General features: G+C 70.6%; 57 protein-coding genes. 26 read left to right on the top strand and 31 right to left on the bottom strand.

All coding sequences use genetic code 11. From position 1 onward, the window contains the following. The first annotated feature begins 6 nt into the window (after nt 1-6). On the top strand, nt 7-936 hold the full coding sequence (locus ABZS58_RS04185; protein WP_354777370.1) for an exopolyphosphatase: 930 nt from the start codon (nt 7-9) through the stop codon (nt 934-936). On the opposite strand, the gene ABZS58_RS04180 is transcribed toward ABZS58_RS04185, so the two are convergent. The 3 genes from ABZS58_RS04180 to ABZS58_RS04170 are packed head-to-tail and all read right to left on the bottom strand — an operon-like array spanning nt 933 to nt 2,829. Next, the gene (locus ABZS58_RS04180; RefSeq protein ID WP_354777368.1) at nt 933-1,325 is read right to left on the bottom strand and encodes a hypothetical protein; all 393 of its coding nucleotides are present in this window, start codon (nt 1,323-1,325) and stop codon (nt 933-935) included. The two genes, ABZS58_RS04185 and ABZS58_RS04180, sit on opposite strands and share 4 nt — an antisense overlap. Next, entirely contained in the window at nt 1,322-1,744 is a 423-nt protein-coding gene (locus ABZS58_RS04175; RefSeq protein WP_354777366.1) for a MarR family transcriptional regulator, read from the bottom strand. Before ABZS58_RS04175 ends, ABZS58_RS04180 begins: the two co-directional genes overlap by 4 nt. 41 nt (nt 1,745-1,785) lie before the next feature. Then, on the bottom strand, nt 1,786-2,829 hold the full coding sequence (locus tag ABZS58_RS04170; protein WP_354777364.1) for a phosphatase domain-containing protein: 1,044 nt from the start codon (nt 2,827-2,829) through the stop codon (nt 1,786-1,788). Between the two features lie 145 nt (nt 2,830-2,974). On the opposite strand from ABZS58_RS04170, the gene ABZS58_RS04165 reads away from it, so the two are divergent. The 3 genes from ABZS58_RS04165 (at nt 2,975) to ABZS58_RS04155 (ending at nt 4,392) form a co-directional block, all read left to right on the top strand. Then, nucleotides 2,975-3,256: a hypothetical protein gene (locus ABZS58_RS04165; protein WP_354777362.1), complete on the top strand. Its 282-nt coding sequence runs from the start codon at nt 2,975-2,977 to the stop codon at nt 3,254-3,256. 29 nt (nt 3,257-3,285) lie between these two features. Then, nucleotides 3,286-3,567 (top strand): hypothetical protein, encoded by a 282-nt coding sequence (locus tag ABZS58_RS04160; protein WP_354777360.1) that lies wholly within the window; start codon nt 3,286-3,288, stop codon nt 3,565-3,567. Nucleotides 3,568-3,651: 84 nt separating this feature from the next. Then, on the top strand, nt 3,652-4,392 hold the full coding sequence (locus ABZS58_RS04155; protein ID WP_354777358.1) for a hypothetical protein: 741 nt from the start codon (nt 3,652-3,654) through the stop codon (nt 4,390-4,392). On the opposite strand, the gene ABZS58_RS04150 is transcribed toward ABZS58_RS04155, so the two are convergent. Both ABZS58_RS04150 and ABZS58_RS04145 read right to left on the bottom strand, forming a co-directional pair. Further along, nucleotides 4,382-5,542 (bottom strand): AAA family ATPase, encoded by a 1,161-nt coding sequence (locus tag ABZS58_RS04150; RefSeq protein WP_354777356.1) that lies wholly within the window; start codon nt 5,540-5,542, stop codon nt 4,382-4,384. The genes ABZS58_RS04155 and ABZS58_RS04150 overlap by 11 nt on opposite strands. An 82-nt stretch (nt 5,543-5,624) precedes the next feature. Beyond that, nucleotides 5,625-6,386 (bottom strand): RNA ligase family protein, encoded by a 762-nt coding sequence (locus tag ABZS58_RS04145; protein WP_354777354.1) that lies wholly within the window; start codon nt 6,384-6,386, stop codon nt 5,625-5,627. Between the two features lie 169 nt (nt 6,387-6,555). Between ABZS58_RS04145 and ABZS58_RS04140 the strand changes: the two genes are divergently transcribed. Beyond that, nucleotides 6,556-8,175 carry an alpha/beta hydrolase gene (locus ABZS58_RS04140; RefSeq protein WP_354777352.1) on the top strand — a complete coding sequence of 540 codons (1,620 nt, stop codon included), beginning with the start codon at nt 6,556-6,558 and terminating at the stop codon, nt 8,173-8,175. A gap of 94 nt (nt 8,176-8,269) precedes the next feature. Here the strand turns inward: ABZS58_RS04140 and ABZS58_RS04135 are convergent, their stop codons facing one another. Next, on the bottom strand, nt 8,270-9,322 hold the full coding sequence (locus ABZS58_RS04135; RefSeq protein WP_354777350.1) for an OmpA family protein: 1,053 nt from the start codon (nt 9,320-9,322) through the stop codon (nt 8,270-8,272). After that, nucleotides 9,322-10,707: a helix-hairpin-helix domain-containing protein gene (locus ABZS58_RS04130; RefSeq protein ID WP_354777349.1), complete on the bottom strand. Its 1,386-nt coding sequence runs from the start codon at nt 10,705-10,707 to the stop codon at nt 9,322-9,324. The genes ABZS58_RS04135 and ABZS58_RS04130 overlap by 1 nt, the downstream gene beginning before the upstream one ends. A 301-nt stretch (nt 10,708-11,008) precedes the next feature. Between ABZS58_RS04130 and ABZS58_RS04125 the strand changes: the two genes are divergently transcribed. From ABZS58_RS04125 to ABZS58_RS04115, 3 genes are all read left to right on the top strand, one after another. Continuing rightward, nucleotides 11,009-12,118, top strand: a complete 1,110-nt coding sequence (locus ABZS58_RS04125; RefSeq protein ID WP_354777347.1) for an MBL fold metallo-hydrolase — start codon at nt 11,009-11,011, stop codon at nt 12,116-12,118. A 141-nt stretch (nt 12,119-12,259) separates the two neighbouring features. Beyond that, a complete protein-coding gene (locus ABZS58_RS04120) occupies nt 12,260-13,330 on the top strand; it encodes a LacI family DNA-binding transcriptional regulator (protein WP_354777346.1) in 1,071 nt (356 codons plus the stop codon). Beyond that, a complete protein-coding gene (locus ABZS58_RS04115) occupies nt 13,327-13,521 on the top strand; it encodes a hypothetical protein (RefSeq protein ID WP_354777344.1) in 195 nt (64 codons plus the stop codon). Before ABZS58_RS04120 ends, ABZS58_RS04115 begins: the two co-directional genes overlap by 4 nt. A gap of 66 nt (nt 13,522-13,587) precedes the next feature. Here ABZS58_RS04115 and ABZS58_RS04110 read toward each other — a convergent pair whose 3' ends face one another. The 8 genes from ABZS58_RS04110 to ABZS58_RS04075 all read right to left on the bottom strand — a co-directional run bounded on the left by ABZS58_RS04110 (nt 13,588) and on the right by ABZS58_RS04075 (nt 22,976). Further along, nucleotides 13,588-15,033 carry an APC family permease gene (locus ABZS58_RS04110; RefSeq protein WP_354777342.1) on the bottom strand — a complete coding sequence of 482 codons (1,446 nt, stop codon included), beginning with the start codon at nt 15,031-15,033 and terminating at the stop codon, nt 13,588-13,590. Nucleotides 15,034-15,144: 111 nt separating this feature from the next. Then, complete coding sequence (locus ABZS58_RS04105; protein WP_354777340.1) at nt 15,145-15,771, bottom strand: GPP34 family phosphoprotein; 627 nt, start codon at nt 15,769-15,771, stop codon at nt 15,145-15,147. 469 nt (nt 15,772-16,240) lie between these two features. Then, a complete protein-coding gene (locus ABZS58_RS04100) occupies nt 16,241-16,795 on the bottom strand; it encodes a thioredoxin domain-containing protein (RefSeq protein ID WP_354777338.1) in 555 nt (184 codons plus the stop codon). Then, nucleotides 16,792-17,292 (bottom strand): redoxin domain-containing protein, encoded by a 501-nt coding sequence (locus ABZS58_RS04095; protein ID WP_354777336.1) that lies wholly within the window; start codon nt 17,290-17,292, stop codon nt 16,792-16,794. Before ABZS58_RS04095 ends, ABZS58_RS04100 begins: the two co-directional genes overlap by 4 nt. 37 nt (nt 17,293-17,329) lie before the next feature. Further along, nucleotides 17,330-17,758: a hypothetical protein gene (locus ABZS58_RS04090; RefSeq protein WP_354777334.1), complete on the bottom strand. Its 429-nt coding sequence runs from the start codon at nt 17,756-17,758 to the stop codon at nt 17,330-17,332. 51 nt (nt 17,759-17,809) lie between these two features. Continuing rightward, nucleotides 17,810-20,155: an immune inhibitor A domain-containing protein gene (locus ABZS58_RS04085; RefSeq protein WP_354777332.1), complete on the bottom strand. Its 2,346-nt coding sequence runs from the start codon at nt 20,153-20,155 to the stop codon at nt 17,810-17,812. A gap of 200 nt (nt 20,156-20,355) precedes the next feature. Further along, complete coding sequence (locus ABZS58_RS04080; protein WP_354777330.1) at nt 20,356-21,012, bottom strand: Crp/Fnr family transcriptional regulator; 657 nt, start codon at nt 21,010-21,012, stop codon at nt 20,356-20,358. Between the two features lie 56 nt (nt 21,013-21,068). Continuing rightward, the gene (locus ABZS58_RS04075) at nt 21,069-22,976 is read right to left on the bottom strand and encodes an adenylate/guanylate cyclase domain-containing protein (protein WP_354777328.1); all 1,908 of its coding nucleotides are present in this window, start codon (nt 22,974-22,976) and stop codon (nt 21,069-21,071) included. Nucleotides 22,977-23,120: 144 nt separating this feature from the next. Between ABZS58_RS04075 and ABZS58_RS04070 the strand changes: the two genes are divergently transcribed. From ABZS58_RS04070 to ABZS58_RS04045, 6 genes are all read left to right on the top strand, one after another. Then, nucleotides 23,121-23,831, top strand: a complete 711-nt coding sequence (locus ABZS58_RS04070) for a hypothetical protein (protein ID WP_354777326.1) — start codon at nt 23,121-23,123, stop codon at nt 23,829-23,831. Between the two features lie 16 nt (nt 23,832-23,847). Then, a complete protein-coding gene (locus ABZS58_RS04065) occupies nt 23,848-24,426 on the top strand; it encodes a DUF6529 family protein (protein WP_354777324.1) in 579 nt (192 codons plus the stop codon). Nucleotides 24,427-24,443: 17 nt separating this feature from the next. Continuing rightward, nucleotides 24,444-24,902 carry a Rieske (2Fe-2S) protein gene (locus tag ABZS58_RS04060; protein ID WP_354777322.1) on the top strand — a complete coding sequence of 153 codons (459 nt, stop codon included), beginning with the start codon at nt 24,444-24,446 and terminating at the stop codon, nt 24,900-24,902. Between the two features lie 145 nt (nt 24,903-25,047). Further along, nucleotides 25,048-25,257 carry a hypothetical protein gene (locus tag ABZS58_RS04055; protein ID WP_354777320.1) on the top strand — a complete coding sequence of 70 codons (210 nt, stop codon included), beginning with the start codon at nt 25,048-25,050 and terminating at the stop codon, nt 25,255-25,257. A 12-nt stretch (nt 25,258-25,269) separates the two neighbouring features. After that, nucleotides 25,270-25,779 (top strand): SigE family RNA polymerase sigma factor, encoded by a 510-nt coding sequence (locus tag ABZS58_RS04050; RefSeq protein ID WP_354777318.1) that lies wholly within the window; start codon nt 25,270-25,272, stop codon nt 25,777-25,779. Beyond that, entirely contained in the window at nt 25,776-26,867 is a 1,092-nt protein-coding gene (locus tag ABZS58_RS04045; RefSeq protein ID WP_354777316.1) for a hypothetical protein, read from the top strand. Before ABZS58_RS04050 ends, ABZS58_RS04045 begins: the two co-directional genes overlap by 4 nt. On the opposite strand, the gene ABZS58_RS04040 is transcribed toward ABZS58_RS04045, so the two are convergent. Next, complete coding sequence (locus ABZS58_RS04040) at nt 26,855-27,325, bottom strand: alpha/beta fold hydrolase (RefSeq protein ID WP_354777315.1); 471 nt, start codon at nt 27,323-27,325, stop codon at nt 26,855-26,857. The two genes, ABZS58_RS04045 and ABZS58_RS04040, sit on opposite strands and share 13 nt — an antisense overlap. Before the next feature lie 180 nt (nt 27,326-27,505). Between ABZS58_RS04040 and ABZS58_RS04035 the strand changes: the two genes are divergently transcribed. Continuing rightward, nucleotides 27,506-30,388, top strand: a complete 2,883-nt coding sequence (locus tag ABZS58_RS04035; RefSeq protein WP_354777313.1) for a carbohydrate-binding protein — start codon at nt 27,506-27,508, stop codon at nt 30,386-30,388. Here ABZS58_RS04035 and ABZS58_RS04030 read toward each other — a convergent pair whose 3' ends face one another. From ABZS58_RS04030 to ABZS58_RS04020, 3 genes are read right to left on the bottom strand one after another with little or no spacing between them, the layout of a single operon-like run. Further along, nucleotides 30,389-31,858 (bottom strand): HAMP domain-containing sensor histidine kinase, encoded by a 1,470-nt coding sequence (locus tag ABZS58_RS04030; protein ID WP_354777311.1) that lies wholly within the window; start codon nt 31,856-31,858, stop codon nt 30,389-30,391. Then, the gene (locus ABZS58_RS04025; protein ID WP_354777309.1) at nt 31,855-32,550 is read right to left on the bottom strand and encodes a response regulator transcription factor; all 696 of its coding nucleotides are present in this window, start codon (nt 32,548-32,550) and stop codon (nt 31,855-31,857) included. Before ABZS58_RS04025 ends, ABZS58_RS04030 begins: the two co-directional genes overlap by 4 nt. A gap of 18 nt (nt 32,551-32,568) precedes the next feature. Then, nucleotides 32,569-33,576 (bottom strand): hypothetical protein, encoded by a 1,008-nt coding sequence (locus ABZS58_RS04020; protein ID WP_354777307.1) that lies wholly within the window; start codon nt 33,574-33,576, stop codon nt 32,569-32,571. 3 nt (nt 33,577-33,579) lie between these two features. On the opposite strand from ABZS58_RS04020, the gene ABZS58_RS04015 reads away from it, so the two are divergent. Beyond that, nucleotides 33,580-33,894: a hypothetical protein gene (locus tag ABZS58_RS04015; RefSeq protein WP_354777305.1), complete on the top strand. Its 315-nt coding sequence runs from the start codon at nt 33,580-33,582 to the stop codon at nt 33,892-33,894. On the opposite strand, the gene ABZS58_RS04010 is transcribed toward ABZS58_RS04015, so the two are convergent. From ABZS58_RS04010 to ABZS58_RS03990, 5 genes are all read right to left on the bottom strand, one after another. Then, a complete protein-coding gene (locus ABZS58_RS04010) occupies nt 33,891-34,040 on the bottom strand; it encodes a hypothetical protein (protein ID WP_354777303.1) in 150 nt (49 codons plus the stop codon). The genes ABZS58_RS04015 and ABZS58_RS04010 overlap by 4 nt on opposite strands. Nucleotides 34,041-34,083: 43 nt before the next feature. Continuing rightward, entirely contained in the window at nt 34,084-34,368 is a 285-nt protein-coding gene (locus ABZS58_RS04005; RefSeq protein ID WP_354777301.1) for a hypothetical protein, read from the bottom strand. Between the two features lie 18 nt (nt 34,369-34,386). Beyond that, a complete protein-coding gene (locus tag ABZS58_RS04000; RefSeq protein ID WP_354777438.1) occupies nt 34,387-36,021 on the bottom strand; it encodes a sodium:solute symporter family protein in 1,635 nt (544 codons plus the stop codon). A gap of 103 nt (nt 36,022-36,124) precedes the next feature. After that, nucleotides 36,125-36,502: a response regulator gene (locus tag ABZS58_RS03995; RefSeq protein WP_354777299.1), complete on the bottom strand. Its 378-nt coding sequence runs from the start codon at nt 36,500-36,502 to the stop codon at nt 36,125-36,127. After that, nucleotides 36,499-39,171: a response regulator gene (locus tag ABZS58_RS03990; RefSeq protein WP_354777297.1), complete on the bottom strand. Its 2,673-nt coding sequence runs from the start codon at nt 39,169-39,171 to the stop codon at nt 36,499-36,501. Before ABZS58_RS03990 ends, ABZS58_RS03995 begins: the two co-directional genes overlap by 4 nt. Before the next feature lie 74 nt (nt 39,172-39,245). Between ABZS58_RS03990 and ABZS58_RS03985 the strand changes: the two genes are divergently transcribed. Further along, on the top strand, nt 39,246-39,473 hold the full coding sequence (locus ABZS58_RS03985; RefSeq protein ID WP_354777295.1) for a hypothetical protein: 228 nt from the start codon (nt 39,246-39,248) through the stop codon (nt 39,471-39,473). A gap of 66 nt (nt 39,474-39,539) precedes the next feature. Here ABZS58_RS03985 and ABZS58_RS03980 read toward each other — a convergent pair whose 3' ends face one another. After that, nucleotides 39,540-39,902, bottom strand: coding sequence for a TraR/DksA family transcriptional regulator (locus ABZS58_RS03980; RefSeq protein ID WP_354777293.1), 363 nt, complete (start codon nt 39,900-39,902; stop codon nt 39,540-39,542). 162 nt (nt 39,903-40,064) lie between these two features. Here ABZS58_RS03980 and ABZS58_RS03975 point away from each other — a divergent pair, with 162 nt between their 5' ends. Beyond that, on the top strand, nt 40,065-40,448 hold the full coding sequence (locus tag ABZS58_RS03975; protein WP_354777291.1) for an ATP-binding protein: 384 nt from the start codon (nt 40,065-40,067) through the stop codon (nt 40,446-40,448). A 110-nt stretch (nt 40,449-40,558) separates the two neighbouring features. Here ABZS58_RS03975 and ABZS58_RS03970 read toward each other — a convergent pair whose 3' ends face one another. Beyond that, nucleotides 40,559-40,900, bottom strand: a complete 342-nt coding sequence (locus ABZS58_RS03970) for an STAS domain-containing protein (protein ID WP_354777289.1) — start codon at nt 40,898-40,900, stop codon at nt 40,559-40,561. Between the two features lie 137 nt (nt 40,901-41,037). On the opposite strand from ABZS58_RS03970, the gene ABZS58_RS03965 reads away from it, so the two are divergent. Genes ABZS58_RS03965 through ABZS58_RS03950 form a run of 4 tightly spaced genes read left to right on the top strand, consistent with a single transcriptional unit; the run spans nt 41,038 to nt 44,471 of the window. Then, on the top strand, nt 41,038-42,363 hold the full coding sequence (locus tag ABZS58_RS03965; protein ID WP_354777287.1) for a GAF domain-containing SpoIIE family protein phosphatase: 1,326 nt from the start codon (nt 41,038-41,040) through the stop codon (nt 42,361-42,363). A gap of 26 nt (nt 42,364-42,389) precedes the next feature. Then, nucleotides 42,390-42,704 (top strand): hypothetical protein, encoded by a 315-nt coding sequence (locus tag ABZS58_RS03960; protein ID WP_354777285.1) that lies wholly within the window; start codon nt 42,390-42,392, stop codon nt 42,702-42,704. Then, a complete protein-coding gene (locus ABZS58_RS03955; protein ID WP_354777283.1) occupies nt 42,701-43,696 on the top strand; it encodes a cobalamin-dependent protein in 996 nt (331 codons plus the stop codon). Before ABZS58_RS03960 ends, ABZS58_RS03955 begins: the two co-directional genes overlap by 4 nt. Before the next feature lie 28 nt (nt 43,697-43,724). Beyond that, a complete protein-coding gene (locus tag ABZS58_RS03950) occupies nt 43,725-44,471 on the top strand; it encodes an NAD(P)H-binding protein (protein ID WP_354777281.1) in 747 nt (248 codons plus the stop codon). A gap of 154 nt (nt 44,472-44,625) precedes the next feature. Here the strand turns inward: ABZS58_RS03950 and ABZS58_RS03945 are convergent, their stop codons facing one another. Beyond that, nucleotides 44,626-46,044, bottom strand: a complete 1,419-nt coding sequence (locus ABZS58_RS03945; RefSeq protein ID WP_354777279.1) for a fused MFS/spermidine synthase — start codon at nt 46,042-46,044, stop codon at nt 44,626-44,628. Between the two features lie 18 nt (nt 46,045-46,062). Between ABZS58_RS03945 and valS the strand changes: the two genes are divergently transcribed. Together valS and ABZS58_RS03935 are read left to right on the top strand one after the other, a co-directional pair. Beyond that, nucleotides 46,063-48,537 carry a valine--tRNA ligase gene (gene valS / locus ABZS58_RS03940; protein WP_354777277.1) on the top strand — a complete coding sequence of 825 codons (2,475 nt, stop codon included), beginning with the start codon at nt 46,063-46,065 and terminating at the stop codon, nt 48,535-48,537. Next, nucleotides 48,537-49,343: a TrmH family RNA methyltransferase gene (locus ABZS58_RS03935; protein ID WP_354777436.1), complete on the top strand. Its 807-nt coding sequence runs from the start codon at nt 48,537-48,539 to the stop codon at nt 49,341-49,343. The genes valS and ABZS58_RS03935 overlap by 1 nt, the downstream gene beginning before the upstream one ends. A 60-nt stretch (nt 49,344-49,403) precedes the next feature. Here the strand turns inward: ABZS58_RS03935 and ABZS58_RS03930 are convergent, their stop codons facing one another. From ABZS58_RS03930 to ABZS58_RS03915, 4 genes are all read right to left on the bottom strand, one after another. Further along, nucleotides 49,404-51,095 (bottom strand): substrate-binding domain-containing protein, encoded by a 1,692-nt coding sequence (locus ABZS58_RS03930; protein ID WP_354777275.1) that lies wholly within the window; start codon nt 51,093-51,095, stop codon nt 49,404-49,406. Between the two features lie 239 nt (nt 51,096-51,334). Next, on the bottom strand, nt 51,335-52,144 hold the full coding sequence (locus ABZS58_RS03925) for an endonuclease/exonuclease/phosphatase family protein (protein ID WP_354777273.1): 810 nt from the start codon (nt 52,142-52,144) through the stop codon (nt 51,335-51,337). 3 nt (nt 52,145-52,147) lie between these two features. After that, nucleotides 52,148-52,768, bottom strand: coding sequence for a hypothetical protein (locus tag ABZS58_RS03920; protein ID WP_354777271.1), 621 nt, complete (start codon nt 52,766-52,768; stop codon nt 52,148-52,150). Nucleotides 52,769-52,780: 12 nt separating this feature from the next. Next, the gene (locus ABZS58_RS03915) at nt 52,781-53,764 is read right to left on the bottom strand and encodes a hypothetical protein (protein WP_354777270.1); all 984 of its coding nucleotides are present in this window, start codon (nt 53,762-53,764) and stop codon (nt 52,781-52,783) included. A 189-nt stretch (nt 53,765-53,953) separates the two neighbouring features. Here ABZS58_RS03915 and fabG point away from each other — a divergent pair, with 189 nt between their 5' ends. Together fabG and ABZS58_RS03905 are read left to right on the top strand one after the other, a co-directional pair. Further along, on the top strand, nt 53,954-54,715 hold the full coding sequence (fabG, locus tag ABZS58_RS03910; RefSeq protein WP_354777268.1) for a 3-oxoacyl-ACP reductase FabG: 762 nt from the start codon (nt 53,954-53,956) through the stop codon (nt 54,713-54,715). Continuing rightward, nucleotides 54,712-55,881 carry an acyl-CoA dehydrogenase family protein gene (locus tag ABZS58_RS03905; RefSeq protein WP_354777266.1) on the top strand — a complete coding sequence of 390 codons (1,170 nt, stop codon included), beginning with the start codon at nt 54,712-54,714 and terminating at the stop codon, nt 55,879-55,881. Before fabG ends, ABZS58_RS03905 begins: the two co-directional genes overlap by 4 nt. Nucleotides 55,882-55,931 lie beyond the last annotated feature (50 nt).

Here is a 55,931-nt window from a genome sequence, read left to right as displayed (position 1 = left end):
CGACTCGTGACGCGTAGCGACTTCGACGGTCTGGTGTGCGCCGTCCTGTTGCGTCACCTGGACCTCATCGGCGACATCACGTTCGTGCACCCGAAGGACGTCCAGGACGGCACGGCCGAGATCGGGCCCAACGACATCCTGACGAACCTGCCCTACGCGCCGGGAGCCCATCTCGTCTTCGACCATCACCACTCGGAGACGCTGCGCAACCCGGGCGAGAAGAGCAACTACATCATCGACGCCGGGGCGCCGTCCGCGGCCCGCGTCATCTACGACCACTTCGGCGGCGCGCCGCGCTTCCCGCACGTGTCGGACGAGCTGATGGAAGCGGTCGACAAGGCCGATTCCGCGCAGTACGACATCACGGACATCCTGCAGCCGGTCGGCTGGACGCTGCTGAACTTCCTCATGGACAGCCGCACCGGGCTGGGCCGGTTCCGGCAGTTCAGGATCTCCAACTACCAGCTGATGATGCAGCTCATCGACGCGTGCATCGATCATCAGGACGTCGAGGAGATTCTCGCGCTGCCGGACGTGGCCGAGCGCGCCGAGCTGTTCCGCGAGCAGCAGGAGCTCTTCGTGGACCAGTTGCGGCGGGTGAGCCACGTCGAGGGGGACGTCGTCGTCGTGGATCTCCGGGACGAGGAAGTGATCTACGCCGGGAACCGGTTCATGGTGTACGCCATGTTCCCCGAGGCCCGGGTCTCCATCCACGTGATCTGGGGCAGGCAGAAGCTCAACACGGTGTTCGCGGTGGGCAGGTCGATCCTCGACCGAACGTCTCCGACCGACATCGGCTCGGTGATGCTGCAGTACGGCGGTGGCGGGCACCTCGCGGCCGGCACCTGCCAGGTCCCGCACGACGAGTCGGAGCGGGTCCTGGCGGAGATCGTCGCCAAGGTGGGCGCCCCCAGAGCCGCCGTGCTGAGCAACTAGACCAGCGCGTTGGCCCGGTCGGTGACCTGCAGCAGCACCCGGCCGGCGACGTCGAGCTCCTCAGGGGTCAGGCCGCCGTACAGCGCGGCAGTGATCTCGTCGATGCCGGCGCTGATCGCGTCGTGGCGCTCCCGCCCCAGCGCGGTGAGCGTGATGTCGCCGGTGAACAGCGCGGCGTCTTCGACGACGGCGGCGACGAGCGAGGGGTCGGCCCGCAGGCCGGTCGCCATGCGGGCGACGAGCTCGGCGCGGGTCAGGGACTCAGCGGCGGTGAGGTTGATCGCGACCCACTGCTCGAACGTCGTGCCGGAACGCTCCAGCAGACGGTCGAGCACGGCGCGGGTGGCGCGTTCGGCCTGGCCGAGAATGCGGCCGTTCAGCGTGGTCACAGAGACTCCTTGAGAAGGGCGTTCAGGTCATCGACGAACGCTGAACGGCGATCGGCGGGCAGCGGCGCGAGCAGCTGCTCCATGAGGTCGCGGACGATGCCGACGGCCTGGCCGGTGACCTCATGGCCGTGCGGGGTCAGCACCAGCTGCACCGCCCGCGTGTCCGAAGGGTCGGGGAGCCGGTCGAGCAGGCCCGCCGCTTCCAGGGTCCGGGCCAGCTTCGACACATACAGCGCCTCGAGCCCGGTGTGGTCGGCGAGCTGCCGCTGGCTGGGACGTTCGGAAGACATGCCGTAGAGGCTGGCGAGCAGCGAGTACTGCGCATGGGTGAGCCCCAGCGGCCCGAGCGCCCGGTCGACCGCGACCCGCCACTTCATCGACAGACGCCAGACCAGGAACCCAGGAGTAGGACCACTCATGGGAGAAACAGTACATGGCGATAGTAGCCATGGCTACTAAATCAGAGGATCTCCGTGTCCCGCAGAAGGCGCCACAGGCCGGCGCCGTCGGGGGCCCGAAGCCAGCGCTGCGCCGCGTCGGACGAGGACGGCAGGCGGCGGGTGCTCTCGACGGTGGTCGGGAAGCCGCCGGCGAGGACCGCCTGGGTCGGCGAGAGGTGCCGGATCGCGACCGCCGCGACGCCGTCCGGGTGCTCGGCGACGAACTCCGCGTAGATCTCGGGGTCGTGCTGCCCGTCGTCGCCGACGAGCAGCCACCGGATGTCGGGGAACTCCGAGGCCAGCCGCGCCAGGGACGCCCGCTTGTGCGCCTGGCCGGACCGGAAGAACCGGTCGGGCTGCGGCCCCCAGTCGGTCAGCAGGAGCGGGCCCGCCGGGTACAGGTGCCGCGAAAGGAACCGGGTGAGCGTAGCGGCGACGTTCCACGCGCCGGTCGAGAGATAGAAGACCGGGGCGCCGGGGTTGGCGTTGACGAGGCGCTCGTAGAGCACGGCCATCCCGGGCACGGACGCGCGGGCGTGCTCGTCGAGGACGAACGTGTTCCACGCGGCCAGCAGCGGGCGCGGCAGCGTGGTGATCATGACGGTGTCGTCGACGTCGGAGACGATGCCGAAGCGCACGGTGGGGTCGATGATCCGGACCGGCGCCTCGACCGGGGCGCTGCCCTCGCTCTGCAGCGTGACCGTGGCCCAGCCGGGGACGAGGTCGGCCTCGATGACCGTGTCGATGAAGCCGCCGCGGTCGCAGCGGACCTCGCACGTCCGACCGCCGGCCGTGATCAGGACGGGCGCGTCGGACACGGAGACGGCGGTGAACGAGCGCCAGCCGCGCAGCTTCTTGAGCCGCTTGCCGGGTTTCGGGTCCAGGCGCGCGAGCAGCACCCGGCCGAGGACCCGGACCCAGCCGGGGCCGCCGTAGCCGGTGTACGGGGTGACGGCGACCTTCCACCCGCGCAGCCTGAGCCGCCGCTCCAGCACGTCGTGGAAGGCGTCCTCGATGCGCGCGGCGCGGTGCAGGCGGACCGGACCTGAAGGGGTCAACGACACGCGCTCACCCTGTCACAGCGCCCCCGGTGCCGCACCATCACACGGAGGGTGACAGTTACCCGACCATGGCATGAAACCGTGAGACCGAACACATCTGGCGCTTCTAGCGTTGGTGTTATCAGGAACACACACCAGGGAGTGCGAGATGGCAACCACGACATTCGAGGCGGTGCGGGCCGAGGCGCTGTTCGTCTCAGACCTGCAGTGCTCGCAGGCGCCGAGGAGCGACGAGATCCGCGCGGCGGTGGCGACCACGCTGCGGCGGGTCGGCATCAATGGCTGCGCGACCCAGGTCGCCGGCGAGTTCGGCGACCACCCGGAGACGGCGGTGGCGCGGATGGCGTGGGCCCTCGCGCTGATCCGCTCGACCTACCCGGCCCGCCGGAACGCGCCGAGGTCAGCGCACCTGCTGACCCGCAGCGCGTGAAAAACACAGAACATGGGTATCGCGCGCACATGCAGGAACTACATGTCTCACTCGACGACGCTCAGCTCAGCCCGGCGGCGCAGAAGCTGCAGGAGCCTCTCGAAGCCCAGCTGAGCTCGGCGTTGCAGCGCGCCGCCGAGATCGTGGAACAGGACTACCACGGGGAGACCGCCGCCGAGGTCGCCGACCGGTTGCTGGAGATCGCGAAGTCGAGCCTCCACCCGGACATCGCCGCCGCCTTCGCGCCGAACCCCGCCGAGCTCGACCGGGCCGCCAGAGCGGTCATCGAAAACGTCCGAACCGGGTCGTGAGCGACTTTCACGAAATGCCCCGATCGTGCAACTCAACCGCTCCACACTGAGGTTCCTACCGCCGCCGGACCTTGGAGGACTGCCGTGGAGCAGCACAAACTCACGATCGACATGAACGACGCCACGATCGAACAGTTGCGCGACCACCACTTCGCGCTCTTCGGCCTCCACGCGATCGCCACCTCGGCGAGCGGCACCCCGACCATCTGGCTCTCCGTGCACTACCTCGAACGCCATCTCGAGGTCACGTGGCAGGAGACGTATTCGATGTTCACGGCCCGCCACAAGGCCCTGGCGCCGAGCACGAAAGTGGTGCCGACGCACAACTACCCGGCGCCGCTGGGCAGCGTCCTCACGGTCGCGGGCAACGACGGCGCGGGCATCGTCACGCCGGGCGGCCCGGCCGGCCACCTGGAGATCGACAACACCGGGCGGATCGAGCTCGGCGCCGGCCTGTGCGTCCACGACACGCACGGCATGTATCAGCCGGTCGGCATCTTCGACCTGGTCGACGTGGACCTGTTCCAGCCGATCCCGAAGGTCGCGTTCTTCTTCTCGCCGATCCCGCACATGGCCGGCGAGGTCACGACCAGGGCGCTGGGCCCCGGCATCCTGCTGGACTACTCCAGGGCACGGGACCGCAGCTTCTCCGTCGAGTACGACCTGCACAACGGCTGGTCGGTGGAGAACCGCCCCTACGCCAAGGCGATCGCCGCGAACGAACTGCTCAACCCCCTGCTGCTGGTGCGGTCCTCGGCCCTGCAGGCGCTCGCGATGCAGCGCCAGCGGGTCACCGCCTCGGGCATGGGCCCGATCAGGCGTTGAGCACCCAGTCCACGCGGTGGGCCTCCGTGGGGTCGGGCGTCTCCCAGCGCCCGGCCATCCGGTCGATCACACCGTCGGGGACCGGCCGCGGGCGGGCGCGGTTGCGGCGGCGCATGACATCGGGCGGCGCCTCGACGCTGACGATCTCGACCCTCCCGCCGTAGTCGGCGACCAGCCCGATGCAGCGGGCGCGCAGCTGGCGGGTCAGGTTGGTGGCGTTCCACACGAACGGTTTCCGCGCTCGGAGCAGCACCTTGGCCTGGTCGGTCGCGGCGGCGATCACCGGGCCCTGGTCATCGGTGGGCTTCACGGCGAGCCGCTCGCGCCAGGCGTCGAGGCTGACCACGGCCACGCCGGGCCGGTTGGCGGCGATCCAGTGGTCCTTGCCGGAGCCGGGCAGGCCCGACATGACGGTGACGGTGACCGTGGTGTCGTCGTAGGCGTCGTGGTCCGCGACCCGCGAAGGGTTCCGGAAATAGGTGAACCGCGAGTGGTCCGACGGGAAGCGCCGCGGTCTGTCGAGGCAGCCGTCGTCGCTGGCGTACTGGACGAAGAGCTCGACATTCTCGAGCATCCCCGACGCGTCGGCGCACGAGCGGCCCAGGATGTCCGCCGTGGCCAGAACACCCAGATCGTCGTTGCGGGCCAGCAGGCTGACCCGGTGGACGATCCGGTCGAGGTCCCCGCGCGGCCGCTCCAGGGCCCAGAAGGGCACCTGATGGTGCCGGATCAGCGCGGCGACGTGCTCCCGCCAGGCGATCGGCACGCCGGCCTCCCACAGCACCCGCCGCGCGATGAGGTCCCCGCGGCGCGAGTGGCCGTGCGCGGTGATCCGCCCGTCGTCCTCGACCTGGGTGCAGTACGGCTTCGCCGCATCGTGCAGCAGGACGGCGGCGAAGAGCCGGACCCGCTCGTCCTCGGGCCGCTCGCGCCAGGCGGGCAGCGCGGCGAGCGCCTCGCAGGCCATGCGCGTGTGCGTGGCGACGTCGCCCTCGGCATGGTGCACCGCGTCCTGCGGTACACCATCCAACCGGCGGACCCAGTCGAACTCGGCGTGGATCTCCGCCCACGGCACCGACCAGCCGGGGCCGGTCGGGCACAGCCGCTCGAAGGCGGTCTTGCCATCGCCCCCACTTCGCTGGCCGCTCATGCCGTCGCCTCCGCTGCGCTCCAGCGCCAGCCTGACCCAGAACTGTCACATGATGAGCGGCCCGAGCCGCTTCGCTGGCCGCTCATGCTCTTACCCGGTTCGCGACGATCGGGCGGTCCTGCCAGTGGCTGCCGGAGTCGAGGATCGCGGTGTGGAAGCTGGGCCGCACCCACTTGTAGCGGCCGAGCACCGTGCCGGCGGACTCCAGCTTCAGGTACAACCCCTCCATGTCCTCGGACATGTCGGTCTCCTTGACGACCTGGTCGGGGTCGGCGCCACCGGCGACGGCCGCCTCGCGCAACGCGTCGCGCCATGCGGGGGTGCGGCAGGTCGACGGCCCGACGAACGCCGTCAGCTCGGCGAGTTTGCCGATGCGGCCGGTGTACAGCACTGGCACGGAGCTCACGGGCAGCCCTTCGAGCAGCTCGCGGCGCCGGTCGGTGGACAGGAACGTCCCGGTCGTGCGGTCGTGGACGTCGAACTCGCAGAAGTGGTGCGGCAGCGCGTCGTAGAAGACGGTGTGCTTGGCGTAGAGCCATTCGCCATACATGACGTATCGATCGGTCAGGACCGGCTGGAGCTGGTAGCGGACCGTCGCGGCCCACGCCTTCAGCGGGCCGAACTGCTTCTCGCGCGGCCCGCCGGTGAGGTAGTGACCGCGGGACTGCAGCAGCAGCCCGCCGGCCGCGTCGAAGCTGATCGCGCAGTTGGCGCCGTCGAGCTTCTCCTCGACGACCAGGTCTTCCCCGGCGAGCTGCGCGAACGGGACCTGGGCCAGGTCGTGGTCGCCCGGCTGCAGGCGGGAGCCCTGCAGGTGGGGTGTTCTCGGGTATTTGCGCAGCACCCGACCGTTGTAGCCCACCCTCGTTCTGCCGCCTAGCGGTTTTTGCTCGGGTGGAGGAAAGGGTCCTACGCCTTCCGCGCGTCAGGCGCGTCCTCAACGATCAGCGTGACATCGTTTTGCCCGAATCAGTTGCCCGAAGACACCCATTGGGGCAACTTTGGGAGGATTTGTGAACCGAAGGACAGCGAAGGGGCTCGCCCTCTTCACCGCGGTGGCGACGGCGCTGGTCGTCGCCCCGGCCACCGGCGCGTCGGCAGCACCCGGGGCGCCGGGCGCGGACTCGGCAGGGGTCGCGTCGAAGATCACCTGGGGGCAGTGCGAGAGCCCCGGCCTGCAGCGCCGCGGCGCTGAGTGCGGCCTGCTCGACGTCCCGCTCGACTACAGCAAGCCCAACGGCAAGAAGATCCAGCTCGCCGTCTCGCGGATCAAGGCGAAGGTCGCGGCGAAGGACTACCAGGGCATCATGCTGGTCAACCCCGGCGGCCCCGGCGGCTCCGGGCTGACGCTGTCGGTGCTGGGCGAATACGTCCCCAACAAGGCCGGCGAGGCCTACGACTGGATCGGCTTCGACCCGCGCGGCGTCGGCTCCAGCGTCCCCGCGCTGTCGTGCGACAACGACTACTTCAACGGGCCGCGTCCGGAGTACATCCCCTGGAACCAGAGCATCGAGAAGACCTGGCTCAACCGGTCCAAGGACTACGCCAAGGCCTGTGGCAAGGCGGGCGGCGCGCTGCTGGACCACATGACGACGGTCGACTCGGTCAACGACATGGAGTCGATCCGTAAGTCGCTGGGCGCCAGCCAGATCAACTTCTACGGCTTCTCCTACGGCACGTACCTCGGCCAGGTGTACGGCACGCTGTACCCGAAGCAGGTCCGCCGCATGGTCCTGGACGGGAACGTCGACGTGCGGAAGGTCTGGTACCAGGCCAACCTCGACCAGGACGTGAACTTCGAGCGCAACGTGCGCATCTGGTTCGACTGGGTCGCCAAGTACGACTCGGTCTACCACCTGGGCAAGACCGGCACCGAGGTGCAGCTGCGCTGGTACGCGGAGCAGAACAAGCTGCGCGCCAAGCCGGCCGGCGGTGTCGTCGGCCCCGACGAGTTCACCGACATCTTCCTGTACTCCGGCTACTACCAGTCGACGTGGCTGGAGCTGGCCGAGGCGTTCGCCGGCTGGGCCAACGACAAGAACACCGACCTGATCGTCGCGGCGTACGAGAACTACGTCGGCCCCGGCGACGACAACGGCTTCGCGGTCTACAACGCGGTGCAGTGCACCGACGTCCAGTGGCCGCAGAGCTGGAACACCTGGGAGCGCGACAACTGGAAGACGTTCCTCAAGGCGCCGTTCATGACGTGGGACAACGCCTGGTACAACGCGGCCTGCCTGTACTGGCCCGGCAAGGTCTCCAAGCCGGTCAAGGTCGACGGCTCGAAGGTCCAGAGCGTGCTCTTCGTCGGCACGACGCTGGACGCGGCCACGCCGTTCGAGGGCAGCCTCGAGGCGCGCCGGCGCTTCCCGCACAGCGCACTGCTGGCGGAGGTCGGCCAGACCACGCACGCCAACTCGCTCAACGGCAACGAGTGCGTGGACAACGTGATCGCCGACTACCTCGCGACGGGCAAGCTGCCGAAGCGCAAGGCGGGCGACAAGCCGGACGCGACCTGCGACGCGCTGCCGCAGCCCGACCCGACGGCGGCCTCGCTGCAGGCGAAGTCGCTGCGGGCGGACAGTGCCGCGGTGCCCTCGGTTCGTGAGCCGCTGTACCCGGTGCACCACTGAGTTTTCCGGCAACAAAGGCGGGGCCTCCGGTTTTCCGGGGCCCCGCCTTCGTGTGCCGCCATGCTTTGCCGCTGCTGGGCTTCTGCTGTCCTACCTACTGCTGGACGATGAACTCGACCCGGCGGTTGATCGCCTTGGCGGCGTCGCTGGTGTCGGGGACCTTCGGGCGGGACTCGCCGAAGCCCTTGGAGGTCAGCCGATCCGCGGCGATGCCCTGGGCGATCAGCGTGTCGAGGACCGTCCTCGCGCGGGCCTCGCTGAGCGTCTGGTTCTTCGCCTCGGTGCCGGTGCTGTCGGTGTGGCCCTCGATGCTGATCCGGATGCTCGGGTTGGCCTTGAGGATCGACGTGACGTTGGCGACGACCGCCTGGCCCTGCTGGGTCAGCGTCGCGCTGTTGTTCTCGAACTCGACCGTCGGCAGCGCCACCAGCTGCGTCTGCACCTGCTCGGCCTTGGCCTCGCCGACCGCGAGCTCGTTGCGCACGATGCCGGTGACCTCGCGGGCCGCCAGCTCCGCTTTGTCCTTCACCTCCTGCGAGGCGACCGTGCCGGTCAGCGTCACGGTGCCGCCCTGCAGGTCGACGACCCCGGCCTTGGTGTCCTTGCCGAGCGCGGCCAGCACCGGCGCGAGTGCCGCGACCTTGACGCCGTCGCTGCTGCGTTTCGCGTCGACGGTCACCTCGTCGAGGACATTCTCCGCGCCGAACGCCGTCTTCGCCGCGTCGGCGAGCCCCGACTTGGCGGCGTCGTCGGCGACGGTACCGGTCAGCGTGACCTTGCCCGCGTCGACGAGCAGCTTCACCGCGACCGGTGACGGGGGCACCTCGACCTTCGGCGGCGCGATGACCGTGACGACGCGGACGCCCTCGACGCCGCGGGAGACCTCCTCGGCCTTCTGCTTTTCGTCGGCGGAGTCCACCTTGACCGTGCCGTCGCGCCCCGTGAACGACACGTCGGCGTCGATCCCGGCGTTGCTCAGCGCAACCTTCGTGTGGTCGGTCAGGAGGTTCTCGACGTGGTGCCGGAACGGCACCTCCATGCCGCCGACGAGCGCCGCCAGCCCGACCACGCCGACCACGATCGGCACGAACGGGTTGACCCTGCGCAGCTCGTGCCGCACGGTCCTGGTCGTCGTCGTGCCCGCCATCAGGCTTCGCCGCCGGCTTCGGTGCTGGCTTTGCTGCTCGCTTCGGAGCCGGCTTCGGAGCCGGCACCGGTGCCGGCTTCGGTGCTGACGAAGGGCTTGTCCGTGGGCTCGCGGCCGGCGATCAGCCAGTCGGTCAGCGCCTTGAACTCCTCTTCCTTGCCCTCGGCGAGCAGGCGCGCCTGCCGGGCCCAGGTGACGATGCTCGGGGCGAAGTGGAGGTTCGCGTCCTCGATCGCGGTGCGCAGCGTGTCGACGTCGGAGTCGGCAAGCTTCGTGTAGGTCCGGATCCCCGCGGCGAGCAGCGCGCCCGACATCTTCGGGCCGATCCCCTCGATCCGCTGCAGGTCGTCCGGCGGCCCGTCATCCACGGCGACCGCCGCGACGACCGGCTCGACCGCGGCCGGCGCCTTGGCCACCACAACCGGCTCGGCGATGGGCTCCGCGACGGCAACGGGCTCGGGCTCGGGCTCGGGCTCCAGGACGGGCTCGGGCTCGGCGACGGGCTCGGCGACGGGCTCGGCGGCCAGGGCGACCTCGGGCTCGGGCTCCACCACCGGCTCGACCTCTGCGACCGGCGCCACGACGGGCTCGGCGGCGACGGGCTTCTTCTGGGTGGGTTCGCGACCGGCGATCAGGTAGTCCGTGAGCGCCTTGAACTCCTCCTCCTTGCCGTCGGCAAGGAGACGCGCCTGCCGCCCCCACGAGCCGATGCTCGGGGCGAACCGCAGGTTGGCGTCGGCGAGCGCGTCCTCCAAAGTGGACCGCTCGGCGTCGGCCAGCGCCGCGAACGTGGTGATGCCCGCCGCCTTGAGCGCTGCGGCGATCTTCGGGCCGATGCCCTCGATCCTGGCGAGGTCGTCCTCGGCCTTGGGCGCGTCCTCGACAACCGGGGTCGCCGCGAACGCGGACTCGACGTCGGCGACCAGTTCGTCGTCCACATGGACCGGGTTGTCCACAGCGGGCGCCTCGACCTCGGCGACCGGCTCGGGTTCGGGAGTAGGTTCGGGCTCGACAACAAGTTCGGGTTCGGCGACCGGCTCGGGCTCGGCGACCGGCTCGGGTTCCGCGGCGGGCTCGGGTTCGGCGACCGCGACGGGGGCCGGGTCCTCGACGATCGGGTCGGTGGCGGCGGGCTCGGCCGGCAGCGGCTCGGCGGCCGACACGGAGTCCGCCTCGTCCTTGGCCGGCTCGGACGACGCGACCGGCTCGGCCGACGCGGCGGTCGGCGCGACCAGCGGCTGAATGGCCGGCACGGCAGGTGAGGTGGTGGTTTCCTGGGAGCGGACCCGGCGCACCTGACGGCCCCACCAGAGGTAACCGACGAGCAGGCCGAGTAGGAAGGCAATGACGATGAACAGCAGTGACTGGTTGATGAACCAGGTCACGACGGGCCTCCGGGGGAAAGTGACCGACGCGTGATTGGGGGAAGTTTGCGGGCAGCCTTCCATACCTCGATGCTTGGCAACAGAGCCGGAAAGACGGCACGACCTGCCGGTTCTGTCTGTTCGCTCACGCGGGTGCCGGGCCCGTGTCTCACCCTCGGAAGCATTTGCGCTGATGAGAGGGCATGTGACGGGCCGTGACGGCCGGTCCGTCGGAAAATCCGTGCAACCGTGGTTGTCGCGCCGATGGAAAGCTTGGTGCGCAAGCTCACGACATGGCTGGTGAACTGGAGGTCGACGGAGCATGGGCAAGACGACACGGGTCCTGACGTTGGCGGCGATCGCCGCCGCGGCAGGTGGGGTGGCGTGGGCGCTGCGTGATCTTCCGGCGCAGTTGGGCGCGGTGGCCTCCGGTGCGCGTGCGGAGCGGATGCGGCGGTCCCCGCAGTATGGGGACGGCAGGTTCGTGAACCCTGTGCCGCGTGAGGTGCTGCCCGACGGCGCGATGGCGGCCGCGTTCCGCGAACTGCTCCTGGGCCAGCAGCCCCGGCGCCCGAAGGGGGTGATTCCGGTGGTGAGGCCGGCGTTCCCCGCGAAGCAGGAAGGCGACCTGCACGTCACCTGGCTGGGACACTCGACGGCCCTGGCGGAGGTCGAGGGCGTGCGGGTGCTGTTCGACCCGGTGTGGAGCGACCGGTGCTCGCCGACGTCGTTCGTCGGGCCGAAGCGGCTGCACCCGATGCCGCTCGGGCTCGAGGAGCTGCCGAGGATCGACGCGATCGTGATCTCGCACGACCACTACGACCACCTGGACCTCGCGTCCATCAAGGCCCTCGCGCGCACCCAGCAGGCGCCGTTCCTGGTGCCGCTGGGCGTCGGGGCGCACCTGGAGCGCTGGGGTGTGCCACTGGACCGGATCATCGAGCTGGACTGGGACGAGTCGTTCGACGTCCGGCACGTCACGCTGACCGCGACGGCGGCGCGGCACTTCTCCGGCCGGCGGTTCAGCCGTGACGGCACGCTGTGGGCGTCGTGGGCGGTCAAGGGCGAGCGGCGCAGCCTGTTCTACACCGGTGACTCCGGCTACTGGGGTGGTTACAAGGAGATCGGCGAGCTGCACGGGCCGTTCGACGTGTCGCTGATCCAGGTCGGCGCGTATGGCGACGCGTGGCCGGACATCCACATGAAGCCCGAGGACGGGGCGAGCGCGCACCTGGACGTGCGGGCCGGGGTGCTGATCCCGCTGCACTGGTGCACGTTCAACCTGGCCGTGCACGCGTGGTCGGAGCCGGTCGAGCGGCTGCTCGACGAGGCCGCGGCCCGCGACATCACGCTCGCGATCCCGCGCCCGGGTGACCGGATCAACATCGACGCGTTGCCGGCAGTTGAACCGTGGTGGCGCGCTATTGCGTAAGGGTTACATGCGCAGCTCAGAGCACGTGTCGGGACACACACGCCAGGACCCGGCAAACCACTGGCGATGACAGGCCCTCTCGACGTACTGTATCGATACAGACAATGCTGGATCGATGCAGAGAAGGGAGGGACCTGAGCCATGAAAGCGACGTTGCAGACCATCGCCGACGAGCTCGGCGTGTCACGCAGCACGGTGTCCAACGCCTACAGCCGGCCGGATCAGCTCTCCCCTGAGCTGCGCGCCAGGATCCTCTCGGCGGCGCAGCGGCTGGGCTATTCGGGTCCCAACCCGACGGCGCGTTCGCTGCGCAGCGGCAAGGTCAACGCGATCGGTGTGCTGCTGACCGACAACCTGTCGATGGCGTTCACCGACCCCTACGCGGTGGCCTACCTGCGCGGGCTCGCGGAAGCGGCCTCGGCGCGGGAGACCTCGCTGCTGCTGCTCAACCTGCCCAAGGACGAGGAGGCGGGCCGGCGCGTCATCAGCAACGCAGCCGTCGACGCCTTCTGCCTGTACTGCGTGCCCGACTGGCACTCCGCACTCGACCTCGTCCGCTCCCGCGGGGTGCCTGTCGTGATCGGCGAGGACCCGCTGGCGTTCGGGCCGGAGGCGAGCTACGTCGGCATCGACGAGCGCGCGGCGGCCCGGCGGCTGGGCGAGCACGTCGTCAACCTCGGCCACCGCGACATCGCGGTGGTGGCGCACTGGATCGTCGACGACGGCGTCACCGCACAGGTGCACGCCGACCCCGACGACCTGCGCTACTACGTGACCGGCGAGCGGGTCCGCGGCTTCCGCGACGCGCTGCTGGCCGCGGGGGTGCCGTGGGAGAAGGTCGCGCTGATCAACGCGGCGGGCAACCAGCGCGAGGAGGGCGCCGAAGCGGCGGCCCACGCGCTCGACCGGCTCGACCGGGCGACCGCGATCCTCTGCACCTCCGACGTCCTCGCCCTCGGCGTCCTCGACGCGCTGCGGGTGCGGGGCCTGCAGGCCGGCCGGGACGTCTCGGTCACCGGCTTCGACGACATCCCCGAGGCCGGCGCCGCCGGGCTCACCACGATCCGCCAGCCCAGCGTCGAGCGCGGGCGGCTCGCGGGCGAGCTGCTGCTCGACCCGCCCGAGGACCCGGCGCTGCGTCGCCTGACGCTGCCCGTATCCCTGGTGGTCAGGTCGACCACCGGACCCAACACTGCCAAGGAGAAGCCATGACCCCGATCGCCCTGATCATGTCGCTGGAGGCCGTCCGCCTGGAGGCCACCTCGGCGCTGCCCAACGCCCCCGTCATCGACGACCGTCGCCGTGAGTCGGTGACCATGGGCAAGATGCGCAACTTCACCGCTCGCACGCTGCGCCGCGCGGCAGACCGGGTCGAGCCCACGCCGGCCCTCACCTACGGGTAATCGCGGGCGGCTCAACGAGAAGCGCCCGGGGCAACCGCCCCGGGCGCTTTCGTGTGTCCGAACCGGTTACCGCTGCGACGAGGCGAAGTCCGGGTTGTCCGACCGGGCGGTGTTGGCGCGGGCGCCGAGGCCGATCGAGTCGTAGTCCTGCCGGCTGGTGGCCCGCAGGATCAGCGCCCAGATGATGCCGATGAGGGCGACCGCGCCGTACGCCGTCGGGAACGCCCAGACGGCGGCGTTCTCGGTGCCGGGGGCGAAGCCGAGCAGACCACCGAAGTTGTCGACGACGAGCCAGATGATGTAGGCCAGCGCGACCGACGACAGGATCGGGGCGATGAGCCGCGACCAGGCGCCCTCGCCGCGAGCGTCCTTCAGGAAGTACCCGATGACCGACAGCGAGGTGGCGAAGACCAGGAACAGCACGCCGACGCCGCCGGAGGTGCCCAGCCAGAAGAACAGGTTGAGCATCGGGTCCCAGCCCTGGACCGCGAAGAGCACCAGGACGACGAGCGCGACCACGGTCTGGAAGATCGAGCCGGCCGCCGGGGCGCCGGAGCGGGCCCGGGTGCGGCCGAAGAACGCCGGGAGGACCCGCTCGCGGCCGAGCGCGAACGCGTAGCGCGCGGTCGTGTTGTGGTAGCTCAGGGCCGCGGCCGCGATGCTGGTGGTCAGCAGGATGAGACCGAGGTCGGCGGCCCAGGTGCCACCCTTCTCGGCGAGGGTCGGGAAGAAGGGACCGCCACCGGCGGCCGTCTCCTGCGCGAGCGGCACGGTCTTGTCGACGCCGATGCTGACCGCGGCGGCCCAGCTGGTGACGGCGTACGACACGACCATGACGGCGAGACCGAGGAAGGTCGCGACCGCGACGGTCCGGTTCTTGCCACGGGCCTCCTCGGCGAAGACCGGCGCGGCCTCGAAGCCGACGAACGCCGTGATGCAGACGGCGAAGGCCGGGCCGGCCGCGTCCTTCAGCGAGCCCCAGGCGAACGGCTCGAGGGTGATGCCGCCCTCCGCCGGGTTGCTCAGGAAGATGAAGTCGAAGACCGTCACGGCGATCAGCTCGGCGCCGAGCAGGACCATGAGGACCTTGCTGTTGACGTCGACCCGCAGCAGGCCGAGCACCGCGATGACCAGCCACAGCCCGAGCGCCAGGATCCACCAGTCGACCGTGGCGATGTTCTTCTCGGCGAGGATCACCGAGGCGAAGAAGCCGAAGGCGCCGTAGAGCCCGATCTGCAGCAGGTTGTAGGCGAGCAGCGCGACCAGCGAGCCGCCGACGCCCAGCGGCCGGCCGAGGCCCTGGGAGATGTAGCTGTAGAACGCGCCGGCGTTGGTGATGTGCCGGGACATCGCGACGTAGCCGAAGCTGAACAGCGCCAGGACGGCCGCGATGATGATGAACGCGAGCGGGAAGCCGGTCACGCCGACCCAGGCCCAGGCCGACGAGACGAGTGCGCCGACCACCATGAGGGGGGCGGCCGCCGTGAGGGCGAACATGATGACGGAAGGCACGCCGAGACGGTCTCGGGCCAGTGCCTGGGATACCACGCTCGGTCGCGTGGGCGACGTTGCGGACATCGGTCCTCCAGGGGGTTAAAGGGGGGAAGGGGAGAGGAAAGTCCGCTAGCCGCGCTGCGACAGCACCGCGTCGCCGACCGCCGACTCGACCTGGAGGATCAGGTCGCGCAGCGGTGGAGGCAGGGCACTGACCGCCTGTTGCAGTCGTCGCACGCTGGTCTGGTCGGTGTCCCAGAGGACGTGACCGGTCAGGCCGGTCGCATCCGCCAGCCCGGCGAGGGTGGTGTCCGCGACCCGCATCGGCTCCTGGCCGGTGAGCAGGCGGCGCAGCCGCACCACCCGCCCGGCCGGGAGGTTGATGTCGGTGGACACCCATCGGGTCGTGGTGCGCAGCAGCCGCCGGACCTGGGTCTGTTCGACCAGGCCGACGCGGGCGAGGCGCTGGCCGACCGCGTCGACCGCGGTCTGGCCTAGGAAGAGCAGCCAGGTGCGGATCTCGCGGTGCTGCGTCTCGGCGATCATGGTGGCGAGGTTGGTGTGCGCCAGCGGGTCGGAGGGAGGCTCCCTGCTGATCACGCGGAGCCGGTCGCCCTCGCAGACGATCCGCTGCTCCAGCACGAGCTCGCCGAGCATCGCTCCCGCGAGGCCGAGGTCGACCGCGCGCTGTGACAGGCGGGACCGTCCGTCCCGGTCGTCGTGCGCGATCAGGAAGAAGTCATCTGCAAGCAGCATCCGCCCGCACTCCTCGAAGAGGGCAGGGTGAAGAGCGCCACGAACCCCAGCCTGGCGCGCACTGTCACCGCACTTCCATCTTCAGCTCAGTTTGGATCCGAAAGATCTCACGGACCCAACGCGAAAGCATGCACTGCGGGACAGGGCTCCGCAACTTATGTAATAGAGATTTGAATAATTGGCCATCCCCTGTAGCAACATTGACGCCCGGCTCAGCCAGCAAAAGCTACCGAGCGTGATGATTCCTAATTCGGGTCCAAACGTCACCCGGCCCAACCCTGGGTAACATTCTGATCCGTACCGAGAGGGCATTGTTGGGCCTTGTTCGCTGCTGATTGCGGTACAGAAGTCAGTCATCGATATTGCGCAGGGTAACCGTCGGCGGACACCCGTGGAGGCCGGCTCCCACACGGCGCGTAATGGGAGCCGGCCTCACGTTGCGGGAAAGGTCAGAACATTGCGGGAAAGGTCAGACCGCCGCCTCGGCCGCCTCGTCGACGGCCTCGAGGAGCTCCTCGAGGCCGTAGCCGCCGTCGTGGCGGACGCCGTTGATGAAGAACGTCGGCGTGCCGTTGACCCCGCTGCGGACCCCACCGACGAAGTCTCGACGGACCCGGTCGAGGTGGACGTGCGCGCCGACCTCGTCGGCGATCTCCTCCGACGGCAGGCCCAGCCGCTCGACGCCGACCATCAGCTGGCGCGGGTTGATGCTGCGCTGGTGCTCGAAGAGCCAGTCGTGCGCCGGCCAGAACTTCCCCCTGACCGCGGCCGCCTCCGCGACCTCCGCGGCCAGGTCGGCGTAGGGGTGCACGTTGGTGAGCGGGAAGTGCCGGTACGTGTACCGGACCGTCTCGTGCCGCAGCCGCAGCAGGTCCTGCACGATCGCGTGGGCCATGCCGCAGTACGGGCACTGGTAGTCGCCGTACTCCACCAGCGACACCGCGCCGTCGGACAGGGTGTGCTCCTCGGCCCCGACCGGCACGACCAGCCGGGCCACCGTCACCTGGAACGGAGTCGTGGTCACAGCACCGGCCGCCGTTCGCTCGCCATGCCCTCCAGAGCGTTGAGGATCCCGTCGGCACCGGGGTTGACCCCGGGCGGCGAGACCTGGCTCCAGGCCACCACGCCGTCGCCGTCGAGCACGAAGAGGGCCCGCTCGCAGACCCCGGTCTGCTCGTTGTAGACGCCGAAGCGCCGGGCGACGTCGCCCTTGGGCTCGAAGTCGGCCAGCAATGGGAACGTGATCCCCCGGTCCTCCGCGAACGCCCGGTGCGACCAGACGTTGTCCACGGAGATGCCCGCCACGCCGGCGTTGTAGCGCTCGAACTCCGGCATGACCGCCTGATACAGCGCCATCTGGTCGCCGCAGACCGGGCTCCAGTCGGCAGGGTAGAACGCGAGCACCGCCGGGCGGCCACGGAACTGGCTCGTGCCGACCTTGTGGTCCGGTGCGACGGGCAACTCGAAGTCGGGCGCCCGCTGTCCGGCGTGGAGCACCGACTGGGATACAGAACCGCTCATGCCTCAACGGTTCGCCGCGGCGCGGCGGGGCGGGTCACTAGGCCGGGGTGACCGTGGTGACCTTGAGCGGGCTACCGGTGCACCGCGACTCGAAGCCCGGGTCGGGCAGGCCGGTGACCGTGACCCGCTGGCCGGCGTTGAGGCCGACGGCGGGCGGGCCGATCAGCACCCACACCATCGAGGACGTGACCAGCTCGACGCAGGCGCCGTCACGGCGGACCTGGCCGGTCATGGTGACCACGGTGAAGTCGTCGGTCGGCTCGTGCGGCGCGGTGGTCTTCGGCACCCCGCTCGGCAGGGTGGTGAGCACCGAGGGGTCGGAGCTGGGCTTCGACGCAGAGGGCGCCGAGGGCGCCACGGTGGGAGCCGGAGCGGAGCCGGCAGGTGCGGCCGCGTTGTCCACTGACTTCGCGGCACACCCGGCAAGGACCGATACGGCGAGGAGGAGGCCCAGTGTGCGTTTCATGGCACTTGGACCTCCTCCCGCCGTACTTGGTTCCGACTAGCGACTATCCGCTCAGCCGGAGATCTTGACCTTCACGGTGGTGCCGCTGGTCGACACGACCTTGATCTTCACACCGTTGTTGGGGACCTTGACACCGTAGTACGTGCTGGTGGCCGGGTCCTCGCGGTAGTAGTTCTTGCTGTCGTCGAACGTCGCGACACCGTTCTGGCCGCGGATGTAGCTCGCGGTGGCGTTCGGGCCGTAGTGCAGGGTGAACGAGCTGGCCTTGGTCGAGCCGAACGTCGCGTCGTAGCCCTGGATGCGCGGACGCCACGGGGTGCCGTCCAGCTTGTAGATCAGGTCAGGGTGCGCGTCGACCGGCAGGATCAGGCCACCGCCGTGGTGCTGGCTGGTGTTGTTGTCCGAGTAGGACGTGTCCCAGTAGGTCACCAGGAGGCCCTGCTCGTACGGGAAGTGCTCCACCAGGTCCGGCTTGGCCGCGAAGCCGAAGTTGTACGGGCCCGTCTTCAGGTACTGGTCCCAGGACACGTACTGGCGGTTCGAGGCGATGTAGAAGTTGTCGTAAGCGGTGGTCATCGTGCTGCCCACGGCGGTGAAGCCGACCGCGGTCCAGCCGTTGGCGCCGGCCTCGGCACCGTCGGCGAAGACGGTGGTCGCGCCGTTGGTCACCTTGATGTCGTCGGCGAAGAAGCCCTGGCCGCCGGCGGCACCGTCGGTGAAGTAGTGGAACCGCAGGCCGACCGTCTTGCCCGCGTAGGCGGACAGGTCGAACGTCGCCGGCACGAAGCCCGCGCTGGTCCCGTCGATGCCGTTGCCCTCGGCCGCGGTGGTGATGTTGCCCGGGATCGACTTGTACCCGGTGCCGTCGTCCACCTCGACGTAGGCGTAGTCACACGCGTCGGGGCCGCAGTCCTCGATGTCCCACGCCGCCTTGAAGCTCAGCGTCGTCGTGCCGGCGGGGATCGCCACGGTGCGGGCCAGCGAGTTGTTCAGGTCGTCGCCGGATCCGCTCCACCACGACTTGGTGCCTTCCGGCGGGGCCGGGAGCTGGGTCACGATCTGCTTCTTCGGCAGGACCACGACGACGGCCTGGGGCTTGTTGCTGTTGTACTCGTGCGGCCCGAGGTCCAGCGTCTTGTTCTGCCCGGCCACGACGATCTCGTAGTCGAGCCAGCCGAGCTGCAGCTTGTCCCAGGCACCGAGGTCCGCGGCGCGGTCCGCGATGTTCTGGTCGCCGGCCTTGCTGACCCGGCTCTGCGCCATGATGGTCCACCAGTTGACCGGGTTCTCGGCGTTGCCGCCGGCGCCCGAGGTGTCGTAGTGGTCCGGCAGACCGAGGTCGTGGCCGTACTCGTGCGCGAACACGCTCAGGCCGCCGTTCTCGGGCTGGATCGTGTAGTCACGCACCCACAGACCGGTGGTGCCGATCTGCGTGCCGCCCATCTTGTTGAACGCGGGGCCGCTGGTGAAGTTCTGGAACGCCGCCCAGCGGTGGCTCCAGATCGCGTCCTCGCCCTGGTACGGGTCGCCGTCGGCCTGGTCGCCGCCGGAGTGGACGATCTGGAAGTGGTCGATGTAGCCGTCGGGCTCGTTGAAGTCGCCGTCGCCGTCGTAGTCGAACCGGTCCCACTGGTCGTAGGAGGCGAGGGCGGCCTTGATCTGCGCGTCGGTCTTGCCCTGGGCCTGCTGGCCGGCCACCCATGCGGTGATCGCGTCCTGGAGCAGGTACCAGGTGTTGCTGCAGACGTTGCTGGCGCACGGGTAGCCGTTGCTGCGGCCGTACCGGGCCTCGTTGTACGGCACCTTCACCCAGTCGGTGACGAGACCCTCGACGCTGTAGCGACCCGAGGACTGCTTCTCGTAGTACGTCTTCAGCGACTCCGCACCGCTGCCGGTGGCGAAGTACTTGTTGTAGAAGTACTGCTGGCTGAAGTCCTGCTCCCAGACGGTCGAGTTGTCGACCGACCGGTCCGGGGCGGGGATCGCGTTGTGCAGCGGCCCGTCGAACACCGTCGGCCCCGGGGTGGCGGGGCTCGTGTCCTGGTCCGGGTAGCTCGGGTGCCGCTGGTTGCCGAACTCGGCGAGGACGACGAAGATCTTGTCGGTCTTCTCGCGGCTCAGCTCGACGTACTGGTCGACGCGGGCCTGCTTGGTCTTGGTGTCGCCACCCTTACCGCTCTGACCCTTCTTGCCGATCTTGACGACCGTGCTCGATCCGCGCTTCTCCGGCGTCGCCTGGCCGCTCAGAATCTGCGAGATCGCGACCTCACGACTTTCGCGCCGCTTGTCCTCCAACGGGTTAGGCAGCTCGTCGGAGGGTGACGCGGCGTCGGCTACGGACGGTCCCCCGGCTGACGGCACCGCGAATGCGGCACCACCACCGACGAACACCCCCATACCCGACGCAAGCGTGAGACTCAGAAGTCCCACGGTCAACTTACGCACAGGTACCTCCCTGGTGGGGCGAAAGCACCCAGGCATGATGTCGATGCCTCGATGCACCTGTCGCGAGAGACTAGGTGGTCCTTGTGACGCGTGAAGATCAACAGCGGGGTATGCGCATACTTCGAAGGGTCAAAGCAAGGGTGAACCCGCGTCTATTGAGCGCGGTCTCTCAACGCGGCGAGGTCCCGGACAATCACGTGCAGGCGGCCGGTCTGGATCCAGCCCTCCTCACGCAGCGTGCGCAGCGCCTTCGTGACCGCCTCACGGGACGATCCGGTCCAGCCGGCGAGCTCGTCCTGCGACAGCGGCAGGCTGATGCGCAGCCCTTCCCCGGTCTGCTCGCCGAAGCGCTCGGCGAGCTCGACGAGGCGCGCCGCGACCCGTCCGGTGGTGTCGTAGGCGCCGAACTCGATCCGCTTGCGGTCCGCGTCCCGCACCCGGCCGATCAGCTGGCGCATGAGCAGCATCGTGACCCGGCCGTGGCTCAGCAGGTACCGCTCGAACTCCGGCGTCGGGACGGTCAGTGCGGCGACCGGCTCCAGCGCGGTGACGGTCGCCGACATGGGTCCGCCGTCCATGGCGGAGAACTCGCCGACCAGCGCACCGGGCCCGCGCACGGCGAGGACCACCTCGGTGCCCGAGGCCGTGTCGGAGGAGACCTTGACCCGGCCGTCCTTGAGGATGATCACCGACTCGGAGCGGCTCGCCTCGCGGAAGATGACCGCGCCGCGCTTCCACTGCCGCCGGTGCCCGGCCGCCTCCAGGGCGGCCTGCTCGGCTGTGTTCAGAAGGTCGAAGAACTCGGTCAAGCTGCCTCCTCGCTCCGCTCGTCACCAACTCGAATTCAGCAGGTCGAAGAACTCGGTCACGATTGCAAACTCTGCACCACATATGCCCGGACTGTCTGTCGGCGACCTTTCACTTCCAGCTCGCCGAGCGGGGTGGCGACCGCGCCGCGCAGCGCGTCGTAGGTGACGCCACCGATGACGACCTGGCCCGGCTCGGCGATCGTCTGCAGCCGGGCGGCGACGTTGACGGCGTCGCCCATCGCGTTGAAGCCGCGCAGCAGCTCGCTGCCGATGTTGCCGACGAGCGCCGGGCCGGTGTTGGCGCCGACCCGGAACTTCGGCCAGTCCGGGTGACCGGCGGCGATCCCGCGGACCGCCTCCTGCATTTCGAGGGCGGCCCTGACCGCGCGGGTCTCGTGGTCGTGCTGCCGGGCGGGCGCGTTGAACAGCGCCAGCAGCGCGTCGCCGACGAACTGCACGATCGTGCCGCCGTTGTCGAGGATGCAGGGCACCGCGACCCCGTGGTACCGGTTGAGCATCTCGACGATCTCACCGGGCTCGACGGCCTCGGAGAAGGTCGTGAAGCCGCGCAGGTCGGCGAAGAGCGCGGTCACGTCGACCAGCTGACCGCCGAGCGCGGCCTGGTCGGGGTCGGCGAGCAGCGCGGCCGCGACGTCCGGCGACATGTACTGCCGGAAGAGCGTCGACAGTTCCCCGTACAGGCGCGAGTTCTCCAGGCCGATGGACAGTTGGTTGGCCAGGGTCGCGCGCAGCTCGGGGCGGCCGGTGGCGGGGATGCGCACCCCGCCGGCGACCTGGCCCTTGACCGTCAGCGGCAGCACGTCCTGCCCGGTCACACCCGGCACGCCGTCGTGGACCAGGCCGACCTCGACGTCGCCGAAGGACGGGCGGACCGCCTCCACCGCCGAGCGCAGGAACTCCTGCTCGCCGGCGCCGACGCGGGCCTGCTCGCCGACGGTGACGAGGGCGCCGAGCCGGCCGGACAGGTCGCGCTCGGCGAGCAGCGCGGCGGCGGCCCGGTCGAGGACCTCCGCCTGCTTCTCGGTGAGGCCGAAGCGCTCCGCCATCCGCGCCGCGAGCCGCTCCGGCCGGCCGCCCGCCTCGGACTCCTGCAGGGCGGTGACCAGCTCCTCGAGCGCGGTCTCGTACTGCGCGCGGATCCGGCGGGTGGTCTCGGCGACCGCGATGCCGTCGAAGAGCCCGGCCGCGCTGCCCTCGCGCCGGTACTGCACGTAGGCGGAGTAGCCGACGAACAGGAACGCGGCGGTGAGGATCAGGTGCCACTCCCACCATGACAACCGCCACTTGTCCGCCAGGGTCACCGTCAGCATCGCCTCGGCGAGCAGCACGAACGCGGTCACCACGGACATCAGCACCACGCCGGGGGTGCGCCGGTACCGCAGGTAGAAACGCACCGCGGCGACCAGGTAGAGCGCGACCGCGGCGTAGGAGGCGAACACCATCGGGCCCTCGACGTCACGCACCTGGGTCTGCCGGTTCAGCGGCGGCAGGTCGAGCACCGAGACGACGATCCACGCGAACAGCACCAGCGCCAGCAGCGGGCGGAGGACGAGCTGCCATTTCGTGATGCCGGGCGGCAGTCGTACCGACGACACCACCGCGAGAACGGAGCCGATGATCAATCCGACGGCCATTGCCATGTCGAATCCGGCATTCGGGTGCGCGATGAGGACCTTCGGCGTGGCGAGCGCGTGTGCGAAAAGAAAACCGGCACCGGACAGGAACACCAGCGAGACCAGGAACAGCCGCCCGTCCTGCCGCCGGCGGGCGGCCACGCTCATCGCCGCGCCGACCGCGATGTTGACCGCGGCGACGGTGAGGACCAGCCAGAAGTGCGTGTCGTGATGCTGCCAGATCAGGTCCGCCCCGGGCCTGGTCAGCAGCAGCCACAACCCGGCGAGCGGCAGGGCGAGGTGGGTTGCCCACACGACGACACGAGGCATCGAACGCACCATTCTCGAGGCTGGTCACTTCGGCGACATTGCAGCAGTTGCGTTGTGCGTCTTTGGACGCAGACACCGTACGCCAACCTCGGTCTCATATTCAGCGAAGCACCTGTCGGGTGCGATCAACTGTGGGAGTTACCGATGAAGTTCAAGGCACCGCTCATCACGCTCGGCGCCGGACTTGTAGTGGCCGGCGTCCTGTACACGCTCAATGTCGACCTCAGCAACGATGTCGAGAAGAACAACGCGGCGGCGAACCAGGCCGCCACGACGGCAGCCGCGCCGGCGTCTTCACAGCCGGCCGCGGACCCACCCGGAAGCGCCGCCGCCCCGGCGTCCAGCGCGGCGGTCGGCGACGGCGGCGGCAACGCCGCTCAGCAGGGCACGGTCACCTACGCCGGCGCCGTCGACGGCGGTGCGGCGTCACTCGCCATCGTCGTCAACAACGGCAAGGCGATCGCCTACGTCTGCGACGGCAAGAAGGTCGAGGCGTGGCTCAACGGCACGATGGCCAACGGTCAGATCGAGCTGACCGGCGCCAAGGGCAGCCTGAAAGGCACCTACGGCAGCGGCCAGGCCAAGGGCAACGTCAGCGCCGGCACCAGGTCGTGGGGCTTCACGATCAAGACCGCGACCGCTCCGTCCGGGCTGTACCGCTCGGCCGCGTCGCTGCGCGGCAAGCTCGACGCCAGCTGGGTCGTGCTGCCCGACGGCCGCCAGGTCGGCGTGCAGACCAGGAACGGTGAGACCAGCGAGGCGCCGCCGTTCGACGTGAACAGCAGGACCGCCACGGTCGACGGCACGCAGATCCCGATCGAGGCGGGCAACCCCGCCGCCGGCTCCGGTTACTGAGAGGAGAGCCGTCACCATGTCCCCGGATGAGACCCAGACCGCTCCGGTCGTCCAGCCCACCAACCCCAAGACGGCCGCGACCCTCATCGTGCCGGTGCTGGTCGCCTGCTTCGTCGCCGGCGCCCTCGGCGTTTACGGCAAGCTGCACGAGCCGACCGGCATCGCGGTGAACGTCGCGGGCTTCTCCAGCCCGCAGACGGTCAAGGTGTGGCTCGCCACGCTGGCCTTCGTGCTCGCCGTCGTGCAGCTGTTCACCGCGCTCGTCATGTACGGCAAGATCCCGCTGCGCAACGCGTCCTGGCTCGGCGGGGTGCACCGCTGGTCCGGCCGCCTGGCGTTCATCGCGTCGATCCCGGTCGCCCTGCACTGCCTGTACGCGCTGGGCTTCGCGGACTTCGACACCCGTACGCTCATGCACTCGCTGTTCGGCTGCTTCTTCTACGGCGTCTTCGCCGCGAAGATGTTGATCCTGGCGAAGAAGGGCGTGCCGAACTGGGCCCTGCCGCTGTTCGGCGGCCTGGTCTTCACCGCACTGTCCGGCCTGTTCGTCACCTCCGCGCTGTGGTTCTTCACCACATTCGGCGTCAAGATCTGAAAGGGGATCGCAGCACCATGAGCAACACGACTCGACGGACCCTGCTGACCGGCGCCGGCGCGGTGGGGCTCACCGCGGCCCTCGCGGGCTGCGCGGCCTACGGCGACACAGGGACCTCTTCCGATGCGGGCGCGGGCGCACCGCCGCCCGCGGGCGGCACCACCACCGCCGCTGAGGGCGGTGCCCCTGCCGCCGGCTTTGCCAAGACGTCCGACATCCCCGTCGGCGGCGGCAAGATCTTCGAGGACCAGAAGATCGTGGTGACCCAGCCGACCGCCGGCCAGTTCAAGTGCTTCACCGCCGTGTGCACGCACGCCGGCTGCGTCGTGGGAGACGTGTCCGGCGGCACCATCAACTGCCCGTGCCACGGCAGCAAGTTCAAGGTCGCGGACGGTTCGGTCGCGAACGGTCCGGCCGGCAAGGCGCTCAAGGCCGTCGCTATCAAGGTCGACGGCGACACCATCTCCAAGGCCTGACTCCCACAGGGTCGGGTGCCCGGGATCCCTCGCGGATCCCGGGCACCCGGCTTTTCCAAAAGATTTCCGGATCCCGTGTAACCCGATCCCGCGGAGGTGGCGTTTATAGCGGTCACTGGCACACACCACGGAAGGAATGCCACCCATGAGCCGCACCGCTCGCACCTTCGCCTTCGCCGCCGGGCTCGCCGCCTGCCGGGCCCAGCAGCCGAGCACCGCACCGAACTCCACGGTCCAGGACAACGCCCCGCCCGCGTCGGCCGGCGCCAAGGGGCCGCACGTCGTCGCCTCCTCCTGGCACGTGACCGGCACATACCCGGCGCCCGCCGCCGGCGAGCTCTCCTACACCGCGTAAGTTCGCGCGGCGATGAACCAGCACGAGCACGATTTCGAGGCCTTCTACCGGGCCCGTACCCCCGCGCTGCTGCGCACGGCCTACCTGCTGACCGGTGACCGGCACCTCGCCGAGGACCTGGTGCAGGACGCCCTGGCCCGCACGCACCGCGCGTGGAAGAAGTTGCGTGACGGGGGCAATCCTGAGGCATACGCCCGCCAGGTCATGTACAACCTGCAGGTCAGCCGGTGGCGCCGCAAACGCGTCCCGGAGTCGCTCCCCGGCGACCTGCCGGAGCGCCGCGACGGTCGCGACCAGGCCGGAGACGCGGCAAACCGGCTGGCGCTGCGAAGGGCGCTGCTGACCCTGCCGACCCGGCAACGCGCGGCCCTGGTGCTGCGCTACTTCGAGGACTACAGCGAGGCGGCCGCCGCCGAGCTGCTGGGCTGCCGGGTCGGCACCCTGAAGAGCCACTTGTCCCGCGGCCTGGCGGCGCTGCGCAAGGCGCTGCCGGACCTGGCGACGGAGGGGATGTTCCGATGAACCTGCACGAGCAGTTCGACGATCTGGCCGGCGAGATGACCGGCACCGACCTCACCGACCTCCGCAACCGGGTCGACGGCACCTCACGGCGGCTGCGGACCCGCCGGATGATCGCCACGTCCGCCGCCGCGGTCGCGGTGGTGGCGGCCCTGACCGGCGGCGCGACCCTGCTGCAGTTCCAGTCCGAGGACAAGCGCCCGGACCTGGTGCCGGGCGCCTCCACCGCGCCGCCGTCCTCGCCGGCCGCGCCGCCGGTGTCGAAGCCGCCGTCCACACCCGCGTCCACAGTGGACGCGATCCCGGGCGAGCTGTCGTTCCTCACACTGAAAGCGGGCAAGCCGATCGAACTCCTGCGGATCGTCGGCGGTACTCCCCAGAAGGTCACCTTCGGCACCGCCACCAGCAAGGACGTATACGCGACGCCGTCACCGGACGGGACCCGCCTCGCGATCAACACGTCGCCGAACTGGACGCAGGTCCTCCCGGGCGACCTGGTCGTCGTGAGCAGCGGCGGGGCGCGCAAGACGATCGCGCACGACGTCAACTGGGACAGCGGCAGCACCGTCGTCTGGACCCCGGACGGCACCGCGCTGATCGCGGACGGCGTCCAGTACGACGCGACGACCGGCACGAGCAAGCCCTTCCGCGACAAGCCGCAGTACCTGGCCTACTCGCCGAACGGCACGACGATCGCCTACGTGCACCCGACGCAGGTCGACGCCCTCAAGATCTCGAAGGTGGACGGCAGCTCGCCGCGGACGGTGTCCGTCGCCGGGCAGGACGAGTGCGACCGCACCGCCGGCTGCCCGACGTCGGTCCAGGCCGTCTCCGACGACGGCCGCTACCTGGCACTGGGCAACGTCAACAGCGACCCGAGCCACGTGTACCAGGCGGTGCTGGTCTACGACACCGTCGCCAAGAAGCGCCTGACGCAGCTGGGCACGTTCCAGCACGTGTTCTTCCGCGCGGACGGAGCGGTGCTGGTCACCGCGACCCAGGTGAAGGTGCTCGACACGGCGTGGAAGGTCGTGCACACCTACCAGCTGCCGGCGCATGACACCGGCGCGGTCGCCTACTACCGGGCCTGAGCACCCAGGAAGGCGATCAGCGATTCGGTGAACGGGGGCCCGCCCGACCACAGCGTGAGGGTCGGGCGGGTGGGAGGGGGCAGCGGGACTGCGTCGATGACGACCAGGCGGTCGATCTTCGTCGGATGTTCCGCTGCCAGCCGGGCCGCCACGTGCCCGCCGAGGTCCCGCCCGACGACGGCGAAGCTGTCGTGGCCGAGCGAGTGCATGAGCGCCAGGCAGTCCAGCACCATCTCGTGCTCCAGCGCCGGCCAGCCCTCGTCGGTCTCACGGCTGGATCCGCCGTAACCGCGCAGGTCAGGGCGGACCACGGTGTGCCGGGCGGCGAGGAGCGGGGCGAGGGGGTCCCAGGCCTCCAGGGTGCCGGCGTGGCCGTGCAGGAGCAGCACCGGCGTCCCGGTGCCTTCGCGGCGGACCCGGAGGGTCACGTCCCAGAGGTCGACCCGTTCATCGAACACCCTCATTTCATACCCAAACTGTCGCGAGACCGCTGCAGATCACCCCCGCAAGAGGGACGCAACTTTTGCAGACATAGAAGAAAGTCTGTTGTTTTTGAACGAAAGACGCTACTGTCTGGCGCACATCGATGTCCTCCAGTCGGCGGGAGGCCATCGACCTGTCCGCTAACAGGAGGTCCGGTGAAACACCCCCACCGCCGACGATGGACCGTCGGCACGTCTGCCCTGGCCCTGATCGCATCCAGTCTCGTGAGTGTCGCGACGTTCGCGGCAGTCGAGGTCGCCGCACCCGCACCGGCCGTCGCGGCACCGCCGCCCGCCAGCGACTTCGAGAAGGTCAAGCTGGACGGCGGGCTCACCATGGGCGAGCCGATCGAGCTGGCCGTCCTGCCCGACGGCAAGGTCATGTACATCAACCGGGGCACGACCGCCGGCGGCGGCCAGGTCCGGCTGTACAACCCCACGACCCAGTCCACGACCGTGGCGCTGACGCTCCAGCTGGACGCGCGCTTCGAGGACGGCCTGATCGGCATCACGCTGCACCCGCAGTTCGCCACCAACCGGTGGGTCTTCATCTTCTACTCCCCGAAGGTGACCCCGCTGGTCAACCGGATCTCCCGGTTCACGTTCAACGCCTCGACGAACGTCCTCGACCCCGCCAGTGAGGACATGATCATCGAGTGGCCGACAGAACGGAACCTCTGCTGCCACTCGGCCGGGTCGATGACCTGGGACAGCAACAACAACCTGTACTTCGCGGTCGGTGACAACACCAACTCCGGTGGCGACTCGGCCGGCATGGCGCCGATCGACGAGCGGACCAACCGGGACCCGCAGTACGACGCCCAGCGCACCTCCGGCAACACCAACGACCTGCGCGGGAAGATCAACCGGATCCACCCGGAGAGCAACGGCACCTACACGATCCCGTCCGGGAACCTCTTCGCGCAGAGCGCGCAGACCCGTGGCGAGATCTACATCATGGGCACCCGGAACCCGTACCGGATCTGGGTCGACACCAAGGCCAACAACACCCTCTACTGGGGCGAGGTCGGCCCCGACGCCGGTGCCACGGTCGCCAACCGCGGCCCGGCGGCGTTCGACGAGTTCAACCGGGCGAGCGGGCCGGGCAACTACGGCTGGCCCTACTGCGGCGGGCCGAACGTGGCCTACAACGACTGGGACTTCGCGGCCAACGCGCCCCGCGGCTGGTTCCCGTGCGGTGGCAGCACCGGCCCGGTCAACAACTCCCCGCGCAACACCGGCCTGCAGCAGCTCCCGGCGACCAAGCCGGCGCTGGTCTGGGAGCAGCACGGCGGCAGCGTGCAGTGGCCCCAGCTGGACAGCCCCGGCGGCTGCGGCTCACCGAACCACACCGAGGTTTACCACTACGACCCCAACCTCAACTCGTCGGTGAAGTGGCCGCAGTACTACGACAACAAGTGGATCATCTCGGAGTACTGCCGCAACTGGGTGAAGATGGTCAACTTCGACAACGGCAACCCGGCCACCGGCAACCCGGTCTCGGGCGGGATCGAGCCGGTCAACGCGGGCGCGCCCTTCGTGCACCCGATCGACTGGCAGTTCGGCCCCGACGGCTCGATGTACATGCTGGAGTACGGCAGCGGCTACTTCTCCGGTGCCGCCGACGCCGGCCTGTACAAAATCAACTATGTCCAGGGTGGACGGTCACCGGTCGCCAAGGCCACCGTCAACAAGGACAACGGGCTCGCGCCGCTGGCCGTGACCTTCTCCAGCGCCGGGTCGAGCGACCCCGACGGCGACACCATCACCTACGCCTGGGACTTCGACAACAACGGCACGACGGACTCGACGGCCGCGAACCCGTCGTACACGTACACCACGAACGGCGCGAAGCAGGCCCGGCTGACGGTGCGCGACCCCGCGGGCCACACCGGGACCACGCTGGTGCCGATCACGGTCGGCAACAACCGTCCTTCCGTCACGATCTCCGGTGTGCCGGCCGGCGGCATGTTCGACTGGAACGACAACTTCACGGTCACGGCCTCGGCCACCGACCCGCAGGACGGCCCGGTCGACTGCTCGAAGATCGTGATCGCGGTCGCTCTCGGCCACCAGGAGCACGCCCACGACGAGGGCTCCGGCACCGGCTGCTCGGCGACCTTCAACACCGGACCGGTGCACGCCGGACCCGACTCGGTGCTGTTCTTCGTCGTGCGCGCCACGTACACGGACAACGGCGCGGCGGGCTCGGTGCCGCTGACCGGCTCCTCGGAGTTCACGCTCTGGCCCAAGTACTGGCAGGCCGAGCACTACGTGTCGCTGTCCGGCCCGCAGGTCATCACGGCCGCGGCGGCCGACGGCGGCAAGCGGCTCGGCGACATCCAGTCCGGGGAGAGCGTCCGGCACCACGCGGTCTCGCTGAAGAACATCACGGGCGTCAAGGCCCGGGTCTCCTCCGGTGGCGGCGGCGGCACGGTCTCCTTCCGCTACGACTCCCCCACCGGCACCGAGGTCGCCCGCCTCACCGTGCCGAACACCGGCGGCTGGGAGACCTACGCCGAGGTCAGCGGCCCGGTCACCAAGCCCGACGACGGGACGCACGACCTGTACATCGTGTTCACCGGCGGCTCGGGGGCGATCCTGGACCTGGACAGCTATACCTTCACCGGCCCCGGCATCGGCTCCCCCGGCGGCACGCGGACCGGCACGCTGACGGCGCTCGGCAAGTGCGCCGACATCAACGCGAGCCAGACCGCCGACGGGACGAAGGTCCAGATCTACGACTGCAACGGCACGGGCGCGCAGCAGTGGACGGTCAACGCCAACGGCACGATCACCGGCCTGGCCGGCAAGTGCCTCGACGTGAAGGCCAGCGGGACGACCAACGGGACGCTGGTGCAGCTGTACACCTGCAACGGCACCGCCGCCCAGCAGTGGGTGATCGAGTCGAACAACGCGATCCGCAACCCGCAGGCGAACAAGTGCCTGGACATCCCGGGCTCCACCACCACCAACGGCACCCAGTTGCAGATCTACGACTGCAACGGCACAGGCGCCCAGACCTGGACCCACCCCTAGTCACATCAGCGGCAGCGTGACCTTGAACGCGGCGCCCTCCCCGGGCGCCGTGCGCAGGGTCACCTTGCCGCCGTGCGCGGCCACCAGGGCGCTCACGATCGACAGGCCCAGGCCTGAGCCGGACCCGCCGACGAAGCGGGTCCGGCTCCGCTCGAGCCGGTAGAAGCGCTCGAAGACGCGGCCGGCGTCCTCCTCGGTCATGCCGGGGCCGTTGTCGGCGACCTCGAGGACCGCGTCGCGGCCCTCGGTGCCGACGAAGACGGTGATCTCGGTGTCCGGCGGGGTGTGGGTCATCGCGTTGGTGATCAGGTTCTGCAGCACCTGCCGCAGCCGGGTCTCGTCGCCGAGGACGACCGGCTCCTCCAGGTCCACGTCGTCGTCGCCGCCCCCGAGCGTGCGCAGGCGCAGCTTGTGGTGATGGGCGGTGACCCGGGCGTCGATCATCGCGTCGGTGGCCAGCGCCAGCAGGTCGACGGGCTTCTTCTCCAGCGGGCGCTGCTGGTCCATCCGGGCGAGCAGCAGCAGGTCGTCGACGAGCAGGCCCATGCGGGTGGCGTGGTGCTCGATCCGGCCGACGGTCTCGTCCTCACGGCCCGACTGGCGGTGCAGCTCGGCGAAGCCGCGGATCGAGGTCAGCGGGGTGCGCAGCTCGTGACTGGCGTCGGCGACGAACCGGCGCATCCGCTCCTCCGACGCGAGGGCCGCCTCCTCCGACGCGCGACGCTCCTCGAACGCCGTCTCGATCTGCCCCAGCATCGTGTTCAGCGCCATCGACAGTCCACCGACCTCGGTCCGGGGATCCGCCTCCGGTACGCGCCGCGTCAGGTCCCCGGCGGCGATGGCCTCGGCGGTCTGCTCGACCTCGACGAGCGGCCTGAGGCTGGACCGCACGAGCAGGTACGCGACGACGGCGAGCACCAGCAGGACGCCGACGCCGACGCCGACGGTGACCCAGAGCTGCCGGTTGACGGTCTCGTCGACCTCGTCGAGGCTGAGGCCGGCCACGACCCACCGCCAGCCGTTGGGGGTCGGCTGCTGCGTCACGAGGACGCGCCAGTCATGGCCCACGCCACCCTTCGGCGGGACCGTGATCAGGTATTCGTTCTGTGGGGTGAGCTCGGCCGTGGCCACCAGGTCGACGACGGTGGTGGCCGGCAGGTCCGGCGCGCCCTGGCTGTCGTTGCTCGGGCTCGGCAGGAAGGTCTTCTGGACGAGCGGATCGTCCGGGTTCATCGCGCAGGCGACCCAGTAGGCGCTGCGCTGGGCCGGACCGTACGGGTTCCCCTCGGCGGTCACCCGGCAGGCGTCGCTCTTCGGGCCGCGGACGCTGTTGTGCAGCTGGTCGTCGACGCGCTGGTAGGCGAAGGAGCGGGTGCTGTAGAGGCTGACGCCGCCGGTCAGGACGAGTGCCGCGGTGAGCAGCACCAGCATCAGGGCGACCAGCTTGACCCGCAGGGGCCAGGCTCTCATGTCCGCGGGAGGCGCAGGGAGTAGCCGACGCCGCGCAGGGTCTGCAGCAGGCGCGGCTCGGAAGTGTCGATCTTCTTGCGGAGGTAGGAGACGTAGGACTCGACGACACCGGCGTCGCCGCCGAAGTCGTACTGCCACACGTGGTCGAGGATCTGCGCCTTGGACAGCACGCGGCCCGGGTTGGTCATGAAGTACCGCAGCAGCTTGAACTCCGTCGGCGACAGCTGGACCTCCTGGCCCGCCTTGAACACCTCATGGGTGTCCTCGTCGAGCTCGATGTCGGCGAAGGTCAGCCGCGACGCAGGGGCGGCGGCGCCGCCGGCGGGGTCGGCGACCCGGCGCAGGACGGCCTGGATGCGGGCGAGGATCTCCGACAGGCTGAAGGGCTTGGTGACGTAGTCGTCGCCGCCGAGGGTCAGACCCTTGATCTTGTCCTCGGTGGCGTCGCGGGCGGTGAGGAAGAGGACGGGCACACGGGTGCCCTCCCCGCGCAGCTTGCGCAGCACCTCGAAGCCGTCGAGCTCGGGCATCATGACGTCGAGGAGGATCATGTCGGGCCGGAAGCGGCGCGCCTCCTCCATCGCCTGCCGGCCGCTGGTGGCGCTCGACACGTCGTAGCCGTGGTACTTCAGGCTCGCGGACAGCAGCTCGACGATGTCCGGCTCGTCGTCGACCACAAGCAGCCGCGTCATGATTCGCTCCCGGTTCCTTCAGGATTCCCTTGTCACCATCGAGACTGCCGCCGTTTGCTGGCCACTGGTTGCGGATTCCCTGAAAACCAGCTGTGAACGCGCTGCGCCCGCTCCGAGCAGCATCGCCAGCACCACGGGAAACTCCAGGTACGCATGATATGAGGCAAATGCACTGTAGAGCGCCCGCCCGGAGGCGTAGTCCACGGCGAACAGGACCCCGAGGAAGGCACCGAGCCCGAGCCCGAGCGCCCAGGCCCGGACACCCCGCAGCCACGGCACCCGCGCCTCGAACGCCCGGGCCGCATCAGGGGCGTGCCGGGGCAGGAAATAGACCCACACGAAGTAGTGCATGGTCTGCAGGAACGCGAACACGACCAGGAACCGGGCGCCGATCTCCACGGAGGATCCGGGCGGCGCGCTGAGCGCCACGATCCTCCCGGGGTCGCCGGCGAAGGCCGCCACGGTCGAAGGGGAGACCGAGGAGACGTCGAATACGCCGAGCAGGACGGCGACCGGCAGCACGAAGACCCAGCCGACCTGGACAGATCGGAACCACCGTCGTTGTAGCACCGGCAGCGCCGCGGCCCATTCCCACAGGAAGAACAGCGGCACGACGTTGTGCAGGTGCGCGAGGACCACGAAGTGGTACGCCGGCCAGGTCAGCGACACCGCGCAGGCGACCGCGAGCGCCGCACCGGACAGCCCGAGGAGCCGGCCGCGCAGCGCGTACGCGCATCCGGCGGCGAGGACCGCGTAGCCGACGAGGATCTCCGCGATCCGGGCGGGCTGACCGACGAACATGGCGGCGATGCGGCACAGCACGATCACGCTGATCAGCCCGAGCAGCACCGCCAGGAGCCGGCCGCCGAGCACCGGCGCGAAGCGTCCGGCGACGTACCGCAGCTCCAGGACGTTGTGCAGCACCCCGAACGCGATCAGTCCCAGCACGGTCGTGGCGAGGGGCGCGCCGAGCGCGACGGCCAGTGCCGCGGCGGCGGCGAGCACGAACGGCAGGGTTACCTTCATCGGGTGATCCCGGCGCTGCTGCTGACCCTCGCCGTGGAGGTGCCGTTGTACGCCCTGGCCCTGACCACATTGCGGCTCGCCCCACTCAAGAGGGCCGTGTTGCTGGGCGTGCTCGTGAACCTGCTGACGCACCCGGTGCTGTGGTGGTTCCTCGCGCCGAGGCCGGGTGCCGCACGGTTCTGGAGCGCCGAGGTCGTGGTCGTGCTGGTCGAGGCCGCGGTGCTGTACACCATCAGCCGCCGCGACCCGGTGCTGCTGCTGGTCACGAGTCTCGGGGCGAATGCCGCGTCGCTGCTCATCGGCCTGCTGCTGCTCTAGTAGCGGCTGTTCTTCGTCCGGCGGACCAGCCAGACGACGAGCACGGTCAGGGCGGCGACGAACAGCACGCACACCAGCGCGACGACGATCGCCGTCCCGGCCAGAAACGACGGCTCCGGCGCGGCGTCGGCAAGCACGATCTTCATGTCGCGCAGTGTGCCTCGCCGCGCCGGAACGCAACAGCAGGAGTTAGTCCCGAATCTCGTCCGCCGGGGGGATGTCGCTCTCCGGGGGCGCCTCGGCCGGGCGCCACCACTGCCAGAGCAGGAACAGCAGCCCGAGCGCGAGCATGCCGAGCCCGATCCAGAGGTTGATCCGGACCCCGGCGGCCTTGTCGATCTCCTCCTGCGAGTCGAAGATGCCGAGGATCGTGACGATCACCCCGTACACGGTGAAGAGCCCGCCGATCACGCGGCGCACGTCGAATAGCCGGGCCGCCCTGGCGGTCTCCGCTTTCGTCGTCTGGTCAGACATGTGCAGACACCCTCTCCACTACAGGAACGGCAGGTAGAACGCGGCGGCCAGGACCAGCGCGCCGACACCGAGCAGGACCGGGGACCGGTACCAGGCCCGGTCGCCCGCGATCGCGCCGGCCTTCAGGTCGTGCCTGCCGATGCCGTACACGAGGCCGCTGAGCTCTTCGTCGGTCTTGCTGGTGGTGAAGAGCGTGACGACGACGGAGACGATCGCGACGGTCACGAACGCGATGCCCGCGCCCCAGAAGGACTCGTCGAGGTCGGAGCCGAACGTGAAGATGCCCCACCACTTGTAGCCCGCATAGACGATGAACGCCGCGAGCGTGCCGCTGAGCAGCCCCCAGAAGCCCGCCCAGGCGGTCATCCGCTTCCAGAACATGCCGATGATGAACGCCGCGAACAGCGGGGCGTTGAACAGCGAGAACAGTGCCTGGATGTAGTCCATGATGTTGCTGTAGCCGGACGCGATGAACGCGGTGCCGATGCCGACCACGACGCCGACGACGGTGATCCACCGGCCGATGCTCAGATAGTAACCGTCCGGTTTGTCCTTTTTAATGTACTCCTGCCAGATGTCGTACGTGAAGACGGTGTTGAACCCGGACACGTTGGCCGCCATGCCCGCCATGAACGACGCGAGCAGACCGGTCACGGCGATCCCGAGGACCCCGTTGGGCAGGAAGTCGCGCATCAGCAGGGGGATGGCGTTGTTGTACTGCAGGTCCCCCTTGTCCGCCCCGAGGCCCTTGACCGTGACGAGGGCGACCAGGCCGGGGATGACGGTGACGAACGGGATGAGGAGCTTCGGGTAGGCCGCGATGATCGGCGTGCGCCGGGCGGCGCTCATGTTGCGGGCCGACAGACCGCGCTGGACCTCGGCGAAGTTCGTCGTCCAGTAGCCGAACGACAGCACGAACCCGAGGCCGAAGACGATGCCCCACCACGACGCGCCGAGCGGGTTGTCGCTGCCGCCGGTGTCGGCCCAGGTGTGCAGGCCGGCCTCGCCGAGCTTCGTGTCGCGGACCGCGGCGAAGAGCCCGTCGATCCCGCCCATCTTCACCAGGCCGATGATCGCGATCGGCAGCAGGCCGGCGATGATCACGAAGAACTGGAGGACCTCGTTGTAGATCGCGCTCGAGAGACCGCCGAGGGTGATGTACGTCAGGACGATCGCCGCGCCGACCACGATGGCGGTCCACAGCGGCCAGCCGAGCAGCGCCTGCATGATCAGGGCCAGGGCGTAGAGGTTCACGCCGGCGATGAGGACCTGGGCGAGCGCGAACGACAGGGCGTTGAGCAGGTGGGCCGGGCGGTTGAAGCGGCGCCGCATGTATTCGGGGACGCTGCGGACCTTGGAGCCGTAGTAGAAGGGCATCATCACGATGCCGAGGAACACCATGGCCGGCACGGCGCCGATCCAGTAGTAGTGGACGGTCATCATGCCGTACTTGGCGCCGTTGGCGGCCATGCCCAGGATCTCCAGGGCGCCCAGGTTGGCGGAGACGAACGCGAGGCCGGTCACCCAGGCGGGCAGCGAACGGCCCGAGAGGAAGAAGTCGGCGCTGTTCTTGATGGAGCGGCGGGCGGCGAGGCCCACGCCCAGGACGGTGATGAAGTAGAGCGACAGCAGGACGTAGTCCAGCGCGTCCATCTGCAGGCGTAGACCTTCGGCGAGCGTCTCCACCCGTTCCTCCCCAGTGACGACGAGTGAGCGTCCATCCACCTACCCCGCGGAAGATGGCGCTCAAACCCGGTCAGGAGGGGAGATGCGTAGCGAGAATCTTCAATAGGTCCTGCGCACCGTAGGGCTTGTCGAGGAACGCGTCGCAGCCCGCGCTCATCGCGGCGGCCCGCTCGTGCGGCAGGACGCTCGCGGTCAGCGCGATGACCTGCGGGCGGCTCGCCTGGGTGCTGAGGTCGGCGGCGAGGCTGAGCCCGTTGCCGTCGGGCAGGTTGACGTCCAGGAGGATCACGTCGACGTCGTTCGCCGCGAGCGCGTCGCGGGCCACCTCGAGGCTGCCCGCCTCGACCAGCTCGACCTCGCGGATCGCGTCGTCGGTGGCCCGGGCCAGGATCGCCCGGACCAGCACCCGGTTCAGTTCCTCGTCCTCGACGAGGAGCACCTTGCTCATGTCTGCCGGCCTCCGTTTCCGCGTGCGTCGGACAGTGTGCTGGCCACGGCGGCCAGGTCGACCCATTCGCGGACGCCGTCGGACGCGGCGGCGCTACGGGGCATGGTGCCGATGACCTTGCCGGTCAGGCGGACCCGGTCGGCATCGGACAGGTCGGGCTCGGTCAGCGCCAGCACCGGGATCCCCCGGGTCGCCGGGTCACCCTGCAGCCCGGCGAGGAGCGCGAACCCGTCGACGTCGGCCATCTGCAGGTCGCAGATGATCAGGTCGAAGCGCCGGTCGCGGGACAACCGCAGCCCCTCCGGCCCGTCGTCGCAGGTGACGACGTCGATGCCGCCGTCGCGGAGGTGCTGCTCGACCACGTGCCGGGTCTGGTCGTCACGGTCGACCACGAGCACCGAAGCGGTCTCCGCGCCGCCGGACGGCACGACGTGCCGGGCGAGCTGCGCGAGCAGCAGGTCATGGTCGACGGGCTTGACGAAGAAGTCGGTGGCGCCGAGCGACATGCCGATCTTCCTGTCGTCGATGATCGTGGCGAAGAAGACCGGAATCCCGCGCAGCGACTCCTCATGCTTCAGCTCCCGGATCACGTCCCAGCCGTCCAGGCCGGGCATGACGACGTCGAGGAGGATCGCGTCGGGCATCCAGGTCCGCGCCGCCGCCAGTCCCTCCTCGCCGCTGGGCGCGACCCGCACCTGGTAGCCGGCCGCGGCGAGGTAGGTCTTCAGCAGTTCGGCGGCGCGGGCGTCGTCGTCGATGATCAGGACCCGGCCGCGGGCGATGCCGACCGGATCCGCGACCGGCGAGGTGGCGGGCAGGTCGGCGGGCATCTCGGCGGTCGCGTCCGGCAGTCGTACGGTGAACCGGCTGCCCTCGCCGAGCGCGGACTGCAGCGCGATGGACCCGCCGTGCGCCTCGACCAGCCGGCGGGTCAGCGCCAGCCCCAGCCCGGTGCCGGCCTGTCGCTGGGCGGCGCTGCCCACCTGCTGGAACTCCTCGAACACCCGGGCGTGGTTCTCCGGGGCGATGCCGATGCCGCTGTCGGCGACGGTCAGCGCGACCTCGCCGGTGTGCGGGGCGGCGCTCAGCGTGATCCGGCCGCCCTCGGGGGTGAACTTGATCGCGTTGGACAGCAGGTTGTCCAGGATCTGCCGGAAGCGCAGCGGGTCGGCGCGGACCGCGACCTGCGGCACGGCGATCAGCACCTCGAGGCGCTTGCGGTCGGTGAGCGGCCGCAACCCGGTGATCACCTCGTTGACCGCGACGTCGAGGGCGAGCGGCTCCGGGTTGAGCTCCAGCCGCCCCGCCTCGACCTTGGCCAGGTCGAGGATGTCGTTGATCAGGCCGAGCAGGTGCCGTCCGCTGTTGTGGATGTGCTCGACCCAGTCGGCGGGCACCATGCGCCGGTCGCCGTCCGGCTGCTCGGCCCGCATCAGGTCGCTGAAGCCGATGATCGCGTTCAGCGGGGTCCGCAGCTCGTGGCTCATCCCGGCGAGGAAGTCGCTCTTGGCCTGACTGGCGTGGGTCAGCGCGTCGACCGACCCGGCCAGCTGCTCGGCCATCCGCCGCTGCTCGGCCAGGACCTCGCTGCGCTCCGCGAGCACCTGCGCCTGCCCGCCGAGCACCGCGGTGAGGCGCAGGTCGTCGCCGGTGAACAGGGCACGGTAGCGGTCCAGCAGCAGCACGATGCCGCGCTCGTCCGGGCCCAGCGGCACCTCCAGCGCCGTGACCAGCTTCGCGCCGGTCGTCCGCGCGTAATATCCGGCGAGCTCGGGCGGCGGCCTGCGGGTCATGACGGCGATCGGCTGCCGGGCGGCCAGGAGCGGGTCGAGCTCCGTGGCCGGCAGGTCGGGCATCGGATCGTGCGGCAAGGTCGCGCCGGACCGGCAGACCGCGGCGACCTGCTCGACCCGTCCGCTGCGGGTGGCGCGCAGCAGCACCACCACATCGGTGCCGGACGTCTCGTGCACCACCTGGACGAACCGCCGCCACACCTGGCCGGTGCTCACGGTGGCCGGCAGCCGCTGGAGGTCTTCGGTCGCCTCGTACCAGACGGTCGCCGACATCATCCGGCGCAGCCAGGCCGGTGGCATGAACGCGATGAGATAGCCGACCGCGGAGACGAGTGCGACGACCCGCCCGGCCGGTGCGAGCCAGCTGGTCTCGTTGGGGTAGAGCGCCGCGCCCGTGTAAAGGATCAGCATCATCACGACGAACGCGTAGGTCGCGGCCGCCGCGAGCCGGAGCCTGGCCCTGGCCGCGCCGGAGCGGGACTGCGCGCCGAGCAGCAGGAAGGTGCCGGCGATCAGCTCGGTCACGGTGAACGTGCCGGAGGCCAGCAGCAGATACCCGATGCCGAGCGGGCGGGGTGCCGCCGCGACGGCCACGACGCTCACCAGCAGCGAGACCAGCAGGAGCCGGTCCAGCCAGGTCGGCACGTGCCGCAGCCGGGCGGTCAGCCGCAGCGTCAGGTACGGCTGCAGCATCAGCAACGCCGTCGCGGTGGCGTTCACGGCGATCGGCAGCGGCCGGTCGGCGATCTCGCGGACCAGCCCGTTGACGCCCACCACCGCCTGCGGCAGGAAGATGAGCGTGATGTCCCGTTGCATCGGGTCCCGGCTGGCGAGGTATCCACCGAGCGCGCGCAGGAACACCGCGATTACCAACACAGCTGTTACTAGAGTTATCATCCGACTACGCCCCGTTACGACTTGAACGGGACTCACTCTAGCCAGGGGGACGGATGGGCGAGACAGAACCGGCCGACGAGCTCGCCCTGCTCCGGGCCGAGATCGCCGACGGCGCCCACGACCTTTCCAACGCTTTGGGCGCGATTCTCAACTATGTGGCGTTTCTGTCCGAGGACCTCGGCGACAATCCGGTGGCCGCGGACTACCTGCCACACCTGACCAGCGCCGCGCACCGGGCGCTCGGCGTCGTCGAGCGCCTCAGCGCCAGCGGCGCTCGTTGAGGCGGGTCACCGCCGGCGGCGCTTCGTTGCGGCGGGTCACCGTCAGCGGCGCTTCGTTGCGGCGGGTCAGCGGCGCTCGGACAGGCTCTTGCAGCGCACGCACAGGGTGACCGACGGGAAGGCGGTCAGCCGGGCGACCGGGATGTCCTCGGCGCAGCGCTCGCACCGGCCGTAGGTGCCCTCGTCGAGCCGCTCCAGCGCCCGCTCCACCTGGTCCATCCGGCCCCGGATGGTCAGCGAGAGCGCGAACTCCTGGTCCCGGCTGAATGCCTTGGTGCCCAGGTCGGCGACGTCGTCACCGGCGTCGGCCACCCCGGCGATCGTCATCTCGGCGACCGCCTCGGCGTATTCGCCGGAGAGCTCCTGGTGGCGCGCGGCCAGTGCGGCACGGAGGTCCGAGGAGCGCTGCGCGCCGCCGGCAATCGTCATTTCTGGCTGGACGAGCATCGTGGGCCCCCTGTAATCGCGCTGTCACCGCGTTCGACTGGGTTCCGGTTTGCCCTTCCGTGACGTGCCGCAAACCTGTCTCTTGGCCGACTCTGCCCGCCGCGTCACTGTTCAACACCGCCCGGAGCGGGCACCATGAATAACGTGTTCACCGTGGAGCCCGACACCGGAGCGGTCACCGTCGAGGTGCCGGCCGGGGAGGCCCGTCAGGCCAGGCGGGTCATCACGGGTGCGCTGAGCTCCTGGGGCCTGCCGCATCTCACCCGGGCCGCGGTGATGGTCGGCCACGAACTCGTCGCCAATGCGCTGCGCCACGGCATGCCGCCGGCTGCGCTGCGCCTCCTGTGCCGCGACGGCGCGGTGCTCATCGAGGTCGGCGACGGCAGTCCCGCGATGCCACGGATCGCCGAGATCGACAACGAGACCAGCATGTCGGGCCGGGGCATGTTCATCGTGTCGCGGCTGGCCCGCTCGTGGGGCGTGCGAGCCATGCCCACGGGCAAAGTCGTCTGGGCCGAACTCGTCTGACCGAGAACCGCCCCTGCCGACCGGCGAAGTCGTGTGGGCCGAACTCGTCTAGCTGACCACCCCTGCCTACGGGCAAGGTCGTCTCACCCGGACTCGTCCGGTGGCCTTTCCTAGGCGGCCTGTCGTTCGTCCCGGATCGGCAGGATCTGGTCCAGACCGGTGATCTCCAGCGTCATCGACACGTCGTCGTTGGGGTTGGCGACGATCAGGGTCGCGCCCTTCTGCTGTGCCCGGCGCCAGCAGCCGACCAGCGTGCCGAGCCCGCTCGAGTCGATGAAGGCCAGCGCGGTCAGGTCGATGACCAGCTCCGTCGCGCCGCTGTCCAGCTGCCCGACCACCTCCGTGAGCAGCTTCGGTGCGGTGTCCAGATCCAGGTCACCCACCGCGTCGAGTCGTGCGCGCCCACCCTCGCGATGGACCGACAGCTCCCAGACCGTCTCGTCGTTGACCACGTTTGCGCCTTGTCCCTTCGCGAACCGAGCTGCGGACCCGCTACTGATCGCTGGTCAACAGTGTGTGGTACCCATTGGGCGGACTTCAAACGCTCACACCGTTTGACCCGGTCCGGGAGACGACGCAGACTCGGAGGGTGAGCAGCGATCTCGAGTTCGTGGGGCGAGCCCCGAACCCGCTCGACGACGCTGCGATGCTGGTCGTCGCGCAGCGCCGGGCCCAGTTCCTCGCCGACGCCAGCCTCCAGGTCTCCGGTTCTCTCAACCTGCCGCACACCGTGCGGCGTTCGCTCGCCGCGTGCGTGCCGCACCTCGCCGACTTCGCGCAGATCATGCTCATCGGGAAGGACGGCGCGGCGTACACCGGCCTCGTCGTCGGCAGGTCGGGCACGACGTCGACCATCCGGCGCCACCCGGACCTCGACGGGGTCAACGGGCAGGGCAGGCTGCTGGTCACCGGCCGGCCCGAGCTGCTGCACGTCTCGCTGGACCAGGACCCGCTGGAGCCCGACGGCCTGGTCGCCCTCGTGCCCGACGAGCAGATGCGCGCGCAGGTCGCGGCGCTGCGCCCGGCCGACGTGCTGGGCCTGCCGCTGACCGCCCGCGGCACCACCTTCGGCACGCTGACCCTCGCCCGGCGCACCGGCTACGGGTTCGTCGCCGAGGACATCTCCGTCGCCGAGGAGCTGGCGGTGCGCATCGCGCTGGCGATCGACGCCGCCCGGCGCTACGCGGAGCGCGCAGGCGTCGCGACCGTCCTGCAGGCCAGCCTCCGCCCGCCGGAGCTGCCGAAGCTCGACGGCAGCCTGCTCGCCGCCCGCTACCGCCCGGCCTCCGGCGACGCCGAGATCGGCGGCGACTTCTATGACGCGTGGGGCGAGGACGACGACTGGGCGTTCGTCCTCGGCGACGTCTCCGGCAAGGGCGTCGAGGCGGCCGTCGTCACCGGTCAGGCCCGGCACACCGTCCGCGGCGCCTCCGCGGTCGACCGGGACCCGGCCGCCGTGCTCCGCGCCCTCAACACGATGCTCGACGGCACCACCTCCGGCCGCTATGTCACGGCCCTCTACGGCCGCGTCCGCCGGTCCGCCGGCGGTGGGCTGCACGTGACGGTCGCCTCCGCCGGCCATCCACCGCCGCTGCTGGTCCGCGCGTCCGGCGACGTCGAGGAGGTGCGGGTGCGCGGCCTCGCCGCCGGTCTCGTCGCCGGGGTCGAATACACCCCGGCCCAGGTGATCCTCGCGCCCGGCGACACCCTCGTGCTCTACACCGACGGCGTCACCGAGGCCGGGCACCACAGCGTCCGCGACGGCACCCGGCGGCTCGCCGACCTGCTGGCGCAATACGCGCAGGCCGGCCTCGCCGCAATGGTCGAGGCGATCGAGATCGCGGCTCTCGAAGGCTCCGACGGCATGCAGCGCGACGACCTGGCCGTGCTGGCACTCCGAGCGGCTGGCTCATGACCAAGGGCGCCGCAGGCGACCGGCCCATGACCAAGGAAGCTCCGAACCGCAGCCTCGCGGCCAAGGGCCCCAAGGGCACCGCGGGCGGGCGGATCGCGACCAGGAGCGCTCCGAACGGTCGCCTCGCGACCAAGGGCGCCGCAAGCGACCGGCTCGTGACCAAGGAAGCTCCGAATGGCCGCCTCGCGACCAAGGGCGCTCCGGGCGGGCGGCTCGCGGCCAAGGGCGCCGCGGGCGGGCGGCTCGCGGCCAAGGGCGCCGCGGGCGGGCGGCTCGCGACCGAGGGAGTTCCGGGTGGCGGCCGGCCCGTGACGCAGACGCTGCGGATGGCCGGCTCGTGACCCAGGCGCTCGACTTCCGGCCGTATTTCGACCACCTCGAGCGCCGCGACGCGAACGGCGCCGTGCGGCACGCGCTCGACCTGATCGACGGCGGCGCCGACCCGGTCGGCGTCCTGCTCGACGTCGTCGCCCCCGCGCAGGAGCAGGTCGGCCTGCGCTGGGCGGAGGGCTCGTGGACCGTCGCGCATGAGCACGCCGCGACCGCGATCAGCGAGTCCGTCGCCGCGGCCGTCGGCGCCCGCATCCCCGTCCCGGCCGCCCCGCTCGGGCACGTGATCCTCGCCTGCGCGGAGCGCGAGTGGCACGGGCTGCCCGCCCGCCTGGTCGGCCATTGCCTGCAGGCGGCCGACTGGCGGACCACGTTCCTCGGCGCGTCGATGCCGGCCCGGCAGTTCGCCCGCTTCCTCGACGACGTCGACGCCGACGCGGTCGCGATCAGCTGCTCCGTCGCCGCGTCGCTGCCCGCCGCCCGCCGCCTCATCGACGCCGCCCGCGAGGCGGGCCTGCCGGTGCTGGTCGGCGGCGGCGCGTTCGGCCCCGACGACACCAGGGCCAGGACACTGGGCGCGTCCGGCTGGGCCAGGGACGCCCGCGGCGCGGCGACCGTGCTCGCCGAGCTCGTCGCCGCGAGCGAGGCGGCGACCTGGACCACGGACCGCGCCCGGCACGCCGGCGCGGACGAGCACGCCGAGATGGTGATCCGCTTCGCCGAGTTCCGCGCCGCCGCCCGGCACCGCTGGCTCGACGCGCCCGGCGACCCGTCGGACCGGCACGGCCTGGCCGACGACGCCGTCGACCACGCCCTGCATTCGCTGTCCGCGGCGCTGCTCACCGACGACCCGAGGCTGCTGCGGGAGGCGAGCGACTGGCTGACGGCCCTGTTCGCGGCCCGGGGCGAGCCGGTCGGCGCAGTGGAAAGCCTGTGGCGGTCACTGCGCCAGACCGTCGGCGAGCCGCTGCCCGAGGCGGCCCGGCACCTGAAGTCCCTCTGATCCGCGCACGGGGTCGCATACTGGTGACATGATCGCGGTGACGGGGTCGTCCGGGCAGGTCGGCGGCAGGGTGGCGGCGGCGCTGCCGGACGCGCGGCGGCTGACGCGCAAGGACGCCGAATACGGCGACACGGACCGGATGCGCCGGGCGCTCGACGGGGCCGGCACCCTGTTCCTGGTCTCGGCGAGGGAGTCCGCGGACCGGCTCACCGAGCACCGCAGCGCGGTCGACGCCGCGGTCGACGCGGGCGTCGAGCGGATCGTGTACCTGTCGTTCGCGGGCGCGGCACCGGAGTGCACGTTCACGTTCGGCCGGGACCACTGGCACACCGAGCAGCACATCCGGCTGACCGGCCTGCGCTGGACGTTCCTGCGGGACAACCTCTACCAGGAGATGCTGCCGATGCTGGCCGGCGCCGACGGCGTGATCCGCGGGCCCGCGGGCGACGGCCGGCTCGCCGCGGTCAGCTACGACGACGTCGCCGCCTGCGCCGTCGCCGCGCTCACCGGCGACGGCCACGACGGGAAGACCTACGAGCTGACCGGGCCCGAGGCGCTGAGCATGCACGAGGTCGCCGAGCGGCTCGGGGTCCGCTACGAGCCGGAGACCGTCGAGGAGGCGTACGCGTCGCGCGCCCACTACGGCGCGCCGGCGTTCGAGGTCGCCGGGTGGGTCAGCTCCTACGAGGCGATCGCCAACGGCGAGCTCGCGGCCGTGAGCGACGACGTGCCGCGCCTGACAGGTCGGGCCGCGAAGCCCCTCAGTGCCCGATGAGAACCACCCGCGCCTGACAGGTCGGGCCGCGAAGCCCCTCAGTGCCCGATGAGAACCACCCGCGCCTGACGGGCCGCCCCGCCGCACGCTCAGTCCCAGGTGAGCAACTGGTCGACCGGCGTGCCGCGCCTGACGGGCCGCCCCGCCGAGCCGCTCAGTCCCAGGTGAGCAACTGGTCGACCGGCGCGTGGTCGTCGGTGAGCACCGTCGCGTCACCGGTGAAGGCGCGCAGGTCGTCGCCGGTCAGCGAGTCCGGCGCGGGACGCAGGGGCGCCGTGGAGGCGAATACGACGAAGTTGCTGCCGGTCTCGCCGCGCAACGCCGCCGCCGGAGCCACGAGCGTCACGAACGGGAATACGGCGGCGATCGTGGCGACCTCGGCGCGGACGAAGCGGCGGGCCGGCCCGTCGATGACGTTGAGCGCGTAGACGCCGCCCGGGCGCAGCACCCGGCGGACGTCGGTGACCAGCTCGCGGGTCGTCAGGTGCCATGGCACCGCGAGGTGCCCGAAGGCGTCGCCGATGACCACGTCCCGCGACGCGGACGGCCGGCGGCGCAGGTTGGCGCGGGCGTCGCCGGTCTCGACCCGCAGCAGCGGCCCCGTCCGCAGGCCGAGGCTGCGGCGGTCGAGGTCGACGAGCGCCGGGTCGAGCTCCAGGACGAGGTTGTCGCTGCCGGGCCGGGTCGCGGCGACATACCGCGGCAGCGTGAACCCGCCGCCGCCCAGGTGCAGCACCTCCAGGGGTCCCGGCGGCAGACCGTCCAGGTAGGACCCGATCCACTGGGTGTAGGAGTACTCCAGGTGGGTCGGGTCGTCGACGTCCACATAGGAGTGCTGGGCGCCGTTGAGGAACAGGGTGCCGTCCTGCACCGAGGCGCAGGTGTAGGCGGTCTCGACGTCGCACGGGTTGGGCGTGACGATCCCGATGGGCACGCCGATGGCGACGAACGCGAAGGCCGCCGACAGGTTGCCGCGGCGCCGCCAGTACCCGCCGAACGCGAACCCGGCAAGGGCCAGCACACCGGACAGGCCGAGCAGGATGACGCTGGTCGGCACGGTGGCCACCAGCACGAACCCGGTCGCGAACGTCGCCGTGATCGCGCCGAGGGTGCCGATGCTGGACAGCCGGCCCACCACCCGCCCGGTATGGGACAGCTCGAGCAGCTGCAGCTTGACCACCAGCGGGGTGACCGCCGAGAGCAGTGCGGCCGGCGCGAACAGGGCCATCGCCGCCAGGAGCAGCACGCTGGTGGGCTCGGTGCCACGCAGCCACTCGCCGGCGACCCGGATGATCGGCAGGGTGGCGGCGGTCGCGGCCGCGCCGAGCAGTAGCAGCGGCGACAGGAGCTTGCGCTGGTCGATTCGGCGGTCGGCGAGCCAGCCGCCGGTCCAGGCGCCGTAGGCGATCGCGGCGAGGGCCACACCGATGATGGCGGTGCTGCTCGACAGCGTCACGCCGACGTACGGGCCGACGAGCCGCAGCCCGACGATCTCCAGGACGAGCACGGCGCCGCTGGTCAGGAACACCAGGCCGGCGGCGATGCGGTTATTGAGGGGTGTCGCGGCAGTCACGGCTCTAGCATGGGGCACATGTCCGATTCGACGCGCATACCCGCCAAGCCCACCCTCGATGGACTCGAGGCGCGCTGGGTAAAGGTATGGGACGTCGAGGGGACCTACAGGTTCGACCGGACCGCGACGCGCGAGGACATCTTCTCGATCGACACGCCGCCGCCGACGGTGAGCGGGGCGCTGCACATCGGTCACGTGTTCTCCTACACGCAGACCGACGCGATCGCCCGCTATCAGCGCATGCGCGGCCGGGTCGTGTTCTACCCGATGGGGTGGGACGACAACGGCCTGCCGACCGAGCGGCGCGTGCAGCTGACGTACGGCGTGCAGTGCGACCCCTCGCTGCCCTACGACGAGCATCTGGTGATCACGAAGACGGCGGGCGGCCCGCCGCAGAAGATCAGCCGGCGCAACTTCATCGACCTGTGCGAGCGGCAGACCGAGGTCGACGAGCAGGCCTATGAGCAGCTGTGGCGCAATCTCGGCCTGTCGGTGGACTGGTCGCTGCTCTACACGACGATCGGCGACCGGGCGCGGACCGCGGCGCAGCAGGGCTTCCTCAACAGCCTCGCCCGCGGCGACGCGTACGCGGTGGACGGCCCGACGCTGTGGGACGTGACCTTCGGCACCGCCGTGGCGCAGGCCGAGCTGGAGGACCGTGAGCGGCCCGGCGCCTACCACCGGGTCCGCTTCGGCGACTTCGCGGTGGAGACGACCCGGCCGGAGCTGCTGCCGGCGTGCGTAGCGCTGGTCGCGCACCCCGATGACGAGCGCTTCCGGCCGCACTTCGGCACCACCGTGCGCACGCCGCTTTTCCACGTGGAGGTGCCGCTGCTGGCGCACCCCCTCGCGGACCCGGCGAAGGGCAGCGGGCTGGTCATGGTGTGCACGTTCGGCGACCTGACCGACGTGACCTGGTGGCGGGAGCTCGACCTGCCGTCCCGGACGGTGATCCAGCGCAACGGTCGCTTCGGCCTGCAGCCCCCGGCCGGTGTCGAGGAGGACCTCTACGCCCTGGTCGCCGGGCTCACCGTGCACCAGGCGCGGGAGAAGGTGGTCACCGCGCTGCGGGCCTCCGGAGATCTCGAGGGCGAGCCGCGGCCGATCACGCACGCGGTGAAGTTCTACGAGAAGGGCGAGAAGCCCCTGGAGATCGTGGGCACGCGCCAGTGGTACATCCGCAACGGCGGCCGCTCGCCCGAGCTTCGGGCGGCGCTGCTGGCACGGGGGCGCGAGCTGCAGTGGACGCCGGCGCACATGCGGACCCGCTATGAGCACTGGGTGGAAGGGCTCACGGGCGACTGGGTGATCAGCCGGCAGCGGTTCTTCGGGGTGCCGATCCCGCTGTGGTATCGCCTGGACGACGACGCCCACCCGGTCTACGACGACCCGATCGTGCCCGCGACCCTGCCGATGGACCCGAGCAGCGACACCCCGCCCGGCTTCGAGGAGGCGCAGCGCGGGCAGCCCGGTGGGTTCGTCGGCGACCCGGACGTGATGGACACCTGGGCGACGTCGTCGCTGTCGCCGCAGATCATCGGCGGCTGGCTCGACGACCAGGACCTCTTCGGCCGGGTGTTCCCGATGGACCTGCGCCCGCAGGCGCACGAGATCATCCGCACCTGGCTGTTCTCCACGGTGCTGCGCGCGCACGTGGAGCACGACGTGCTGCCATGGAAGCGGGCGTCGATCGCCGGCTGGATCGTCGACCCGGACCGCAAGAAGATCGGCAAGTCGAAGGACAACGCGGGCGACTCGCCGGAGGCGATGCTGGAGCGCTTCGGCGCCGACGCCCTGCGCTACTGGGCGACCAGCGCCCGGCCCGGGGTGGACACCGCGCTGGACGTCAACCAGATGAAGATCGGCCGCCGGCTGGCGACGAAGCTGCTCAACGCGAGCCGGTTCGTGCTCGGCTTCCCCGCCGCCGGCGACGGTGCCGTCACCGAGCCGGTGGACCGGGCGATGCTGGCCGCGCTGTCCGCGGTGGTGGCCGAGGCGACGGCGGCCTTCGAGGCGTACGACTACGCACGCGCCCTGGAGCGCACCGAGCAGTTCTTCTGGTCGTTCTGCGACGACTACCTGGAGCTGGTGAAGGCGCGCGCCTACGGCGAGGTGCCGGGCGGCGACTCGGCGCGGGCCGCGCTGACCACGGCGCTGTCGACGCTGCTGCGGCTGTTCGCGCCGTTCCTGCCGTACGTGACCGAAGAGGTCTGGTCGTGGTGGCGGTCCGGCTCGGTCCACCGCGCACCCTGGCCTGACATGTCCGAAGAATCTGACATGTTGCCTCTATCGGTCGCGACGGCGATCCTCGCTGCCGTGCGCAAGGCCAAGTCCGCCGCCCAGCAGTCGATGAAGGCCGAGGTGGCACTGCTGACGGTGGCCGGGCCGGCGGCGGTCGTGGAGCAGGTCAAGGCGGACCTCACCGCGGCCGGCAACGTGCGCGAGTGGGCCGTCACCGATGCCGGGGAGCTGTCCGTTACCGTCACGTTGTGATGGAACTCCAGGCCATCGGGGTCCAGCACCCCGCCGTGCGGCAGGTGCAGCACATCCAGAACAACACCGCACCCAACCGCTACAAGCTCTTCGTGGCCGAGGGCCTCTGGGCGCACAACATGCTCCTGGAGGCCAACGCCCCCATCGACACCTTCTTCTGGTGCCCGGAGGCCATCTACGCCGACGAGGCGCACCGGCGGGCCGAGGAGATCGCTGAGCGGGCCGAGCGGTCGTTCCGCGTCTCGCTGCGGACCATGGAGAAGATCTCCGAACGCGACAAGCCCGACGGCCTGTTGTCCCTGGCGGCGCTGCCCCGGTGGAGCCCCGAGGATCTCCGGTTCGGCAGGACGTCGCTGGTCCTGGTCGCTGACGGCCTGGAGATCCCGGGCAACCTCGGCACGCTGATCCGGTCCCTCGACGCCTGCGGCGCCGACTGCCTGGTGCTCACCAACCGCAAGACCCGGCTGACCCATCCGAAGGTGATCCGCGCCAGCCAGGGCACGATCCTGACCGTGCCGACGGTGGAGTTCGAGGACACCGCCGACGCCGTGGCCTGGCTCGACCGGCACCGCTTCACCGTCCTGCTCGCCGACACCGACGAGGCCGTCAACTACCGCCAGGCGGACTACTCGGGCCGCACGGCCCTGGTCGTCGGCAGCGAGCGCTACGGCATCGGCAAGCAGTGGTACGGCCACGGATACCAGCGGGTCGCCGTCCCCATGCTGGGGTCCGGCGACTCGCTCAACGTCTCGGTCTCCGCCTCGGTCCTGCTGTATGAGGCAAGGGCCCGGAAATCCGGCTGGTGAGTTGACCTTGGAAGATCCGACTGGTCGTAGGTAGTCAGATCTTCCAAGGTCAATCGGCGGCTACTTGGGCTGGGCGGCCTGGCCGCGCAGGGAGATGGCCTGCAGGAAGATGTCGCCGATCTTGGCCGGGTCGGGCGCGACGAAGGTGCCGCCGCCGACCGCGTCGGTGATCTGGCGCATGGCCGCCTCGCCGACCTTGTCGCCGATGCCGATCAGGATCACCTGGATCGGCTTGGCCGGGTCGGCGGTCGCCTTGAGCTCGGCGATCAGCTGGTCGAGCGACAGACCGCCGGCGGGGTCGTCGTTCTCGCCGTCGGTCATGACGATGAGCGAGTTGATCCGGCCGTTGTCCCATCCGCTCTGCACGGCCTTGTAGCCGGCGAGGATGGTGTCGTAGAGCGCGGTGTCGCCGTTCTGCTTCGGCCGGATCGTCTGCAGCGCCTGGAGGCACTGGTTGCGCTGGCTGACCAGCGGGCCGATCGGCACCAGCTGCTTGTAGTCCTTCGCCCCGTCGAGCTGGGTCGAGAAGGTCCACACGCCGAGCGCCCACGAGTCGTCGAAGAGCTGCATGCCGCGGCGGGCCGCTTCCAGGGTCACCGTCATGCGGTCCACACCGCCGGCGGTCGGCACCTTGGTGAGCATCGAGCCGGAGACGTCGATGACGGCGAGCATGCGGGCCGGCAGCGTGATCGCCTGCCACTTGACCAGCAGGCCCTCGATCGCGGCCGCCTCGGGCACCTGGCTCGCGGTGAGCGCGGACGGCGCGCCGGTCGGGGTCTGGAAGCCCTTGCCGGCGGCGCCGTCGGAGCCGCGCAGGCCGATCGCGCCGAGCCGGTCGCGGAACGCGTCGCCCTCGAGCGACTTGAGCAGCTGCTCGGCGACCGCGGCGCGCTCGTTGCCGAGGATGACGAACGGGTAGTCCAGGGCGACCGGCGCGGGGTCCGCGTAGATCGCGGCGATGCGGACCGGCGGCTGCTGGGCGTTGTACTGGATGACCGACTGCTCCGACAGCGGCGCGACCGTCAGACCGGCGCTGAGCGCCTGCGGGTCGGAGCCGCGCGGGAACTTCTGGATCAGGTCGTCCTTGATCGAGGACCGGCCGGCGGCGAGCGAGCGCAGCGCGGCGGTGGCGATCTGGGTGGCCTGGGTCGCGTTGCCGCCGCCCGCGGCGGTCGCCGCCCCGGCGAGGGTCATCAGCCCGGCGAGGCCGGTCGAGTCACGGCTGGGCTCGACGATGCCGATCTTGACCTTCTGGTCGCCGGACACCTTGGCGATCAGGTCGGTGTACTTGATCTTCGTCTGCGGCCAGCCGAAGGACGTCGTCGCGATCGGCTCGGGCACGGCCACCACGATCGGGCTGCGGGCGATCGACTTGGCGCTGGCCGGCACGCTCTGCGGGTTCGCCGCGCGCAGGCGCTGGAGCCACAGCGACGAGTCCGGCACCCACACGTCGGGGATGCGGGTCTTGCCGTTGGCCTGACCGACGCCGGTCAGCGACTTCTTCGAGGTCGCGGCGATCGCGGCGGCCACGTCGGCGGACGCCGCCTCGATGACCTCGACGTCGACACAGCTATTACCGGACTTGGCCTCCTCGGCCCAGGCCGTCGCCTGGAGCTTCAGGGCCGGCGCGATGTCCGGCGGCGCACTGATCGTGAGTTTCGTCGACGCGCCGCACGACGGCTGGGAGAACTTCCGGAACGCATACCAGCTGCCGGCGAGGACAACGAGCACGGCGACGGCGGCGGCGCCCATCTTGAGCGCTGCGCCTGACGACCCCGCTGAGCGGTGGCGACCTTTCACGGCTCTTATCCTCCGGACCGGCGGCCTCTGCGGCCTTGTACCTTCGGTTGGAAATCACTGACGGTACGAATCCCAACAAACGAACGCCCAATCTACAAGGCGCCGAAGAATCGTAGTTAAACGAACACGGCTCGCAATCGTGCGCGGACAAACCGCCGCAAGCAGGCATTCCGCTCGCACTTAAATCTGCCCTAATCGATTTTCAGTGTGCCCGGCCGATCACGCAGGGTCACAACGAGTGGCCGATGGTCGGAGAACGGCACCGCCGGGGCGGCCACCCGCAGGACCCGCGGGAGGCGTTCCTGCCCCCGCCGATCGACGAGCACGTGGTCGAACTGCACACGTGGCGCCGGTGACGGGTAGGTCGGCAGGGCCGCGAGCCGGTGCCAGCCGGAGACGAGCCGGGGCAGCCCGCCGGGCAGGTTGAGGTCGCCGAGGAGCACGCGCGGCGCCGGCAGCACCCGCAGCGCGCGGCGGACCAGGTGGAGCTGCCGGATGTTCCAGCCGGGCATGAACGACAGGTGCGTGGTGGCGACCGTCACACGTCCGGCGGGGGTCTCGAGCACCGCGGCGATCAGGACGCGCGGCTCGTCGTCGAGCAGCATGAGCTTCGGGCCGGCGGTCCAACCGGCGAGGATCGGCGAGCGCAGCGGGGCGGCCGGCAGCCGGGTCACCCGCCACTCGACCACCGGATACCGGCTCACCAGGGCCACGCCGTAGTGCGGCTCGCCGCCGTCCTGATCCTCGTCGGTCGCCACCCGGAAGCCCTCCCCCGGCGTGCCCACGACCGCCGGCACGAACATCGCGTGCTTCGCGCCCAGCGCGTCGGCGGCGATCCCGGCCAGGTCGGCGTGGCCGCTGCGGTGCTGGCCCCGGTCGACCTCCTGCAGGCCGAGCACGTCGGTGTCGAGGCTCTTGATCGCGGCGTGCACGCGGTCGGCGTCCACCAGGCCGTCCGTGAGGGACCGTCCGTGCATGAGGTTGAACGTGCCCAGCCGCATGCCTCATTGTCGCCGCTGAAGCTTGCGCACCGCTGTCTTGGCGATCGCCTCGGTCTCCCCCGGGTCGACCTCCGGCTGGCCGAAGTGCACGAGTGTGCAGGTCGTGCCGCCGACGCGGACCGCGACCAGGTAGCCGCTGAGCGTGTACGCGTCGTCGCCCGTCCCGCCGGAGGCCGCCATCCTGAGCGCCGCGGAGTCCTCGCCGAGGCCCGGCAGGCCGGCATCGGCCACCGTCACGCTGGTCGTGTCGCCGGCGGCGTCGGTGTCGGTGAAGGTCCCGCACCGGGTGCCGAGCTCCCGCAGTACATCCACCGCATCCGCGGCATCGGTCAGCTCCTCGGCGAGGAAGGGCCCGGACGCACCGCCCTCGAACCGGACGCCGGTGCCGCCGTCGCGGAACCTGTTGAGCAGGGCGTCGCAGCCGGCCACACTCACCGAGCTGACCCCGCTGACCTCGGGCTCCGCCTGCGGCGGGCTGGTCACGTAGCCGTCGGGCAGGTCCTCGACGGCGAGCATCGGGCTCCCGGCTCCCACACGCGAAGACTCCGGCTCGACGGGTGTCGAACCGGAGTCACATGACGCCAGCGTGAGGGCCAGGGCGAAGCCGATCAGGTAGCCGCGCATCGGGGCCGTTGATCAGGCACTGACGGTCGGCTGGGAGCCCTGGCGCAGCGGGGTCCGCGCGCCGGTGGCCAGGTTGACCGCGGTCACCCACGAGTGGCCCTGGTGCGACGCGGTCAGCACGCCGGTGCGGGCGCTCGCGTAGACCATCTCGCGGTCGTCGGCGGCACCGACCTGGCGGCGGTTCGCACCGTCGGCGTCGGCCTCGGTGACGCGCACCGCGGTGCCGTCCTCGGTGTAGGTCGTCCAGGTGACCTTCTGGCTGTCGGCCCGCCACGCCGGCACGACGCCGAAGCCGCTGGTGCCGCTGCCGCCACCGCCGTAGTAGTCGATCGCGCGCTCGGTGCCGGCGACGACGTTGCCGATGCTCAGGCAGTTGTCGGCGATCGACTCGCACTCGCCGCCACGGAACGCGATCTTGGTGCCGTCGGGCGACCAGGCCACCGCGTCGTCGGTGCGCAGCCGGTCGACCAGCTTCACGGCCGGAGCCTGCACGCTCTCCTCGGGCTGCTCCATGACATAGGCGACCTCGGGGGCGGCCTGGTCGCGGCAGGAGGCGGGGAAGAGCGGCTCGGAGGCGGTGCCGCCCGCGGTGCCGACGCGGAAGACGCCGGGGCCGCCGGTGCAGGACAGCGCCGAGTAGGCGATCCACTTCCCGTCCGGCGACCACGAGGGCCCGCCGGCGGCCCGGTCACTGACCTGGTGCTTGTCGCTGCCGTCGGCGTTCATCACCCAGACCGTGTCGTTGTGCAGGTAGGCCAGCTTCGCGCCGTCCGGGCTGAAGCGCGGGCGGGCGTTGACCTCGTCCTCGGTGAGCCGGGTCTCGGTCGTGCCGTTGCTGCTGTAGATGACCCCGGCGCGGACGTAGGCGACTGTCTTGCCGTCGGTCGCACCGGCGGTCGCGGCGGTGGCGGCGGACGAACCGATCATCGTGCCGAGGCCCGCCAGAGCGGCGAAACCGGCCAGCGTGACTGCCTTGGTGATCGCGTTGCCGTTCATCCGTGCCCCCCGTGTTTCCGTCTCTTCCGTGTGACGCAGAGACCATCGGCGCAACCGTGCCGCACCTGAACGGTTCCCCGCCGGAAACTCGGGTAAATTCCGCCAAACGGACATTCGGTGCGCTGCGTCAAACAATTTGCACTCGCAGTGCCTTTTCAGGACCGTGTCTCAGGGGTGAGTATCGGAGGCATGACTGATACACAGGCCCGCGTGGCGATCGTGACCGGCGCGGCCCGCGGCATCGGGGCCGCGACCGCCCTCCGTCTGGCCGCCGACGGGCACGCCGTGGCGGTGCTCGACCTGGATGAGGGCGCCTGCAAGGACACCGTCGAGCAGATCCGCGCCGCGGGCGGCACGGCCGTCGCCGTCGGGGCGGACGTCGCCGACTCGGGCGCCGTGACCGCGGCCGTGGCGAGGGTCGCCGAGGAGCTCGGGCCGCCGGTGGTCCTCGTCAACAACGCCGGGGTGCTGCGCGACAACCTGCTGTTCAAGATGAGCGACGACGACTGGGACACGGTGATGGGGGTGCACCTGCGGGGTGCCTTCCTGATGAGCCGGGCCGCTCAGGTGCACATGACCGCGGCGAAGTACGGCCGGATCGTCAACCTGTCGTCGTCCTCCGCGCTCGGCAACCGTGGCCAGGCCAACTACTCCGCCGCCAAGGCCGGGCTGCAGGGCTTCACGAAGACCCTGGCGATCGAGCTCGGCCCGTTCGGCGTCACGGTCAACGCGGTGGCGCCCGGCTTCATCGCGACCGACATGACCGCCGCGACCGCCGCGCGGGTCAAGGTGGACTTCGAGGCGTTCCAGCAGGCGGCGGCCGAGCGCATCCCGGTCCGCCGGGTGGGCGTCCCCGCCGACGTCGCGCACACCATCTCGTTCCTCGCGAGCGAGGGCGCGGGCTTCGTGTCCGGCCAGGTCATCTACGTGGCCGGAGGTCCCCTCAATTGAGGCCGGCAGAGCTGGCGGAGGAGTTCCTCGCCGCACACGACCCCAACGCGCTCGAGCCGCTCGACTTCCTGCGGGCCCGCTTCGACGCCGGCCTCGCCTGGGTGCAGTTCCCGGAGGGGCTCGGCGGGCTCGGGCTGCCACGGGAGGAGCAGGCGGGCGTCGAGGAGGCGTTCGTCGCGGCCGGTGCGCCCGACAACAACCCCCGGCGCATCGGGATCGGGCTCGGCATGGCCGCGCCGACGATCCTGCGGCACGGCACCGAGGAGCAGCGGCGGCGCTGGCTGCGGCCGCTGTGGACCGGCGAGGAGGTGTGGTGCCAGCTCTTCAGCGAGCCCGGCGCCGGGTCCGACCTCGCCGGCCTCGCCACCCGCGCGGTCCGTGACGGTGACGGCTGGGTCGTCGACGGTCAGAAGGTGTGGACGTCGATGGCGCACGAGGCGCGGTGGGCGATCCTCATCGCCCGCACCGACCCGGCGGTGCCGAAGCACCAGGGCATCACGTATTTCGTGCTCGACATGACCGCGCCCGGGGTCGAGGTGCGGCCGCTGCGGCAGGCGACCGGCGAGGCCGAGTTCAACGAGGTGTTCCTGACCGGCGTCCGCGTCCCGGACACCGACCGGCTCGGCGCCGTCGGCGAGGGCTGGGCCGTCGCGCAGACCACGCTGATGAACGAGCGGGTCGCGATCGGCGGCGGCGCCGCACCCCGCGAGGGCGGCGTCATCGGCGTCGTGGCCGACCTGTGGCGCGACCGCCCCGAGCTGCGCACCCCGGCGCTGCACGACGCGCTGCTGCGGCTGTGGGTCGAGGCCGAGGCGGCCAGGCTCACCGGCACGCGGCTGCGCCAGCAGCTGGCCGTGGGCCAGCCGGGACCGGAGGGGTCGGCGGCGAAGCTGCTCTTCGCCCGGCTCAACCAGGAGATCTCCGCTCTGGAGCTGGACCTGCTCGGCGAGGAGGGGCTGCGGCACGACGAGTGGACGATGCGCCGGCCGACCGTCGTCGACTTCGCGGGCAGGACGGCCGGCTACCGGTACCTGCGCGCCAAAGGCAACTCGATCGAGGGCGGCACCTCGGAGATCCTGCGCAACATCGTCGCCGAACGGGTCCTGGGGCTGCCGCCGGAGCACCGCCTCGACAAGGACGTCGCGTGGAAGGACCTGCCCAAATGACCGGCCAGCGAAGCGGCTCGGGCCGGTCATCAGGAGGACAGCCATGGGGC

The sequence above is a fragment of the Dactylosporangium sp. NPDC005555 genome (assembly GCF_040605635.1).
In the GTDB taxonomy this organism is placed as follows: Bacteria; Actinomycetota; Actinomycetes; order Mycobacteriales; family Micromonosporaceae; genus Dactylosporangium.
The sequence above is the reverse complement of the archived record's forward strand: the minus strand, read 5'-3'. Positions and strand labels throughout refer to the sequence as shown.

Coding starts and splice junctions, on each gene's coding strand:
- ABZS58_RS04165 (WP_354777362.1), top strand. CDS start 2,975: ATGGCAACCACGACATTCGAGGCGGTGCGGGCCGAGGCGCTGTTCGTC.
- ABZS58_RS04030 (WP_354777311.1), bottom strand. CDS start 31,858: ATGAGAGCCTGGCCCCTGCGGGTCAAGCTGGTCGCCCTGATGCTGGTG.
- ABZS58_RS03995 (WP_354777299.1), bottom strand. CDS start 36,502: ATGAGCAAGGTGCTCCTCGTCGAGGACGAGGAACTGAACCGGGTGCTG.
- ABZS58_RS03915 (WP_354777270.1), bottom strand. CDS start 53,764: ATGAACGGCAACGCGATCACCAAGGCAGTCACGCTGGCCGGTTTCGCC.
- ABZS58_RS03985 (WP_354777295.1), top strand. CDS start 39,246: ATGGGCGAGACAGAACCGGCCGACGAGCTCGCCCTGCTCCGGGCCGAG.
- ABZS58_RS04125 (WP_354777347.1), top strand. CDS start 11,009: ATGGGCAAGACGACACGGGTCCTGACGTTGGCGGCGATCGCCGCCGCG.
- ABZS58_RS03920 (WP_354777271.1), bottom strand. CDS start 52,768: ATGCGCGGCTACCTGATCGGCTTCGCCCTGGCCCTCACGCTGGCGTCA.
- ABZS58_RS03925 (WP_354777273.1), bottom strand. CDS start 52,144: ATGCGGCTGGGCACGTTCAACCTCATGCACGGACGGTCCCTCACGGAC.
- ABZS58_RS04055 (WP_354777320.1), top strand. CDS start 25,048: ATGAGCCGCACCGCTCGCACCTTCGCCTTCGCCGCCGGGCTCGCCGCC.
- valS (WP_354777277.1), top strand. CDS start 46,063: ATGTCCGATTCGACGCGCATACCCGCCAAGCCCACCCTCGATGGACTC.
- fabG (WP_354777268.1), top strand. CDS start 53,954: ATGACTGATACACAGGCCCGCGTGGCGATCGTGACCGGCGCGGCCCGC.
- ABZS58_RS03935 (WP_354777436.1), top strand. CDS start 48,537: ATGGAACTCCAGGCCATCGGGGTCCAGCACCCCGCCGTGCGGCAGGTG.
- ABZS58_RS04160 (WP_354777360.1), top strand. CDS start 3,286: ATGCAGGAACTACATGTCTCACTCGACGACGCTCAGCTCAGCCCGGCG.
- ABZS58_RS04025 (WP_354777309.1), bottom strand. CDS start 32,550: ATGACGCGGCTGCTTGTGGTCGACGACGAGCCGGACATCGTCGAGCTG.
- ABZS58_RS04105 (WP_354777340.1), bottom strand. CDS start 15,771: ATGCTGCTTGCAGATGACTTCTTCCTGATCGCGCACGACGACCGGGAC.
- ABZS58_RS03930 (WP_354777275.1), bottom strand. CDS start 51,095: ATGGGCGCCGCCGCCGTCGCCGTGCTCGTTGTCCTCGCCGGCAGCTGG.
- ABZS58_RS04120 (WP_354777346.1), top strand. CDS start 12,260: ATGAAAGCGACGTTGCAGACCATCGCCGACGAGCTCGGCGTGTCACGC.
- ABZS58_RS04095 (WP_354777336.1), bottom strand. CDS start 17,292: ATGAGCGGTTCTGTATCCCAGTCGGTGCTCCACGCCGGACAGCGGGCG.
- ABZS58_RS04010 (WP_354777303.1), bottom strand. CDS start 34,040: ATGAAGATCGTGCTTGCCGACGCCGCGCCGGAGCCGTCGTTTCTGGCC.
- ABZS58_RS04065 (WP_354777324.1), top strand. CDS start 23,848: ATGTCCCCGGATGAGACCCAGACCGCTCCGGTCGTCCAGCCCACCAAC.
- ABZS58_RS04150 (WP_354777356.1), bottom strand. CDS start 5,542: ATGAGCGGCCAGCGAAGTGGGGGCGATGGCAAGACCGCCTTCGAGCGG.
- ABZS58_RS03960 (WP_354777285.1), top strand. CDS start 42,390: ATGACCAAGGAAGCTCCGAACCGCAGCCTCGCGGCCAAGGGCCCCAAG.
- ABZS58_RS04075 (WP_354777328.1), bottom strand. CDS start 22,976: ATGCCTCGTGTCGTCGTGTGGGCAACCCACCTCGCCCTGCCGCTCGCC.
- ABZS58_RS04175 (WP_354777366.1), bottom strand. CDS start 1,744: ATGAGTGGTCCTACTCCTGGGTTCCTGGTCTGGCGTCTGTCGATGAAG.
- ABZS58_RS04020 (WP_354777307.1), bottom strand. CDS start 33,576: ATGAAGGTAACCCTGCCGTTCGTGCTCGCCGCCGCCGCGGCACTGGCC.
- ABZS58_RS03950 (WP_354777281.1), top strand. CDS start 43,725: ATGATCGCGGTGACGGGGTCGTCCGGGCAGGTCGGCGGCAGGGTGGCG.
- ABZS58_RS04135 (WP_354777350.1), bottom strand. CDS start 9,322: ATGGCGGGCACGACGACGACCAGGACCGTGCGGCACGAGCTGCGCAGG.
- ABZS58_RS04115 (WP_354777344.1), top strand. CDS start 13,327: ATGACCCCGATCGCCCTGATCATGTCGCTGGAGGCCGTCCGCCTGGAG.
- ABZS58_RS03980 (WP_354777293.1), bottom strand. CDS start 39,902: ATGACGATTGCCGGCGGCGCGCAGCGCTCCTCGGACCTCCGTGCCGCA.
- ABZS58_RS04050 (WP_354777318.1), top strand. CDS start 25,270: ATGAACCAGCACGAGCACGATTTCGAGGCCTTCTACCGGGCCCGTACC.
- ABZS58_RS04090 (WP_354777334.1), bottom strand. CDS start 17,758: ATGAAACGCACACTGGGCCTCCTCCTCGCCGTATCGGTCCTTGCCGGG.
- ABZS58_RS04005 (WP_354777301.1), bottom strand. CDS start 34,368: ATGTCTGACCAGACGACGAAAGCGGAGACCGCCAGGGCGGCCCGGCTA.
- ABZS58_RS04060 (WP_354777322.1), top strand. CDS start 24,444: ATGAGCAACACGACTCGACGGACCCTGCTGACCGGCGCCGGCGCGGTG.
- ABZS58_RS04045 (WP_354777316.1), top strand. CDS start 25,776: ATGAACCTGCACGAGCAGTTCGACGATCTGGCCGGCGAGATGACCGGC.
- ABZS58_RS04070 (WP_354777326.1), top strand. CDS start 23,121: ATGAAGTTCAAGGCACCGCTCATCACGCTCGGCGCCGGACTTGTAGTG.
- ABZS58_RS04085 (WP_354777332.1), bottom strand. CDS start 20,155: ATGGGGGTGTTCGTCGGTGGTGGTGCCGCATTCGCGGTGCCGTCAGCC.
- ABZS58_RS04000 (WP_354777438.1), bottom strand. CDS start 36,021: ATGGACGCGCTGGACTACGTCCTGCTGTCGCTCTACTTCATCACCGTC.